Source organism: Moorella sp. E308F (assembly GCF_006538365.1).
Classification (GTDB): domain Bacteria; phylum Bacillota; class DSM-521; order Neomoorellales; family Neomoorellaceae; genus Neomoorella.
The window spans coordinates 287,683-344,742 of the sequence record NZ_BJKN01000001.1 but is presented as its reverse complement, the minus strand read 5'-3'; the positions used below and the strand labels follow the sequence as shown (position 1 = coordinate 344,742).

General features: G+C 57.2%; 56 protein-coding genes, 1 pseudogene and 2 riboswitches (2 of these 59 cut by a window edge). Of the genes and pseudogenes, 39 read left to right on the top strand and 18 right to left on the bottom strand.

Going from position 1 to position 57,060, the window contains the following annotated elements; genetic code table 11:
* From tsaB to E308F_RS01495, 25 genes are all read left to right on the top strand, one after another.
* Positions 1-483: the 3' portion of a tRNA (adenosine(37)-N6)-threonylcarbamoyltransferase complex dimerization subunit type 1 TsaB gene (gene tsaB, locus E308F_RS01615; RefSeq protein WP_141262938.1), read on the top strand. 225 nt of this gene lie to the left of the window's left edge; 483 of the gene's 708 nt are visible here — the last part of the coding sequence; its start codon lies beyond the left edge, outside the window; it ends in the stop codon at positions 481-483.
* Positions 465-959, top strand: a complete 495-nt coding sequence (rimI, locus tag E308F_RS01610; RefSeq protein ID WP_253256437.1) for a ribosomal protein S18-alanine N-acetyltransferase — start codon at positions 465-467, stop codon at positions 957-959. The genes tsaB and rimI overlap by 19 nt, the downstream gene beginning before the upstream one ends.
* Positions 916-1,932, top strand: coding sequence for a tRNA (adenosine(37)-N6)-threonylcarbamoyltransferase complex transferase subunit TsaD (tsaD, locus tag E308F_RS01605; protein WP_373995606.1), 1,017 nt, complete (start codon positions 916-918; stop codon positions 1,930-1,932). The genes rimI and tsaD overlap by 44 nt, the downstream gene beginning before the upstream one ends.
* A 342-nt stretch (positions 1,933-2,274) precedes the next feature.
* Positions 2,275-2,847: a 5-formyltetrahydrofolate cyclo-ligase gene (locus E308F_RS01600; RefSeq protein ID WP_373995943.1), complete on the top strand. Its 573-nt coding sequence runs from the start codon at positions 2,275-2,277 to the stop codon at positions 2,845-2,847.
* Positions 2,848-2,903: 56 nt separating this feature from the next.
* Entirely contained in the window at positions 2,904-4,457 is a 1,554-nt protein-coding gene (locus tag E308F_RS01595; RefSeq protein ID WP_141262936.1) for a glycoside hydrolase family 26 protein, read from the top strand.
* A 116-nt stretch (positions 4,458-4,573) separates the two neighbouring features.
* Positions 4,574-6,502, top strand: coding sequence for an FAD-dependent oxidoreductase (locus E308F_RS01590; RefSeq protein WP_141262935.1), 1,929 nt, complete (start codon positions 4,574-4,576; stop codon positions 6,500-6,502).
* A 50-nt stretch (positions 6,503-6,552) separates the two neighbouring features.
* Positions 6,553-6,695, top strand: a riboswitch (molybdenum cofactor riboswitch).
* A 103-nt stretch (positions 6,696-6,798) separates the two neighbouring features.
* Complete coding sequence (locus E308F_RS01585; RefSeq protein WP_141262934.1) at positions 6,799-6,984, top strand: hypothetical protein; 186 nt, start codon at positions 6,799-6,801, stop codon at positions 6,982-6,984.
* 13 nt (positions 6,985-6,997) lie between these two features.
* On the top strand, positions 6,998-8,224 hold the full coding sequence (locus tag E308F_RS01580) for a molybdopterin molybdotransferase MoeA (RefSeq protein WP_141262933.1): 1,227 nt from the start codon (positions 6,998-7,000) through the stop codon (positions 8,222-8,224).
* Between the two features lie 107 nt (positions 8,225-8,331).
* A complete protein-coding gene (locus tag E308F_RS01575; RefSeq protein WP_141262932.1) occupies positions 8,332-9,588 on the top strand; it encodes a molybdenum cofactor synthesis domain-containing protein in 1,257 nt (418 codons plus the stop codon).
* Between the two features lie 64 nt (positions 9,589-9,652).
* On the top strand, positions 9,653-10,624 hold the full coding sequence (gene moaA / locus E308F_RS01570) for a GTP 3',8-cyclase MoaA (protein ID WP_141262931.1): 972 nt from the start codon (positions 9,653-9,655) through the stop codon (positions 10,622-10,624).
* A gap of 160 nt (positions 10,625-10,784) precedes the next feature.
* Positions 10,785-11,288, top strand: a complete 504-nt coding sequence (gene moaC, locus E308F_RS01565; protein ID WP_141262930.1) for a cyclic pyranopterin monophosphate synthase MoaC — start codon at positions 10,785-10,787, stop codon at positions 11,286-11,288.
* Positions 11,273-11,710: an MOSC domain-containing protein gene (locus E308F_RS01560; RefSeq protein ID WP_141262929.1), complete on the top strand. Its 438-nt coding sequence runs from the start codon at positions 11,273-11,275 to the stop codon at positions 11,708-11,710. The genes moaC and E308F_RS01560 overlap by 16 nt, the downstream gene beginning before the upstream one ends.
* Complete coding sequence (locus E308F_RS01555; protein ID WP_141262928.1) at positions 11,707-12,195, top strand: MogA/MoaB family molybdenum cofactor biosynthesis protein; 489 nt, start codon at positions 11,707-11,709, stop codon at positions 12,193-12,195. Before E308F_RS01560 ends, E308F_RS01555 begins: the two co-directional genes overlap by 4 nt.
* Before the next feature lie 287 nt (positions 12,196-12,482).
* Complete coding sequence (locus tag E308F_RS01550; RefSeq protein WP_172613517.1) at positions 12,483-13,295, top strand: dihydroorotate dehydrogenase electron transfer subunit; 813 nt, start codon at positions 12,483-12,485, stop codon at positions 13,293-13,295.
* On the top strand, positions 13,280-14,215 hold the full coding sequence (locus E308F_RS01545) for a dihydroorotate dehydrogenase (RefSeq protein WP_172613518.1): 936 nt from the start codon (positions 13,280-13,282) through the stop codon (positions 14,213-14,215). The genes E308F_RS01550 and E308F_RS01545 overlap by 16 nt, the downstream gene beginning before the upstream one ends.
* Positions 14,216-14,365: 150 nt before the next feature.
* The gene (gene pyrE / locus E308F_RS01540; RefSeq protein WP_172613703.1) at positions 14,366-14,920 is read left to right on the top strand and encodes an orotate phosphoribosyltransferase; all 555 of its coding nucleotides are present in this window, start codon (positions 14,366-14,368) and stop codon (positions 14,918-14,920) included.
* A gap of 55 nt (positions 14,921-14,975) precedes the next feature.
* Positions 14,976-15,818: a fumarate hydratase gene (locus tag E308F_RS01535; protein WP_141262925.1), complete on the top strand. Its 843-nt coding sequence runs from the start codon at positions 14,976-14,978 to the stop codon at positions 15,816-15,818.
* Between the two features lie 11 nt (positions 15,819-15,829).
* The gene (locus E308F_RS01530; protein ID WP_141262924.1) at positions 15,830-16,390 is read left to right on the top strand and encodes a Fe-S-containing hydro-lyase; all 561 of its coding nucleotides are present in this window, start codon (positions 15,830-15,832) and stop codon (positions 16,388-16,390) included.
* Between the two features lie 168 nt (positions 16,391-16,558).
* Positions 16,559-17,188 carry a corrinoid protein gene (locus E308F_RS01525; RefSeq protein ID WP_141262923.1) on the top strand — a complete coding sequence of 210 codons (630 nt, stop codon included), beginning with the start codon at positions 16,559-16,561 and terminating at the stop codon, positions 17,186-17,188.
* 11 nt (positions 17,189-17,199) lie between these two features.
* Positions 17,200-17,997, top strand: a complete 798-nt coding sequence (locus E308F_RS01520; protein WP_141262922.1) for a methyltetrahydrofolate cobalamin methyltransferase — start codon at positions 17,200-17,202, stop codon at positions 17,995-17,997.
* Positions 17,998-18,065: 68 nt separating this feature from the next.
* Positions 18,066-19,883 (top strand): histidine kinase, encoded by a 1,818-nt coding sequence (locus E308F_RS01515; protein WP_141262921.1) that lies wholly within the window; start codon positions 18,066-18,068, stop codon positions 19,881-19,883.
* 24 nt (positions 19,884-19,907) lie between these two features.
* The gene (locus E308F_RS01510) at positions 19,908-21,560 is read left to right on the top strand and encodes a response regulator transcription factor (protein WP_172613519.1); all 1,653 of its coding nucleotides are present in this window, start codon (positions 19,908-19,910) and stop codon (positions 21,558-21,560) included.
* Complete coding sequence (locus E308F_RS01505) at positions 21,532-23,379, top strand: ASKHA domain-containing protein (RefSeq protein ID WP_373995942.1); 1,848 nt, start codon at positions 21,532-21,534, stop codon at positions 23,377-23,379. The genes E308F_RS01510 and E308F_RS01505 overlap by 29 nt, the downstream gene beginning before the upstream one ends.
* Positions 23,380-23,398: 19 nt before the next feature.
* On the top strand, positions 23,399-24,421 hold the full coding sequence (locus E308F_RS01500; RefSeq protein WP_141262918.1) for a uroporphyrinogen decarboxylase family protein: 1,023 nt from the start codon (positions 23,399-23,401) through the stop codon (positions 24,419-24,421).
* 115 nt (positions 24,422-24,536) lie between these two features.
* Positions 24,537-25,226, top strand: coding sequence for a hypothetical protein (locus E308F_RS01495; protein WP_141262917.1), 690 nt, complete (start codon positions 24,537-24,539; stop codon positions 25,224-25,226).
* 20 nt (positions 25,227-25,246) lie between these two features.
* On the opposite strand, the gene E308F_RS01490 is transcribed toward E308F_RS01495, so the two are convergent.
* From E308F_RS01490 to E308F_RS16755, 3 genes and pseudogenes are all read right to left on the bottom strand, one after another.
* On the bottom strand, positions 25,247-26,086 hold the full coding sequence (locus E308F_RS01490; RefSeq protein WP_141262916.1) for an aminotransferase class IV: 840 nt from the start codon (positions 26,084-26,086) through the stop codon (positions 25,247-25,249).
* A gap of 140 nt (positions 26,087-26,226) precedes the next feature.
* On the bottom strand, positions 26,227-27,636 hold the full coding sequence (pabB, locus tag E308F_RS01485) for an aminodeoxychorismate synthase component I (RefSeq protein WP_141262915.1): 1,410 nt from the start codon (positions 27,634-27,636) through the stop codon (positions 26,227-26,229).
* Between the two features lie 343 nt (positions 27,637-27,979).
* A pseudogene (locus E308F_RS16755) lies at positions 27,980-28,123 on the bottom strand (J domain-containing protein); the annotation flags it as partial.
* A 219-nt stretch (positions 28,124-28,342) separates the two neighbouring features.
* Here E308F_RS16755 and hpt point away from each other — a divergent pair.
* The 4 genes from hpt to E308F_RS16780 all read left to right on the top strand — a co-directional run bounded on the left by hpt (position 28,343) and on the right by E308F_RS16780 (position 31,035).
* A complete protein-coding gene (gene hpt, locus E308F_RS01475; protein WP_141262913.1) occupies positions 28,343-28,888 on the top strand; it encodes a hypoxanthine phosphoribosyltransferase in 546 nt (181 codons plus the stop codon).
* A gap of 116 nt (positions 28,889-29,004) precedes the next feature.
* A complete protein-coding gene (guaA, locus tag E308F_RS01470) occupies positions 29,005-30,555 on the top strand; it encodes a glutamine-hydrolyzing GMP synthase (RefSeq protein ID WP_141262912.1) in 1,551 nt (516 codons plus the stop codon).
* Positions 30,556-30,625: 70 nt separating this feature from the next.
* A complete protein-coding gene (locus E308F_RS01465) occupies positions 30,626-30,844 on the top strand; it encodes a type II toxin-antitoxin system HicB family antitoxin (RefSeq protein ID WP_141262911.1) in 219 nt (72 codons plus the stop codon).
* Positions 30,845-30,846: 2 nt separating this feature from the next.
* Positions 30,847-31,035 (top strand): type II toxin-antitoxin system HicA family toxin, encoded by a 189-nt coding sequence (locus E308F_RS16780; protein WP_141262910.1) that lies wholly within the window; start codon positions 30,847-30,849, stop codon positions 31,033-31,035.
* 41 nt (positions 31,036-31,076) lie between these two features.
* Here E308F_RS16780 and E308F_RS01455 read toward each other — a convergent pair whose 3' ends face one another.
* Positions 31,077-31,736, bottom strand: coding sequence for a C40 family peptidase (locus tag E308F_RS01455; RefSeq protein WP_141262909.1), 660 nt, complete (start codon positions 31,734-31,736; stop codon positions 31,077-31,079).
* Positions 31,737-31,746: 10 nt separating this feature from the next.
* A riboswitch (cyclic di-AMP (ydaO/yuaA leader) is annotated at positions 31,747-31,877 on the bottom strand.
* A 210-nt stretch (positions 31,878-32,087) separates the two neighbouring features.
* On the opposite strand from E308F_RS01455, the gene gmk reads away from it, so the two are divergent.
* Positions 32,088-32,723: a guanylate kinase gene (gene gmk, locus E308F_RS01450; RefSeq protein WP_141262908.1), complete on the top strand. Its 636-nt coding sequence runs from the start codon at positions 32,088-32,090 to the stop codon at positions 32,721-32,723.
* A 3-nt stretch (positions 32,724-32,726) separates the two neighbouring features.
* Here gmk and cydD read toward each other — a convergent pair whose 3' ends face one another.
* The 11 genes from cydD to E308F_RS01390 all read right to left on the bottom strand — a co-directional run bounded on the left by cydD (position 32,727) and on the right by E308F_RS01390 (position 44,150).
* Positions 32,727-36,521, bottom strand: a complete 3,795-nt coding sequence (cydD, locus tag E308F_RS16395) for a thiol reductant ABC exporter subunit CydD (protein WP_172613520.1) — start codon at positions 36,519-36,521, stop codon at positions 32,727-32,729.
* A gap of 151 nt (positions 36,522-36,672) precedes the next feature.
* The gene (gene cydB / locus E308F_RS01435; protein ID WP_141262907.1) at positions 36,673-37,677 is read right to left on the bottom strand and encodes a cytochrome d ubiquinol oxidase subunit II; all 1,005 of its coding nucleotides are present in this window, start codon (positions 37,675-37,677) and stop codon (positions 36,673-36,675) included.
* The gene (locus E308F_RS01430; RefSeq protein ID WP_141262906.1) at positions 37,668-39,053 is read right to left on the bottom strand and encodes a cytochrome ubiquinol oxidase subunit I; all 1,386 of its coding nucleotides are present in this window, start codon (positions 39,051-39,053) and stop codon (positions 37,668-37,670) included. Before E308F_RS01430 ends, cydB begins: the two co-directional genes overlap by 10 nt.
* Positions 39,054-39,139: 86 nt before the next feature.
* Positions 39,140-39,550 carry an RrF2 family transcriptional regulator gene (locus E308F_RS01425; RefSeq protein WP_141262905.1) on the bottom strand — a complete coding sequence of 137 codons (411 nt, stop codon included), beginning with the start codon at positions 39,548-39,550 and terminating at the stop codon, positions 39,140-39,142.
* A 99-nt stretch (positions 39,551-39,649) separates the two neighbouring features.
* On the bottom strand, positions 39,650-40,102 hold the full coding sequence (locus E308F_RS01420; protein WP_141262904.1) for a ferritin-like domain-containing protein: 453 nt from the start codon (positions 40,100-40,102) through the stop codon (positions 39,650-39,652).
* A gap of 93 nt (positions 40,103-40,195) precedes the next feature.
* On the bottom strand, positions 40,196-40,651 hold the full coding sequence (locus E308F_RS01415; RefSeq protein WP_141262903.1) for a hypothetical protein: 456 nt from the start codon (positions 40,649-40,651) through the stop codon (positions 40,196-40,198).
* The gene (locus tag E308F_RS01410) at positions 40,648-40,908 is read right to left on the bottom strand and encodes a type II toxin-antitoxin system Phd/YefM family antitoxin (protein ID WP_025773319.1); all 261 of its coding nucleotides are present in this window, start codon (positions 40,906-40,908) and stop codon (positions 40,648-40,650) included. Before E308F_RS01410 ends, E308F_RS01415 begins: the two co-directional genes overlap by 4 nt.
* Positions 40,909-41,092: 184 nt before the next feature.
* On the bottom strand, positions 41,093-41,848 hold the full coding sequence (locus E308F_RS01405; protein WP_141262902.1) for an energy-coupling factor transporter transmembrane component T family protein: 756 nt from the start codon (positions 41,846-41,848) through the stop codon (positions 41,093-41,095).
* Positions 41,823-42,668, bottom strand: coding sequence for an energy-coupling factor ABC transporter ATP-binding protein (locus tag E308F_RS01400; protein WP_141262901.1), 846 nt, complete (start codon positions 42,666-42,668; stop codon positions 41,823-41,825). The genes E308F_RS01405 and E308F_RS01400 overlap by 26 nt, the downstream gene beginning before the upstream one ends.
* 27 nt (positions 42,669-42,695) lie before the next feature.
* Positions 42,696-43,562, bottom strand: coding sequence for an energy-coupling factor ABC transporter ATP-binding protein (locus E308F_RS01395; RefSeq protein WP_141262900.1), 867 nt, complete (start codon positions 43,560-43,562; stop codon positions 42,696-42,698).
* Between the two features lie 33 nt (positions 43,563-43,595).
* A complete protein-coding gene (locus tag E308F_RS01390) occupies positions 43,596-44,150 on the bottom strand; it encodes a tryptophan transporter (protein ID WP_141262899.1) in 555 nt (184 codons plus the stop codon).
* Positions 44,151-44,524: 374 nt separating this feature from the next.
* On the opposite strand from E308F_RS01390, the gene E308F_RS01385 reads away from it, so the two are divergent.
* From E308F_RS01385 to E308F_RS01370, 4 genes are all read left to right on the top strand, one after another.
* Positions 44,525-45,769, top strand: coding sequence for an ISL3 family transposase (locus E308F_RS01385; RefSeq protein ID WP_141262898.1), 1,245 nt, complete (start codon positions 44,525-44,527; stop codon positions 45,767-45,769).
* Positions 45,770-45,901: 132 nt separating this feature from the next.
* Positions 45,902-47,299, top strand: a complete 1,398-nt coding sequence (locus E308F_RS01380; protein ID WP_141262897.1) for an S-layer homology domain-containing protein — start codon at positions 45,902-45,904, stop codon at positions 47,297-47,299.
* Between the two features lie 2 nt (positions 47,300-47,301).
* Entirely contained in the window at positions 47,302-48,033 is a 732-nt protein-coding gene (locus E308F_RS01375) for a carbon-nitrogen hydrolase family protein (RefSeq protein WP_141262896.1), read from the top strand.
* Positions 48,034-48,089: 56 nt separating this feature from the next.
* The gene (locus tag E308F_RS01370) at positions 48,090-48,629 is read left to right on the top strand and encodes a nitroreductase family protein (RefSeq protein ID WP_141262895.1); all 540 of its coding nucleotides are present in this window, start codon (positions 48,090-48,092) and stop codon (positions 48,627-48,629) included.
* 229 nt (positions 48,630-48,858) lie between these two features.
* Here E308F_RS01370 and E308F_RS01365 read toward each other — a convergent pair whose 3' ends face one another.
* The 3 genes from E308F_RS01365 to E308F_RS01355 all read right to left on the bottom strand — a co-directional run bounded on the left by E308F_RS01365 (position 48,859) and on the right by E308F_RS01355 (position 52,372).
* Positions 48,859-49,530: an SdpI family protein gene (locus E308F_RS01365; protein WP_141262894.1), complete on the bottom strand. Its 672-nt coding sequence runs from the start codon at positions 49,528-49,530 to the stop codon at positions 48,859-48,861.
* Positions 49,520-49,837 (bottom strand): autorepressor SdpR family transcription factor, encoded by a 318-nt coding sequence (locus E308F_RS01360; protein ID WP_141262893.1) that lies wholly within the window; start codon positions 49,835-49,837, stop codon positions 49,520-49,522. The genes E308F_RS01365 and E308F_RS01360 overlap by 11 nt, the downstream gene beginning before the upstream one ends.
* A 240-nt stretch (positions 49,838-50,077) precedes the next feature.
* Positions 50,078-52,372: a stalk domain-containing protein gene (locus tag E308F_RS01355; protein ID WP_141262892.1), complete on the bottom strand. Its 2,295-nt coding sequence runs from the start codon at positions 52,370-52,372 to the stop codon at positions 50,078-50,080.
* A 199-nt stretch (positions 52,373-52,571) separates the two neighbouring features.
* Here E308F_RS01355 and ligD (E308F_RS01350) point away from each other — a divergent pair, with 199 nt between their 5' ends.
* The 5 genes from ligD (E308F_RS01350) to ligD (E308F_RS01330) all read left to right on the top strand — a co-directional run.
* Positions 52,572-53,516, top strand: coding sequence for a non-homologous end-joining DNA ligase (gene ligD / locus E308F_RS01350; RefSeq protein WP_141264061.1), 945 nt, complete (start codon positions 52,572-52,574; stop codon positions 53,514-53,516).
* 90 nt (positions 53,517-53,606) lie between these two features.
* A complete protein-coding gene (locus E308F_RS01345) occupies positions 53,607-54,098 on the top strand; it encodes a cation:proton antiporter regulatory subunit (protein ID WP_141262891.1) in 492 nt (163 codons plus the stop codon).
* 2 nt (positions 54,099-54,100) lie between these two features.
* Positions 54,101-55,327, top strand: coding sequence for a cation:proton antiporter (locus tag E308F_RS01340; protein ID WP_141262890.1), 1,227 nt, complete (start codon positions 54,101-54,103; stop codon positions 55,325-55,327).
* 265 nt (positions 55,328-55,592) lie between these two features.
* Positions 55,593-56,426 (top strand): Ku protein, encoded by an 834-nt coding sequence (locus tag E308F_RS01335; RefSeq protein ID WP_141262889.1) that lies wholly within the window; start codon positions 55,593-55,595, stop codon positions 56,424-56,426.
* Positions 56,423-57,060: the 5' portion of a non-homologous end-joining DNA ligase gene (gene ligD, locus E308F_RS01330; RefSeq protein ID WP_216363865.1), read on the top strand. The gene runs 316 nt beyond the window's last position; the window shows 638 of its 954 coding nt (coding positions 1-638); its start codon is at positions 56,423-56,425; its stop codon lies beyond the right edge, outside the window. Before E308F_RS01335 ends, ligD (E308F_RS01330) begins: the two co-directional genes overlap by 4 nt.

Sequence of the window (57,060 nt, the reverse complement as noted above, 5' to 3'; positions counted from 1 at the left end):
CTGGCCACAGTCAAAGGCCTGGCCCACGCGGCGCGAAAGCCGGTGGCCGGTATTCCCACCCTGGATGGCCTGGCCTGGAACGCCTGGGAGGTACCGGGGCTGGTCTGCCCGGTACTCTATGCGCGCCGCCAGGAGGTATATACGGCCCTTTACCGCTGGCAGGAGGGAGAATTATGCCGTTTAACACCATATCAGGCCGTGGATCCTTGCTTGCTAGTCGAATCATTAAAATCGTACACTATGCCGGTCTATTTTTTAGGCGATGGAGTAGCACCATACCGGGAAGTATGGCAGCAGCTGGGACCCAGGGCCCGCTTTCTTCCCTCCACCAGCGCCCTGCCGCGGGCGGCGCAAATAGCCAGGTTGGGCCGGGAACGCCTCCTGGCCGGGCAGGCAGACAACCTTTTCCAGTTAAAGCCACTCTATCTCCGCCCCTCACCGGCGGAGAGGCAGGTCCGGTCGAAGTGCAAATCCTGCCCATGACCAGCGAATACCTGGATGGGGTGCTGGCCATTGAAAGGGTATCCTTTTCTACCCCCTGGACGCGCCATTCCTTCTTAAATGAAATATATAACAATAATTTTGCCTATTATTATGTAGCCCTGGCCGGACGGCAGGTTATTGGCTATGCTGGGATGTGGATTATCCTTGATGAAGCTCACATTACCAATGTGGCTGTCCACCCCCGGTACCGCGGCCGGCGCCTGGGGGAGCTGCTCCTCAAGGTCCTGATGCAGGAGGCCGTGCGCCTGGGCGCCGACAGGATGACTCTCGAGGTACGGGTTTCCAACCGGCCGGCCCAGCGCCTTTATGAACGTCTGGGCTTTGCCCGCGCCGGGATCCGTAAAGGTTATTATAACGACAACCGCGAAGACGCCATTATAATGTGGAAACATTTCTTTGAGGAGAATGGCAGTGGAACCAGCAACCACTATTCTGGCCATCGAAACTTCCTGTGACGAGACGGCAGCAGCTGTCGTTATCAATGGTACTGAGGTACGGGCCAACATCGTTGCTTCCCAGATCGCTACCCACCGCCGCTTTGGCGGGGTAGTGCCGGAGATAGCTTCCCGGCATCACGTGGAAAATATCGTCCCGGTGGTGGCCGAAGCCCTGGCTACTTCCGGCCTGTCCTTCACCGACCTGGATGCCGTGGCAGTTACGTACGGGCCCGGCCTGGTGGGGGCTTTGCTGGTAGGCCTGGCCTACGCCAAAAGCCTGGCCTATGCCCTTGATAAACCCCTCATCGGCGTCCACCACCTGCTGGGCCACATCTATGCCGGCTTTTTGCAGTATCCCCATTTGCCCCTGCCGGCCGCCTGCCTGGTAGTATCCGGCGGCCATACCAGCCTGGTGTACCTGGAAAGCCATACCTGCCGGCGCATCCTGGGGACTACCCGGGACGACGCCGCCGGGGAAGCCTTTGACAAAGTGGCCCGGGTACTGGGCCTGCCTTACCCGGGTGGTCCTGAGCTAGAAAAGCTGGCCCGGGAGGGCAATCCCCGGGCCATCAATTTCCCCCGGGCCTGGCTGGAAGAAGGCAGCCTGGACTTCAGCTTCAGCGGCCTGAAGTCAGCGGTAATCAATTACCTCCACCATGCCCGGCAGGTCGGGATGGAGGTTAAGCGCGCCGATGTAGCGGCCAGCTTCCAGGCGGCGGTGGTAGAAGTGCTGGTGGCCAAAACCGTCCAGGCAGCCAGGCGTTTTGCCGCCCGCTCCATCCTCCTGGCCGGGGGTGTGGCAGCCAACGGTTTCTTACGCCGGGAGCTGGCGGCAGCAGCCCGGGAAGCAGGTTTACCCGTTTTTTGCCCGTCGCCTGATTTGTGCACCGATAATGCCGCCATGATCGCCTGCGCCGCCTACTACCAGTACCTGCGGCGGGATTTTGCCCCCCTGGATTTAAACGCTATCCCCGATTTACCACTGTATTAACAGACTCCCGGACCGTGCCGGGACCATTTTGGGACCTGAACGGCTGTTTTTGTGGACGATTTGACCTGTGGATAATGTGTATAAACCTGTGATTAACCTGGAATTAAGGCTTCCTTTGCTGTGGATAAATTTAAAATCCTCCCCGTCGCAAGTTATTCACTAAATGTGGATAACTGGCTGGAAGGCTTGATTTTCAAGGGGTTAACATGTGGAAAGATTGTGGATACAGGCTGGGGCAATATTTTTATAAAGATGTCCTGGGACTGTTTTCTTAGAGACATGGAAGGAATCTGCCATCTTTATGTCTAATCATCTAAGCCGGAACGGCCGAGCCGGGGGGATGTGAACTTGAAAAAGCAGTTAAGGAAGCAAATTATAGCCAGGCGTAATGCCCTGGCAACAGCAGTCAGGGAAGCTAAAAGCGAGATTATCGTTAAAAAAATCTTGGAACTACCTGCCTGGCAGCAGGCCGGCATAATTATGAGTTATGTTTCCTTTGGCAGTGAAGTGGCTACCCCTGCCCTGATTAAAGCGGCCCTGGCCGGGGGAAAACGGGTGGCCGTTCCCCTATGCGTCCGGGATGGGCGGCGCCTTATTGCTTCGGAAGTCCTGGCTTTCCCGGACGATTTGCAGCCCGGTACCTGGGGTATCCTGGAACCCAGGCCGGAAAGCTTACGCCCCCTGGAACCTGAACTCATCGACCTGGTCATCGTACCCGGGGTGGCCTTCGACAGGGGCGGCAACCGTCTGGGCTACGGCGCCGGCTATTATGACCGTTTCCTGGCAACCTTAAGGCCCGGCGCCATGACTATCGCCCTGGCCTTTACCGAGCAAATTGTACCCGACGTGTATCCCGAGCCCCATGACCGGCCGGTGGATATGGTTATCACCGAGGCGGGAATTATTGAGCCCTGAGGATATGATGGGCTGGCGGCCGGTGCGGGTAACACTCCCCGAAAGGAAGAAAACCGGTGCGCAAGTGGACCTGGCTTGTTTTCCTGGTTCTTTTTCTCCTGGCCCTGGGTAGCGGGCGCCTGCAGCAACAGCCGCAGGTTGCCGGCAATTTCCCCGGTAACTTGAGCATGACCCCGGTAGATAATGATACTCAGGAATGGCAGGAACTAGTAAATACATATGATGGTTTCAGTTTAAACTATCCTGTCGACTGGCAGCAGGAGATTATCCCGGGGGTAGCAACCATCCTGACCAAACCCGGTTACGCCAAATTATCTATCTTCGCCCAGCCTTTAGGGAAAATCAGCGCCGAGGAATACGTCCTTTACAGCAACCGCAGCCTCCAGGAGGGATGGGGCAGCATTAAGCTCCAGGGCCAGCAGCAGTTAAATATCCGGGGCTACCATACCTGGCAGTTTGAATGGACGCGGCAGCAACTGGGCGCCGGCGATCTCAACTGCTACCGCGAGTATGACCTGGTCGCCGGCAAAACCGTCTATACCTTTATGCTCAAAAGCAACCAGGCCAATTTTACGGCCGCAGTGCGGGATTTAAACCGGATTATTCAGAGCTTTAACCCCCTGCCGCCGCAAGGTGTACCTGCCCTGCCGGCAGCCCCGCCGGTCCAGCGGGATATCGCAATCGAAGGCCGGCGTCACCGCCTGGTGATCCCGGCGGATAAAACCCTGTGGGGCATCCTTAACCCTCACAAGCCGGGGCGCCTGGAGTATTTTGAAAAGCTCCTGCCCCTGGAAAAAGAGCTGGACTTTAAATTTCAATTTCTCATTACTTATGCCGCCTTTGATACCCGCTTCAACTTTAAAGAATTACAGAAAATCTACGACGATAACCGTGTGATGATGGTTGCCCTGCAGCCCTGGTGGTACGGCAAAAAAAATGATACCTCCCTCATTGACCTCATTCAGGGCAGGTATGACCATATTTTACGGGAATGGGCGCGGCAGTTTAAAGCCCTGGAAGACCCCGTTTTCGTCCGTTTCGGCAACGAGATGAACGGCGACTGGTCCACCTGGTCGGCCTGGTACTACGGCAAGGATCCGGACATTTTTAAAATGGCCTGGAAGCATGTCTATCGCCTCTTCCAGGCGGAGGGGGCGAATAATGTCCTTTTTGTCTTTAACCCCCACGACCGCTCCTTTCCCAACTTTAAATGGAATAATTACCTGCTTTATTACCCGGGGGATCAAACCGTGGACTGGATCGGCCTGACGGGCTACAACAACGGCACCAGCCATGCCGCCGACACCTGGCGCGGGTTTAATGAAATCTATGCGCCCCTGTACCGCGAGTATATGTATTATTTCGGGAAGAAGCCCTTCATGATTACTGAGTTCTCCAGTAACGAAGTGGGCGGCGACAAGGCGGCCTGGATACGGGAATGTTTCCGGAGCCTGGCGCTATACTACCCCAATATTAAGATTGCCGTGTGGTTTAACCAGGTGGACGGCAAGTGGCTTTATAACCTGGATTCTTCCCCGGGGAGCAAGGCGGCCTTCAAGGAGGGCCTGCAGGATCCCCACTACCGGTTCCAGGCGGTGATCCCCGAGTAAGCTGGCCTGTTTTCCCTCGGACTAAAACCCATGCATAGGGCAGCGGCAGGCAAGTCCCTGGAGCAATGGAGGAGATTCTGCAAAGAACGTCAAGAATATGGTGAGGAAATGAGTAAATGTCGGGCAAAAAGAAACTGTATCTTTTTTTAAGCTTTATTATACTTTTAGCAACCCTGGCGGGGTGGCGCCTCTGGCCAGGTCGGGTAGCTGCTTTTGAGCGGGCCAGGTATTATTTAACCATATGGCGGGCCTGGGCCGGGCAGGTAGTTGCCCAACAGGCACCCGACCCGGCTGCTTTTCCGCCGGCGCCGCCGCCGGTTGCCGGGGCGAGTTACGACGTACTAGTGGTAGGTGGGCAACCGGAAGGTGTCGCTGCGGCTATCTCTGCCGCTCGCCAGGGGGCCAAGGTCCTGCTGATGGAAAGGCGCGACGGCCTGGGCGGCCTTTTTACCTATGGCTGGCTCAACTTTATTGACATGAATTACGGGCCGAAACACGAACTGCTGACCCGCGGTACTTTTCTTGATTTCTACCGCCAGGTAGGGGGCAGCGTTTTTGATGTCACCGTGGCCAAAAAGGTCTTCCTGGACATGGTGGAGCGTTACCCCAACCTGGCTTTAAGCCTGAATACTGCTTTTAAAGCGCCCATCCTGGAGGGCAATAAACTGATCGGCATCAGAGCCGTCAAGGACGGCCAGGAAATAACCTTCTACGCCGGCCGGATCATCGACGCTACCCAGGATGCCGATGTTGCCGCTGCGGCCGGCGTTCCTTATACGGTAGGCGCCGAGGATATGGGCGAGAAAGAGCGGCGCCAGGCAGTGACCCTCGTCTTTCACCTGGGGGGGATAGACTGGGCGGCCCTGGAGCAGGCCGTCAAGGGAGGCCGGATCAAAGACGCTAAGATTTCCGACCGGGCCGCCTGGGGCTTTGCCGACATTGGCGCTGCCTACCAGCCCTCCACCTCGCGCTTGCGGCTGCGGGGCTTAAATATCGGCCGCCAGAATGACGGCACCATCCTCATTAACGCCCTGCAGATCTTTGGTGTCGATGGACTGAGCGAGGCTGCCAAAACTGAAGCCATGGAACTGGCCCGGAAAGAACTGCCGGCTATTACTGACTTCTTGCGCTCCCGGCTGCCCGGTTTTGCCGGGGCCAGGCTCCTGGGGGCAGCGCCGGAACTCTACGTCCGGGAAACCCGCCACATCAAGGCCCTTTACCAGCTGGACCTGAATGACGTCCTCTTTAACCGCTATTTCCCCGACGCCATCGCCCTGGGGTCCTATCCGGTGGATGTCCAGGCGACTTCACCCCAGGATACGGGTTACGTCTACGGCCGGCCGGAAGTCTACAGCATACCCTTTCGCTCCCTGGTGCCCCAGGGGGTTGACAACCTCCTGGTGGTAGGGCGCTCGGCCGGCTATACTCACCTAGCTGCTGGTAGTGCCCGGGTAGTGCCCATAGGTATGGCTACCGGCGATGCTGCCGGGGTGGCGGCCGTTTATTCCCTGCAGGTTAATAAAAATTTCCGGGAACTGGCGGCCAGCCCCGGGGACATCAAGGCCATCCAGGATAAACTGGTGAAAATGGGGGCCTATCTCAAGGATTATCATATAAAGAACCCACTGGAAAATCACTGGGCCTTTGAAGGTTTAAAATTTGTTAACCGGTGGGGCCTTATTGTTGCTGGTTATAATAATGACTGGAAGCTGGATGACCCGGTGAACCAGGCAAGCTTTTACTATATGACGGCCAATGCCTTAAAAAGGGCAGCCGGCCGGGGCGATCTGGTTGCCGCTAAGTCTGCAGCCTTACAGCCCTATCTCGAGCGGAAACCTTTAACGCGGGGCAATGCCGCCCGTCTTCTTCTAACCTACCTGGGCGAGGATACGGCGGCTTTAGACCCGGCGGCAGCCGTGGCCCGGGCCGGGGGGAGGGGCCTCCTGCCCCTGAATAAGACGGGAGGCGATCCGCAGGAAATAGTAACCGGAGCGGAAGCTTACTACGCCACCGAGAGGCTTTGCGCCCTGGTGGGTAAAAGGTAAAGCCATAATTCCTACTTGCTTCCTGCTTCTGGTTATGCTACAATCAATATAACCGCATATATCTCCGAGCCAGTGGGCCTAAGGTTTTAAGGCTATGGCCGCTGGCCTCCTGCCTGCTTGCCAGGCAGCGACGGGGTAGGCGGGGAAACCTGCCTGCCTCCCGGAATGGGAAAGGAGTTTTCAGTAACTTCAGGCACCCTTCCGGGTGCCTGTAAATTTTTAGGGCTAAAAGGGAATAAAGGCCGGCCCCAGTAAGTCAATAAATATAAAGACGAACTTCCTAGGAGGGATATTTTATGGTTGACCGGGAAGCCGTCCGGGCAGCAGTAAAAGAAGCGGCTGCTGACCATGGTGGCAAGCTGCCCTGCGCGGTGGCCCAGGAAGTAGCTCGCCGCTTGCAGGTACCCATGCGTGAGGTGGGACAGGCTGCCGACGACTTAAAGATTAAGATTATCCAGTGCCAGCTGGGATGTTTTGAGTAGCAGGGGGATATGGATGGAACTCTTCCGGGTGGTAACTCTAGCAGAAGCGCGCCGGATGCTTTCCCGCTACTGGCCCCTGCCGGGACGGCAGGAAGTGATTTTACCCCTGCTTGCTGCCCTGGGGCGGGAACTGGCCCGGCCGGTGACGGCGAAGGACGACGTTCCCGGTTTTACCCGCGCCACCATGGACGGATATGCCGTCCGGGCAGTTGATACCTTCGGGGCCAGGGAAAGCGAACCGGTAATTTTACACCTGGTAGGAGAGGTAGCTATGGGGCAACCGGCGGCAGTCACTGTTGGCCCCGGCGAGGCGGTGGCCGTATCTACTGGCAGTATGATACCCCCAGGGGCTGATGCCGTGGTTATGGTGGAAAATACGGAAGTCCAGGAGGGGGACTGCGTCGCCGTTTTTAAACCCGTGGCCCCGGGGCAGGACCTGGTGCGCCAGGGTGCCGACGTGCGCGCCGGTACCACCGTCCTGCCTGCCGGCCATACTTTGCGGCCCCAGGACCTGGGAGTGCTGGCCAGTCTGGGGGTAACCCGGGTGACTGTATATGAACCCTGGCGGGTGGGCATCCTGGCTACCGGCAATGAAATCGTCCCTCCCGAGGCTGATCCCGGACCCGGCCAGGTAAGGGATATTAATTCCTACACCCTGGCCGGACTGGTCAGGAAGTGTGGCGCTGAGGCCGCCCTGTACGGTATTGCCCCCGATGATATGGAAGAGCTCACAACCGGGGTACGAAAGGCCATGACGGAAAACCACCTGGTGCTCCTTTCCGGCGGCAGCTCTGTCGGCACCCGCGATTTAACCGTCCAGGTCCTGGCTGGCCTGGGACAGCCGGGTATCCTCTTTCACGGTGTGGCCCTCCGCCCGGGTAAGCCCACCGTTGCGGCAGTGGCCGGCGATAAGATGATTTTGGGCCTGCCGGGCCATCCCGTTTCAGCCATGGTTGTTTTCAGGCTCTTAATCGAACCCCTGCTGCGCTACGGGAGCTACGATCATCTGGCCGGGAGGACGGTGGAGGCGATCTTAAGCCGGACAGTTACTTCTATTCCCGGCCGCGAGGATTATATCCGCGTCCGCCTGGAAGCAGGCCCGGATGGGTACCTGGCCGTACCGGTACCCGGGGGCTCGAGTATGATCTCATCCATGGTCCAGGCCGACGGCCTGGTAGCCATACCCATGGAGGAAGAGGGTCTGGAAGCCGGTACGAGGGTAGAGGTTAAATTATTTTAGGTGCCCCGGTATTTAGTAGCTTGTTTAATCCCGTCTTCTATAGTGCGTTAAGAGGAACCGGAGAGGGGAATTATGTTCTATTAAACCCGGGAAGGAAGGGTTGGTAATTGGCACGCAAGGTCTTTGTCACCAACAGGCCATGGCAGGAGGCCCTGGAGGAATTTCTAGGATCTTTAAGGTCCAATGGCTACCTGGCGGGGCTGCCGGCTGAAGAAGTAGACGTTACCCGGGCCCTGGGCCGGGTGACGGCAGCACCGGTCTATGCCGCCATCTCCTCACCCCACTACCCGGCGGCAGCCATGGACGGGATAGCGGTGCGGGCGGAAAAGACCTTTGGTGCCAGCGAGGGGGAACCTCTGGAGCTGGCCCCGGACCGCGAGGCAGTGCTTGTCGATACGGGCGATCCCTTACCGGAGGGCTTTGACGCCGTTATTATGATTGAAGAGGTGGTCTTTAAAGATAAGGCAACGGCTGTCATCAGGCGCCCGGCTGTACCAGGGCAGAACGTCCGGCCGGTGGGCGAGGACATCATGGCCGGCGAGCTGCTGGTGTCGGCCGGCCATGCCCTCACCCCCTATGACCTTGGAGGCCTCCTATCTGCCGGAGTAACGAGGGTGGCCGTCCGGCCGCGACCGCGGGTAGCCATCCTGCCCACGGGGACGGAGGTGGTGCCGCCAAACCCCAACCCGGCTCCCGGCCAGATTCTGGAGTCTAACGGTACCATGCTGGCTGGCCTGGTCGTACAGTGGGGGGGTGAGCCCCGGGTTTACCCCATTACCCCGGATGATTACCAGCTCTTAAAGGAACGCCTGGTGCAGGCCGTAGCGGAAAGCGACCTGGTCCTCATCAATGCCGGCTCATCGGCCGGGCGGGAGGACTATACCGCCCGCCTGGTGGCTGAGCTGGGGCAGGTGTTGACCCATGGGGTCGCCACCCGGCCCGGAAAGCCGGTAATCCTGGGTATAGTCGATGGAAAGCCGGTGATTGGCGTACCCGGCTACCCGGTATCCGCCGCCCTGTGCGCGGAACTCTTTGCCAGGCCCGTTATCTATTACCGCCAGGGCCTGGAACCGCCCCGGCGGGAGCGGGTGCAAGCCGTCCTGGCCCGTAAAATCTACTCCCCCCTGGGCCGGGAGGAGTTTGTCCGTGTCCGCCTGGAAAGAGAAGGGGGCAGGCTGGTGGCCATTCCGACCTCCCGCGGTGCCGGCACCATCATGGCCCTGGCCCGGGCCGACGGTATTGTGGTGGTACCCCGCCTGGCCGAGGGTTTTGCCGCCGGCCAGGAAGTGACGGTATATCTCCTGCGGCCGCGGGAAACCCTTCTGGAAGAAACTCCACACCGGAGCCAGGACCATCAAGGGTAGCTATAATTTAGAATAAAAAAGCGGCATAACGAAGAAGCCTTTGCCGGAGAAAAGAGGGAGACCGGTGGAAGATGCCTTTCGCCGTCAGATAAACTACCTGCGTATTGCCATAACCGACCGCTGCAACCTGCGCTGCCGCTACTGTATGCCGGCTACCGGGGTGCCCTTAAAGAGTCACCAGGATATCCTCCGCCTGGAGGAGATCGTCACCATTGCGCGGGTGGCCGGCAGCACCGGGATAAACCGCATCCGCCTCACCGGGGGCGAGCCCCTGGTGCGCAAAAACGTCGTGACCCTGGTGCGGGAGCTGGCTAAACTTCCGGCCATCAAAGAGGTTTCCCTGACCACCAATGGCATCTTCCTGAGCGGCCTGGCCAGGCCCCTCAAAGAAGCGGGCTTGAGCCGGGTGAATATCAGCCTGGACACATTAAAGAAAGAACGTTACCGTTATATCACCCGCCGCGGCAATATCAGCAGCGTCTGGCAGGGCATCCATGCCGCCCTGGCCGTGGGCCTGACACCGGTAAAACTCAATGTTGTCGTTACCCGCGGCTTTAATGACGACGAGATCCTGGATTTTGCCCGACTGGCTCAAGAAAAGCCTTTGCATATCCGCTTTATTGAACTGATGCCCATTGGCGCGGCTGCTGCTTCTGCTGGCGGTTATGTATCCATGGACGAGATTAAAAGCCGGATCAGCCGGGTCTATCTCCTGGAACCTTTAGCGGACCTGGTAACCAACGGGCCGGCAGTTAACTTTAAGGTGGCCGGCGGTAAAGGCAGTATCGGCTTTATCAGCGCCATGTCCAGTCACTTTTGTCATCGCTGCAACCGCCTGCGCCTGACGGCCGACGGGAAACTCAGGCCCTGCCTCTACTGGGACGGGGAAATAGACATCAAAGGGCCTTTACGCGCCGGGGCTTCGGAGGCGGAACTGGCGGCTATTTTTGCCCGGGCTGTGACCTTAAAGCCGGCCGAACACCATATGGAAACCGGCTGGCGCCAGCCGCGGGTCATGTCCCAGATCGGCGGCTGATGTTTAAGAAGTGAGAGGTGGGAAGTGGGAAGTAGGAGTTGGTTTAAGTTAAGCTCCGGTGAGGTTAATGTCCGTGGGGGGAAGCGGGTCGTTCCTTCACTAAAGGTTTGTATCTGTAAAGGCACAAAGTAAATAAGCAGTGTATTATGGAGGCATTGTTATGAGCAATCCCCTGACCCACCTTGATGCCAAAGGTGCTGCACGAATGGTAGATGTGGGCGCCAAGGCCGTTACCGAGCGGGTGGCCGTAGCCCGGGGACGGGTACTGATGAGCAAAAACACCCTTGATCTCATCCTGGAGGGGCAGGTGCCCAAGGGTGACGTCCTGGCCGTGGCCCGGGTGGCCGGCATTATGGCCGCCAAGCAAACGGGGTCGTTAATCCCCCTCTGCCACCCCTTGTCCATCAGCGCGGTGAGCGTCGACTTCCGCCCTGACCGGGACACGGGGACCCTGGAAATTGAAGCCCGGGTGAAGACCACCGGCCAGACCGGGGTGGAAATGGAAGCCCTGACGGCGGTCAGCGTGGCCGCCTTGACCATTTACGACATGTGCAAAGCCGTTGAGCGGGGCATGGTTATCGATAACATCAGGTTAATCGAAAAAACGGGTGGCCGCAGCGGCCACTTCCAGCGGGAAGGTGAGGAACCATGGGACGTATCGTAGCCGTCTGCACCTCGGCCAGTAAGGGTGAGCGTAAAAAGAATATTGGCCGGGGGATGCTCATTGCCAACCACGGCCTGGAGGGCGACGCCCATGCTGGCCCCTGGCACCGCCAGGTGAGCCTCCTGGCCATGGAAAGCATTACCAAAATGCAGGCTAAAGGCCTGCAAGTGGGCCCCGGCGACTTCGCCGAGAACCTGACGACGGAGGGTATTGATCTGGTATCCCTGCCGGTGGGTACGAAATTAAGAATCGGCGACCGGGTCCTGGCCGAGGTCACCCAGATCGGCAAGCAGTGCCACAGCCGCTGTGCCATTTACCAGCAGGCCGGCGACTGCGTCATGCCCCGCGAGGGCATCTTTGTGGCCATCCTGGAGAGCGGGCCGGTCCAGGTGGGTGATCCTATCGAGGTGGTGGCCTCGTGATCCGGGTAGCAATACTTACGGCCAGCGATAAGGGAGCCCGGGGCGAGCGGGAGGATAAGAGCGCGGCCGTCATCCGGGAAATGGTAGCGGATCTTGGCGAAGTGGTGGCCTATGAGGTTGTTCCTGATGAGCGCCGGCTCCTGGCCGCCAAACTGCAGGAGTTTTGCGATGTGGTGGGGGCCGATCTCGTTCTCACCACCGGGGGCACCGGCTTCAGCCCCCGGGATGTTACCCCCGAAGCCACCCGGGATGTGATCGAAAAGGAAGTACCGGGGCTGCCGGAGGCCATGCGGGCGGCAAGCCTGAAGTTAACCCCCCAGGCCATGCTCTCCCGGGCTGTAGCCGGCATCCGGGGGAAGACTCTCATCGTCAACCTGCCCGGCAGCCCCAAAGGGGTGCGGGAAAACCTGGCGGCCATATTGCCGGCCCTGCCCCATGGTCTGGCCATCTTAAAGGGCGAGGCCGGCGAGTGCGGCCGGGAGTAAAAGATATCCCCGGCTTTAGATTTTAAGCCTCGGCTAGTAGTGACGCCGGGGTTTTTTGTAGCAGTTACCATAATAATTTCAGAGGAAAAAACTAACTTAAGTATTGGGGCTTCAAGCAGGGTAGCGATTGGCCAATAATCCAATAATAACTTAAGGAAGAAAACCTATCTGAAACTTGGGTGGTAGTTAACGAAGTGTCTGCTATTTTTTTAACCGCCAGGCTTTTTCATGCAGGAAAAACGAAAACCATGACGAATATATTAGAGATTTTTGCGTAAAGGGTGACCATGTTGATTCAGAACCTGGAAGCGGAAATCCTGGCTTCGCACCAGATTGGGCGGGAGGTTTTTCTCTTAAAACTGCAGGCCCCGGCAATTGCTGCCGCAGCGCAACCGGGGCAATTTGTCCATATTCGCTGTTCAGAGACCCTGGACCCCCTGCTGAGGCGTCCGTTAAGCATCCACGACGTCGGCGCCGGGGGAGAATTATTCCTGTTGTACCAGGTAAAGGGCCGCGGGACGGCCTGGCTGGCCCGGCAGGGAGCAGGAAAAAAAATCAATATTTTGGGCCCTATCGGCCGCGGTTTTACTTTACCGGCCAATAAAAGGGTGGCTTTAGTAGCAGGGGGGCTGGGTATTGTTCCCTTGCTTTTTCTTGCCCGGCGGGCGCTGGAGGCGGGGAATGAAGTTGACTTTTTTTATGGCGCCCAGGACAGGGAACGATTATATCAATTAGAAACTTTAAAGGCTATGAAGATTAACCTGTTTGTGGCTACGGATGATGGCAGCGAAGGTTTTTATGGACCGGTGACCAAACTATGGGAGCATTATCTCGAGGAAAGGACTTATGACCGTTGTTATGCCTGTGGCCCAAGGGCCGGAATGGCGGAATTCGCCCGCCTGGCGAGTAAATTTTCTATTACGGCAGAGGTTTCTTTGGAAGAAAGAATGGCCTGCGGACTCGGGGCTTGTCGTGGTTGTGTGACAGCCCTTCTTGATGCCCAGGGTAAAATATACTATGAAAACGTATGCACGGGTGGACCTGTTTTCGATGCAGCTACCGTGTATTGGGGAGACCAGGTAAAATGGAACAAACTGTGAAGGCGCCTAAAGTCAACCTGGCAGTTCAACTGGCGGGTTTAACTTTACAGAATCCGATAATGCCGGCCTCCGGGACCTTTGGTTTTGGCGAGGAATATGCCCCTTTTATTGATCTCAACCGCCTGGGAGCCCTTGTGGTCAAGACCATTACCCTGCATCCTACCCCGGGCAACCCGCCGCCGCGCTTAATGGAAAGCTATTGCGGCCTGCTTAACTCCGTGGGCTTGCAAAACCCCGGCCTGGAGGTTTTCCTACGGGAGAAACTGCCCTATTTACGCCAGTATAGACCGCCCCTCATTGTCAGTATTGCCGGCAGGACCATGGAGGAGTACGCGGAGCTGGCCACGCGCTTGAGCGAGGCAAAAGGCATTGCCGCCCTTGAGGTCAATATCTCCTGCCCCAATGTCAAGGAGGGAGGGATTGTTTTTGGTACGGTGCCGGCCATGGCGGCCCGGGTGACGGCTATAGTCAAGGAACATACCCACCTGCCGGTGATAGTTAAATTAACCCCGAACGTCACTGACATTACTGCTATAGCTAGGGCGGTGGAAGATGCCGGCGCCGGTGCCATAGCCCTGATTAATACCCTCCAAGGCATGGCTATTGATATTGAAAAGCGCCGCCCGGCCCTGGCCAATATAGTGGGAGGCCTGAGCGGGCCGGCTATTAAACCAGTAGCCCTTTATGCTGTCTGGCGGGTAGCGCGGGCCGTAAAGGTGCCGGTAATCGGCATGGGCGGCATTATGACGGCTCGCGATGCCATTGAGTTTTTGCTGGCAGGGGCTAGTGCTGTGGCTGTGGGTACGGCTACCTTGGTTAACCCAGGAGCGATAATGGAGATAATCGCAGGATTAGAAAATTACCTGACAGAACAGGGCCTTGAAGACGTGCGGGAATTGATTGGTGCGCTGCAAACTTGATTAGCGGACCGACCTGGGAGTGTATATGTAGCTGCCCCGGGCAGCAGGCCCGTGCTTATGCAACTGCGATTACCGCTGCCTCTAGGGCAGAGATAGCAGACAAGTAAAATATCTAGAGGAGTGAAACAAGTGCTCGATCGGGAAGAAATCATGGCCATTTTTCGCCGTACAGGCGTATTATGGGAGGGACATTTTGTGTTAACCTCAGGCCTCCACAGCGGCCGTTACTTACAGTGTGCCCGGGTGCAGCAGTTCCCGGAGGAAAACGCCCTCCTCTGCCGGGACCTGGCGGCAAGATTTAAGGACCAGAGTATTACCGCCGTAGTGGGTCCTGCCATCGGTGCCATTATTATGTCTTATGAAATGGCCCGCAATCTCGGCGCCAGGGCCCTCTTTACCGAACGGGAAAATGGCGTCATGACCCTGCGCCGGAGTTTTACCCTGGAGCCGGGGGAACGGGTGCTGGTGGTGGAAGATGTCATCACCACCGGTGGTTCCGTGCGAGAGGTAATCAAGGTGGTAAAGGAGCACGGCGCGGTGCCGGTGGGGGTCGGCGTCCTGGTGGACCGCAGCGGCGGCAGGGCGGATATAGGTGTACCGGTACAATCATTGATCACCTTTGATATTGAGACGTATAAGCCGGCAGACTGCCCCTTATGCCGGCAGGGCTTACCGGTTGTCAAACCGGGCAGCAGGCAACAATAACGAAGCTTTTCGGTCCCATAAATATACCGGACTCATGCAAAGGGGCGGGAAGGTAATGCGTGAAATTAAAGCCCGGGAAATCACGGCGGCAGTGGCCAGGCTGTGCATCGAGGCCTGCTCGGTGCTGGGGCCGGACTGGTGGCAGGCCATGGCGGCAGCCCAGGCCAGGGAAGAAGCGCCTTTAGGGCGGGATATATTACAACAACTCCTGGAAAACGCCAGGCTGGCGGCCGGTACCGGGGAGCCCATTTGCCAGGATACCGGGGTGGCGGTAGTCTTTGTGGAAGTGGGACAGGAGGTACATATTACGGGCGGCAATCTTTATGAAGCCATCAACGCCGGCGTGAGGCAGGGCTATACGCAAGGCTACCTCCGCAAATCGGTAGTGGGCGATCCTTTACTGCGTAAAAATACCGGCGACAATACGCCGGCCATTATCCACACGGAGATAGTCGACGGGGATCGCTTGAAGATTACGGTGGCCCCCAAGGGCGCCGGCAGCGAGAATATGTCGGGGGTAAAGATGCTCAAACCGGCCGACGGTGTGGCGGGCATAAAGAAATATGTACTCCAAGTGGTGGAGGAGGCCGGCGGCAACCCGTGCCCGCCCATTGTCGCCGGCGTGGGCATAGGCGGCAACCTGGAAAAGGCCCCTTACCTGGCGAAAAAGGCTCTCCTGCGCCCCCTGGGGCAGCGCCATCCTTTAAGCCATGTTGCCGCACTGGAAGAAGAACTGCTGGCGGCTATCAACGCCACCGGCATCGGACCCCAGGGCCTGGGGGGAAGGGTAACGGCTTTGGATGTCCATATAGAAATTTACCCGACCCACATTGCTTCTTTACCGGTCGCCGTCAACCTGCAGTGCCATGCCGTCCGGCATGCCACCGCAATTCTGTAGGGGGTGGGCCTGTGCTTAGCATAACGACGCCTCTGGATGAGGCAACGGCCCGGAAGTTAAGGGCCGGGGATCAGGTTTTAATTAGCGGTACTATTTTAACCGGCCGGGATGCGGCCCACAAGCGGATGGTGGAAACCCTCCGGGCCGGCGGCGAGCTGCCCGTCGATCTCCGCGACCAGATTATCTATTACGTCGGCCCCTGCCCGGCCCGGCCCGGTAAAGTGATCGGCTCTGCCGGACCCACTACCAGCGGGCGGATGGATGCCTACGCGCCGTTGCTCATCAGGGAAAAGGGCTTGAGGGGGATGATCGGTAAAGGCGGCCGCAGCCCGGAAGTAATTCAGGCCATGCAGCAAGTCGGGGCCGTCTATTTCCTGGCCACCGGTGGTGCGGGTGCCCTCCTGGCCCGGCACATTAAAAAGGCCACCGTCATTGCCTACGAAGACCTGGGGCCGGAGGCCATCTACCGCCTGGAAGTAGAAGAATTTCCGGTGATTGTGGGTATTGACTCCGAGGGGAATGACTTATATACGATCGGCCGGGCGAAGTATCGCCGGGAGCTTTCGCCTTGAAGTCCGGGAAGGGGCCTGCCAGAATCCAACGGGGAAAAGATATCCAGATAATATCCTCCTAGGGCAAGAAAACAAACCTTTGGCAAGAATTTAGCCTTGCAGCGTAAGTAATCTTAAAATAAACTTAAAAATGAACCAACATGAATATTCTCAAGGAGGCAAGGCAAAGTGGCAGTCCTGGAGGAAATTAAAGAAGCCTTGATGGCCGGCAACGCCAACAAGGTCAAGGAGCTGACCCAGAAGGCCCTGGATGAGGGCATTGCTCCCACCACCATTATTAACGACGGCCTGATTGCAGCCATGAATATCATTGGCGTCAAGTTTAAGAACAATGAAGTTTACGTGCCTGAGGTCTTGGTGGCGGCCCGGGCCATGCATGCCGGTATGGATGTGGTCAAACCCCTGCTTGCAGGTGACGCCCTGGAGGATAAAGGAACCTTCGTCATCGGTACGGTTAAGGGCGACCTCCACGATATCGGCAAGAACCTGGTCATCATGATGATGGAAGGTGCCGGCTTCAAGGTAGTTGACCTGGGTATCGACGTGCCGGTAGAGAAATTTGTCCAGGCGGTAGAAGAGCACAAACCGCAGCTGGTCGGCATTTCGGCCCTGCTGACATCCACCATGATGCAGATGAAGAAAACTGTCGAGGGCCTGGCGGCTTACCGCGATAAAATCAAGATTATGGTCGGCGGCGCTCCAGTAACCCAAAAATTTGCCGATGAAATCGGAGCCGACGGCTATGCTCCCGATGCTGCCTCGGCTGTAGATCTTGCCCGCCAGCTGCTGGCGTCATAGGAGGCCAGGAGATGCTGGTTGTCGGTGAGCTAATAAATTCCAGTCGTAAAGCTGTAGCCCAGGCCATTGCCAACCGTGATAAGGAATACATCCAGGACCTGGCCAGGAAGCAGGTTGAGGCCGGAGCCCACATTGTTGACGTCAACTGTGGGACAAGCATCGGTGAAGAAGACAAAGTGATGACCTGGCTGGTCAATATAGTCCAGGAAGTCGTCGACGTACCCTTATGTATCGACAGTCCCAGCGCCGAAGCTCTGGCCGCTGGCCTGGCGGCCCATAAAGGCCGGGCCATGATCAATTCCATCACTGCAGAGAAGCAGCGCTGGGAGGAAGTTTTGCCCCTGGTGCAGAAATATAAAGCCAGGGTCATTGCCCTCTGCATGGACGACGGCGGCATGCCGGAATCAGTGGCCGACCGCTTGCGGGTAGCCGGCAAGCTGGTACCAGGGCTTTTAGAGGCCGGGATACCGGAAGACGATATATACCTGGATCCCCTGATCAAACCCCTGGGGGTTAACAGTCAGTACGGCGTTGAAGCTCTTGACGCGGTGGCGGCATTAAAGGAAAAGTATCCCAAAGTTCATATCATCTGCGGCCTTTCCAATGTTTCTTTTGGTTTACCGGAGCGCCGGCTTTTAAACCGGGCTTTTATGGTTATGTGCTTAACTAGGGGGATGGATGCCTTTATTCTTGATCCCCTGGATACGCCCCTGATGGGTCTTTTGAAAGCGGCTACAGCCCTGGCCGGCCAGGATGAATACTGCCTGGAATATATTGCCGCCGCTCGCGCGGGGAAAATTAAAGCTTAAGCTGCGAGTAAATCCGACCGCAGGCAGGGAGGCTCCCTGCTGCGGTCGTTTTTATTAGGAGGAAAAATATGTCTTTTTCCCTGGAAAATTTGATCCAGGCTGTAATCGACGGCAACGCCGTCCAGGCACGGGAAGAAGTTAAAAAGGCCCTGACCGCCGGGGTAGAACCGGCCCAGATTATTTCCGACGGCTTTGTGGCCGCCATGGATGTGGTGGGAGAAAGGTTTGAACGCAATGAGATTTACGTCACCGACCTGATTATTACCGCCCGGGCCATTCACGCCGGTTTAAAGGAACTCAAGCCTTTTATGCTGGCCGGCCAGGTGCAGCCGGTGGGGCGGGCCATTATCGGTACCGTTCAGGGAGACATCCATGATATCGGCAAAAATTTATTGGGGATAATGCTCGAAGCCTCGGGTTTTGAAGTAATTGACCTGGGCGTCAATGTCGCCCCCAGTACCTTTGTCGAAGCGGTAATTAAATACCGTCCTGACGTCCTGTGCCTGTCAGCCCTCCTTTCTTCTACCCGTAAAGCCATGGGTGAAACCATTGAAGCCCTGCAAGAGGCCGGCTGGCGGGGTAAGGTTAAAGTGGTGGTGGGCGGTACGCCCCTCAATGAGACTATTGCTGCCAAAATGGGGGCCGATGGCTACGCGCCCGATGCTGCCACCGCCGTCCAGCTGATCAAGGACCTGATCGACGCCGGCCAGAAACGCCAGGCGGTCCTGGCGCCGGCTACCCTGGATTTATTCTTTGGGGAAGGTTCCCTGGAAGACCTGCAGCGCGCCTTTACCCGTATGACCGGGCTGCACCTGGTCATGGTGGATGCCGCCGGCAATCCTTTGACCCCCCTGGGAGGCTTCCTGGAATGCTCCCGCCATTGCCATTTACTTCAGGGCAGCCCGGCCAAAGACGTGGATGTTACCACCCTGGCGGGTAATTTTAAAGAAGCTTTTATTTACCGCTGTCATGCCGGCCTGGTGGAAATATCTTATCCCCTGGCCAATGAAGACGGGACTGTGGGAGCCGTCCTCTGCGGCCACTGCCTTTTAGAGGGCGATCCCGCCCCGGCTCAATTGCAGACGGCCGTACCGGTGCTGTCCATAAAGGATCTAGAAGCCGTCTGCGGCCTCCTCTCCTTTGTCTCCGGGCAGATCATGCAGCTCAACGCCGTTTTACTGGTCAATAAAGAACTGGAGGAGCAGCGCGCGAGCTTTATCCACTTCCTGAAAAGGCAGCACCAGCTGGAGCAGGCCCTGAAGGATGCCGAACTCAAAGTCCTCCAGTCCCAGGTCAGTCCCCATTTCTTGTTTAATTCTTTAAATACCATCGCCCGCCTGGCCCTCTTTGAGGGGGCGGCAACTACGGAAAAAATGGTGCGCGCTCTGGCCCGCCTCATGCGCTACAGCCTCTACCAGGTCAAAGAAACGGTGACTCTGGCCGAGGAGGTAGCTGCCGTGCGCGACTACCTCTTTATCCAGGAGACGCGTTTTCCGGACCGGGTCCGGAGTCAGGTACTGATAGAGGAGGCTGTCCTGGATGCTCGGGTGCCCTGCATGGTCCTGCAGCCCCTGGTGGAAAACGCTGTCATCCACGGCCTGGAGCCCAAGGAGGAGGGCGGGAAAATTACCGTTTCCGGCCGCCGGGTGGGGGACCAGGTGCATATAGAAATAAAGGATGACGGCATTGGCATTCTTCCTGACGTCCAGAAGGCCATTTTTGACCTCCAGGTACGGGGCAGCGGCAAGGGCCAGGTCAGCGGGCTGGGGATTGTCAATGTCTACCGGCGCCTGCAGCATCAATTCGGCAGCAACTGCGCCCTGGATGTTACCAGCACGCCGGGAAAAGGGACTTGCATTCAGCTTACTTTTCCATATACAATTTGAGAAATGGGAAGTGAGAAGTGAGAGGTGAGTTTGTCCACGGAAATCAAGATCCTGCTTGTTGATGACGAACCCCTGGAACGGCAGGCCATGCGTTTTTTACTGGCCAGGGAACGGCCCCATTACCAGGTGGCCGCGGAAGCAGGTAATGGTATGGAGGCCGTAAACCTGGCAGCAGTTTTAAGGCCGGATATTGTCTTCCTGGACATTAAGATGCCCGTCATGGACGGCCTTACTGCCGGGCGGGAGATACGGTCACTTCTTCCCGAAACCAGGCTTATCTTTGTCTCCGCCTATGGCGAATTTGATTACGCCCGCGAAGCTGTTTCCCTGGGTGCCTCAAAATATCTATTAAAGCCGGTAGACGGGGAAGAAATGATCAAGCTCCTGGATGAACTGGTTGCCGATATTTCTGCAAGCCGCCGGCGCCAGCAGGAAACGGCCCGCCTCAAAGAGGCCCTGGAAAAAATGAAACCCCTGATCCGCCTGGGTTTTATTATGGATCTGATTAATGGGAATATAACGGCAGCCGAGGCCGAAAGCCGCGCCCTTTTCCTGGGGATTACCTCCCTCCCGCGGCTGGCCCTGCTGGTGGATATTGATAATTTTGCCAGCCTGGCCCGGGAAGGCTCGGAAATCGAACGGCAGCTTTTAAAGCAACGGGTAAGGGAAAGTATTGAAAAGGCAACGGCCGCTTGGCCGGGGGCCCTGGTAGCTCCCGCCACCAGGGACGAATTTGCCGTTCTCCTGCCCCTCGATCACCTGGAAAAGGAACGTGACGTCCGTCAGGCCGCTATCCACCTGGGCGAGGCTATCTGCCGCCAGGTGCGCCGGGATACGCAAGTGACCGTCACCGTAGGCATCGGCCGCCCGGCTGAAAAGGTCACCGGCCTGGCCCGCTCCTATGCCGAGGCGACGGTGGCAGCTGAATTCCGCCTGCTTTATGGCGGCGACCAGGTTATTCACGCTGACGACGTTACCACCAGGTCAATGACCACCCATTCCCTGCCGGCTTCAGAGGGACAAGAGCTGAGCCAGGCCATCCGCATGGGTGATCGCGAGCTGGCTTACCGCCAGGCCAGCAATATTTTAATGAAACTGGCCCTGGAACAGGAAAGGCGCCCCGCCCTGCTGAAAATGAAACTCCTGGAGCTGGTGGCCCTGGCAGCCAATGCCGCCCTGGAGGGCGGGGCCGATCCGGAGGCCGTTTCTAATCTCACCCTGGCCGCCAGCAGCGAATTTTTAAACCTTGATAACCTGGCGGATATGCGGCAGCTCATCCTGGAGCGCCTGATGGTCCTGGTAGATCAGGTAGCAGCCAGCCGGGAACAACGTAATTCTTCCCTTATTGACCGGGCCAGCAAGTTTATTGAAGCCAACTTCAGCAAGGATCTCACCCTGGAAGAAGTCGCCCAGCAGGTGTATTTAAGTCCTTGCTATTTCAGCCGCCTCTTCAAACAGGTTAAGGGCCAGAACTTTATTGACTACCTGACCAGAGTACGCCTTAGAGTAGCCAAAGAATTGTTGTTAAATACCGATTTGCCAGTGGCGGCAATAGCAGAACGGGTAGGTTATCATGACGCCCGTTATTTCGGACAGGTATTTAAAAAGCAAGAAGGGTACACGCCCAGCGTGTTCCGCAAAATAGGGGGTGCTAAGTTTGAAGGAAGTGTTGGTTGATTTCCAGCCGGTGGGCCGACGGGTGCAGGTAGCAGCCGGCCAGACTATTTTAGCCGCAGCCCAGCAGCTGGGGCTGGCCCTGGGAGCGGGGGGCCTGACGGCACCCTGCGGCGGCAGGGGGTTGTGCGGCCGCTGCCGGGTGCGGGTAGCCGCTGGCGACGCCGGGGAGCCGGCCGCGGCGGAAAAACGCTTCTTGAAGCCGGAGCAGCTGGAACAGGGTTATCGCCTGGCCTGCCAGGCAGTCATCCAGGGACCGCTGAAAGTGGAAATCCCGCCGGAATCCATGCTCGGAATTCAGAAACTTCAGGTGGAAGGGCTGGACGTTGCAGTAGTCCCGGAAGCGCCAGTTAAAAGGTATAACCTCTCTTTAACCAGGACGACCATTGAGAACCCCCGGCCCCTCTGGCAGCAGGTGGCCGGCGAACTGGAGGCCACTTATGGCCTGGACCGCCCGGAAATAGATTTTAACCTGGCTTTGGTAACAGAACCCATGGCGGCCGGCGGCACCAGCGTGGTTACGGTACGCGGTAAAGAAGTGATCAACATTTATGCCGGCCGGCCGGCGCCGCCGCCCTTAGGCCTGGCTGTCGACCTGGGGACCACAAAGGTGGCCGGTTTTCTTATCAATCTGGAAACAGGGGCTACCCTGGCTGCCGACGGGATCATGAACCCCCAGATCGCCTACGGTGAAGATGTCATGGCCCGCCTGGGCTACGCCCTGGAGGGAGAACAGGGATACCGGCGCATTCAAGAAGTAGCCATCGAGGGGCTGAACCGGCTGGCAGCCACCCTGGCCGGGAAGGCCGGCGTAACAACGACCGACATTGAGGAAGCCGTCATCGTGGGCAATACGGCCATGCACCACCTGCTGTTGCACCTGCCCGTAGAACAGCTCGCCCGGGCCCCCTACGTCCCGGCCCTGACCACACCGGTAGAGGTAAAGGCCCGGAGCCTGGGTTTAAACTTCAGCCCGGGTGCCTATGTTTATTTCCAGCCCGTAATTGCCGGCTTTGTCGGCGGCGACCATGTGGCCATGATCCTGGGTAGCCGTATTGACGTAGCCCGCAAGGTAACCCTGGGCCTGGACATCGGTACCAATACGGAGATTGTTTTAAGTTACGGTGGCAAAATGCTTTCCTGTTCCTGTGCCTCGGGGCCGGCCTTTGAAGGCGCCCACATCGCCCAGGGAATGCGCGCCATTACCGGGGCCATTGCTGCCGTCCGGTTAAGTGACGACGGCCGGGAGGTCTACTGGGAAAGCATCGGCGGAGTACCACCCCTGGGCATCTGCGGCTCCGGTATTCTCGATGCCGTGGCCGAGCTTTACCGCACCGGCGTCATTAATGCCAACGGCCGGTTGGATTTAAATCATCCCCGAGTCAGGCGACCTGCCGGGGGCGGCCCGCTGGAATTCCTCCTGGTACCGGCGGAGGAAACCGGCATTGACAGCGACCTGGTGGTAACCCAGAAGGACATCGGCGAGATCCAGCTGGCCAAGGCGGCCATCGCCAGCGGCACCCTGCTCCTCCTGGAGGCAGCGGGCCTCACGGTGGACGACCTGGAAGAAGTCGTGGTCGCCGGGGCCTTTGGCACCCACCTGAAGCTGGAGAGCGCCATTGCCATCGGCATGTTCCCCAAACTTCCTTTGAACGCCTTCCGCCAGGTGGGCAATGCCGCCGGCACCGGGGCGCGGCTGGCCCTCCTTTCCATGGACGAAAGGCGGCGGGGAGAAACAATAGCCCGCCAGGTGGGCTATATCGAACTCATGACCCGGCCGTCCTTCCGGGATGTGTTTATGAAGTCGCTTTTATTACCATAACTTCTGGAGGTGAAGGCCCGTGAACCATGTTGAGCGGGTGCAGGTGGCTCTATCCCGAGGACGACCCGACCGGGTGCCGGCAGGAGAATTTGAGCTTGAACCCGGGCTGGTGACAGTACTTTTGGGCCGGGAAGGACCGGCAGGTTTTGCCGCGGAGGTGGCTGCCCGGGAGTTTCTGGGGATGGACCTCCTGGCCGTTACCCCCCGGGCGCCGTTAAAGGAAGAGGGGAATGACTGCTTTCGGGATGTCTGGGGTCGGCGGCTGCGGCGGCAGGGGGGCTTCACTACCGTCCAGGCCCCAGCTATCCCCGCCATCAAGGAAGCAGCCAGTTACCGCCTGCCGGACGCGAACGCTTTTGACCTGCTTCTTTTAAGGCGCTGGCGGGAGGAGACGGATTTCTTCGTTTTTGCCTTTGTAGACGGCCCTTTCCAGGGAACCGGTAAGCTTTTTGATTTTACGGATTTTCTCCTGGCGGTGGCTGGACGGGAGGGAGCCATCGGCGACCTGGCCGCGGCTGTTGTCGACTTTAACGTGGAGCTGGCCCGCCTTTGTGTCCAGGCCGGGGCTCACGCCTTGATTATCGGTGACGACATCGCCTATGAACGGGGGACATATATCCGGCCGGCCCTGTGGCGGGAAATCTTTTTGCCCTTCCTGCGCCGCCAGGTGGAAGCTATTAAGGCTATGGGTGTACCGGTCCTTTACCACTCCGACGGTAACCTACAGGCCATTTTACCCGACCTGGCAGCTTTACCCCTGGACGGCATCCAGTGCCTGGAACCGGCCGCCGGCATGGATATTGGCACCATTAAAAAGGAATACGGCGGGCGCCTGTGCTTGATGGGCAACTTCGACTTGAATCTCCTGGCTTCAGGTACGCCGGAAACCATTACGGCGGCAGTGGAGCAGCTCCTGCTGGCGGCGGCTCCCGGCGGCGGGTATATCTTTTCTACCTCCAGCGGTATTTTGAGTGCCGACCTGCCGCCCCAGAACGTCCTGGCCCTTTACCGGGCGGTAGCTGAATATGGTGTTTATATGTAACCTGTTTTAGAAGGTGCTGGCTCCTGGACGTATTTTACTCCCAGCAATATCCAGGTATAACCCTTTCCGCCTGCCATATCAATTAAATAGGGATTCTGGCGGGAAGGTGGTTTTGTTGGCTGGTAAATTTTTACGCTGGCAGGTTATTTTACCCGTGGTGCTCGTCCTGACCCTGGCCGGTGGTTGGTCTTATGTCTATTACCTGCGGGAAATAAAGGTGGAACCCCAGGAACTTATCGTCCAGGCCCTGGATATTACCAACCAGGCAACCAGCTACCGTTTCCACGTCGAGGCAAGCCTGATTACCGGGGGAAATAAAATAGGCTTAAGCAGCCTGGACGGGGAGCGGGCCGGTGACGGCAGCCTGTATTTAAAGGGCCAGATGACCGGCCAGCCGGTGGAGATTTACCAGGTCAAAGATACCACTTATTTTCGCGACCCGACCTCCAAACGCTGGATGGTCACCCCTGGCAACAACCCCCTGGAGCAAGAAAAGTATATGGCTGAAATCAATCCCCTATCCATTTTAAAAATTACCCGGGTGGATGATTTGCAGTTTTTGGGCCGCCAGAAAAAGGTGCCGGGGAGGCCCTACCTCCTCACCTGCCGGCCGCAGGTCAACAACCAGTTCCTCAACAGCTACTGGCAGGATCTTTACTACCAGTTCTGGGTGGAACGGGGAAGCAACTACATCCGCAAAGTTTCCCTGGAAGCCGCCCACCGCCAGCGCCCCCAGGACAAACTGATCATGACCGTCGACTTCTACGATTTTAACAAGCGCATCAACATTAAACCGCCCCAGTAGGGGCGGTTTTACTTTTAGCATTAATTCAAGGTCCTGTCTATAAATTTTTCTTCCCTGTACCTGGCTTGGAGCAATGCTGTCACCGGGCCGGGCCGGCCGTTGCCGACGGGCCGGCCGTCCACCCATGTCAGGGGAAGGATCTCCATCAAGCTGTTGGTGAGAAAGGCCTCCCCGGCAGCCAGGAGAGCCTCGGGCTTTAAGGGTTCTTCCTTCACCGCCAGGCCCAGGCCGGCGGCGAGTTTTAGCACCCGGGCCCGGGCCAGGCCGGGCAGGGGGCCGCTGGCCAGGTCGGGAGTATAAAGGGTATCTTGCTGGATAAGAAAGAGGTTGCTGCGGCTGCCTTCGGCCAGATTACCGTCAAGGTTCAAAAGCAGGGCCTCCCGGGCACCCTTCTTCCGGGCTTCGGCCAGGGCCAGGAGGTTTTCCAGGTAGTTCATGGTCTTGAGGCCGGCCAGGGGAGAGTGCTGGTTGCGGCGAATGGTGACTATGGCAGCCCGGCAGCCTTTGCGGTAATCTTCCGGTGTATAGGGCAGGCCGTTTTCGGCCGTAAACATCAGGTTGTAGCCCTGGCCGCCCTGGAAAAAGTTCAGGCGGCCGCGGCCGGTGGTCACCTGGTTGGCGGCGATGGTAGCCTGGATAGCTGCTGGGAGGCCGGAGGTTTCGGGTACAGGCCAGCCCAGGCGCCGGGCACTGCTGGTAAGACGTTGAAGGTGTTCGGCGAGAAAAAGGGCCCTGCCCTTTTCGATGCGGATTGTTTCAAATAACCCCGCCCCGTACAGAAAACCAGGATCGGCGGGGCTGATTGCCGTTTCTGCCAGGGGCTGGAGAGAGCCGTTAAGGTAGACGATTGCTGCAGGCATAGGTGTTTTCCTCCGAAAATAGCTCACCTGCCGGTGAGCTTTTTTCTACTTTCCATGGTCCTTGCCGGAGCGGCTAAATGCTCGGGCCGTAGGACGGAAAGAACGGGGGCAGTTTCCTTCCGGGCGCCGTTTCCCCTCTTTCATAATCCCAGGGCCAGGATCAGTCCCCGGGCTTTGTCCAGGGTTTCCTGGTACTCCCTCTCTGGCTCTGAGTCGGCCGTGACGGCGCCGCCGACCTGGAAATAGGCCCGGCCGCCGGCCAGGAGAAAGGTGCGGATGACGATATTCCAGTCGGCTTCGCCGTCAAAACCCAGGTAGCCGATGGCGCCGGTATAGACGCTGCGCCTTACCGGCTCCAGTTCTTCGATGATTTCCATGGAACGTACTTTTGGTGCCCCGGTAATGGAACCTCCGGGAAAGGTGGCCCGCCACAAGTCCACCATATCCCTGCCGGGCTGCAGGGTGCCGGTGATGGTGCTTACCAGGTGGAAAACGGTGGCGTATTCTTCCAGGACAAAAAGCTCCGGCACCCGCACCGACCCTACCTGGCAGACCCGGCCCAGGTCGTTCCTTTCCAGGTCGATGATCATCACCAGTTCGGCCCGGTCCTTGGCACTGTTCCATAACTCCTGGCGTAAGGCAGCATCTTCGGCCGGGGTCCGGCCCCGGGGCCGGGTGCCTTTAATGGGCCGCGTTTCTACCTGGCCTTGACTGACCCGCAAAAACCTTTCCGGCGAGGCGCTGGCGATGGTGCCTTCTTTTAAGGACAGGTAGGCGGCAAAGGGAGCCGGGTTAACCCGCCGCAGGCACCGGTAAAGCTCCCAGGGTTCTACAGCAAGCTCTGTCTGCAGGCGCTGGGATAAGTTTACTTCAAAAATATCTCCGGCGGCAATATATTCCTTTGCCCTGGTGACGGCCCGGCAATAAGATTCGGGAGTAAAAAGGGAGTTAACGGGTGTTCTGATGCCGTCTGCTCCTGCCGGGGGCGGCAGGGGTCTTACCTTTTGCAGGCGCGCAGTTATTTCCTTTATCCGGGCCAGGGCTTCTTTTACGGCAGCGGGACCGGTAGCCGGAAAACCGCTGGCAGCCACGTAGACCCTTTCCTCGTGATGATCGATGGCTACGATGGTACTATAGAAAGCCAGGTAACTTTCCGGGAAGGGCAGGTCGTCGGCAGCCTGTGAGGGCAGCTTCTCGATGTAACGGCCCAGGTCATAGGCCAGGTAGCCGACAATGCCACCGGTGAAAGGAATGGGTTGTTCTCGCCGGGGGAGGATGTAGGGGGCTATAAGGGAGCGGATGATTTCCCAGGGATTGCCGGTAAGGGTTTGCACCGGTTGACCGGGAGAGGAGAGCCGGGCCTGGTAGCCCTTGGTTTTGACTACCAGGAAGGGGTCGCTGCCTAAAAAGGAATAGCGGCCCCAGCGGGGGTGAAAAAGGGCGCTTTCCAGCAGAAAGCTGTTTTCCCGGCCGCCGGCGAGGGCGGCATAAAGGGCCTCCGGGTCGGCGGGCGCCTTAACTTCGGTTACAATGGGTAATGCGGTAGTCATATCTATCCAGGCCTCCTCTATAAATAAAAAAACCAGCTCTAACCAAGCTGGTCCTCACCCCAAAAGCTCCGAGTCGTCTCATCTGAACTCTAACTCAGCGTTTCTCAACTATGCTCAACATATTTTAAGTTTTCCTCTAGACATATTAATAGCATATACAAGGTTCCTGGACAAGTACCTGTGCTACAAAAGACTTACCTTTCTTTTGTTGGTACTTTAAGTTTTAGAAAAACTCCCCGAAATGCTCCATCCACCAGCGGGCGTACCGTTTGTCCGCATCCTCATTTTCCAGGGTAACGCCGGCTGCCAAGAGAGAGTGGTGGCCGGGGAGTTTATGGTGTAAAAGGTACTGATAAGCTTCTGTTATCAGGAGGAATTTTTCTATGGCAGCCTTATCACCTGGATTACTATCGGGGTGGTACTGCCGGGCCAGACGGCGGTACGCCTTTTTTATTGCTTGGGCGCCGGCCTCGGGACTGACTCCCAGGACCTGGCGCGCCCTTTTTTCTAATGTACTGGTGCCAGGAGACACCGGTAGCTCACTCCTTTGGCGCCAAATTCGGACGGCCAGAAGGATTTTGCCGTTATACAGCGAAGATAACAAGGTTATGGTAAACTGTCAAGAGGTATATTAATAGAGGCCGGTGGAGGAAGTTTGCCGGGGTGAAGGTAACATCGTACTTTTATTTCGGGGGAGGAATTATTTTTGCAGGATGACATTGCTAAAGTCTTGGTTAGCGCCGCTGAGATAAAAAAACGGGTTAAAGAAATGGGCGCGGCCATTAGCCGCGATTATGCCGGCAAGGACCTGCTGGTGGTGGGTATCCTCAAAGGGGCGATTATTTTCCTCGCCGACCTGGTGCGGGAGATTACCATTCCCCTCCAGCTCGATTTTATGGCTGTTTCCAGTTACGGCGCCGGGACCACTACGTCGGGAGCAGTGCGCATCTTGAAGGATCTGGAAGTGCCGGTGGAAGATAAGCACCTCCTGATTGTGGAGGATATTGTTGATACCGGTCTGACTTTAAAATACCTGCTGGAAAATTTAAAGGCCCGCAAACCTTTAAGTGTGCGCTCCTGCACCATTCTGGACAAGCCCGAGCGGCGGCTGGTGGATGTCCATGTCGATTACAGCGGTTTTTCCATCCCGGATTATTTTGTTGTTGGTTACGGCCTTGATTATGCCCAGAAATACCGCCATTTGCCGGACATCTGCATTTTAAAACCGGAGGTTTACAACGGGCAGAGATGAAAAGAGGGTCGCCAGGCCTGCTCCTTGCACGGCAAGAGCTCTATAGTTGGGCGATCTGCGTCAAAAGGAGCTTCACCGTAAAATAAAATAAAGGTTAATTCAGTGAGGTTGGGTAGATGATGCGAGAAAACAAGCAACCTGCGGAAATAGTCCTGGTCCTGGACTTCGGCGGCCAGTACAACCAGTTGATTGCCCGGCGCATCCGCGAAGCCGGGGTTTACTCGGAAATGATCCCCTTTAATACGCCCCTGGAGGAGATCCTGGCCCGGCGGCCCAAAGGTATTGTCTTTTCCGGCGGGCCGGCCAGCGTTTACAGCCCGGGGGCGCCCCGCATTGACCGGGCTCTATATGAGAGCGGCATCCCCATTTTAGGCATATGCTATGGCATGCAGCTCATGGCCCACGACCTGGGGGGCCGGGTGGAGGCAGCCGCAGGGCGGGAATACGGTAAGACCGAGCTTGAAGTAACGACTGACGACATCCTCTTTGCCGGGTTACCCCGGACCATGCAGTGCTGGATGAGCCACGGCGACTATATCAGTGCCCCGCCGCCGGGCTTTAGGGTAACGGCCCGCTCGGCCTACACGCCGGTGGCGGCCATGAGCGACCCGGGGCGCCGGCTTTACGGCGTCCAGTTTCACCCGGAGGTCAAGCACACGCCCCTGGGCCAGGAAATGCTCCGCCGCTTCCTCTTCCAGGTGTGCGGCTGCCGCGGTGACTGGTCGGTCAGCTCCTTTATCGAAGAGCAGGTAGCGGCTATCCGGGAGCGGGTGGGTGACGGCCGGGTGCTGTGCGCCCTGAGCGGCGGCGTTGATTCTTCCGTGGCCGCGGCCCTGGTGCACCGGGCCGTGGGCGACCGTTTAACCTGCGTCTTTGTCAATCATGGCCTCCTGCGCCAGGGCGAGGCGGAACAGGTGCAAAAGACCTTCGGCCAGGCCCTGAAGGTGAACCTGATCTATGTCGACGCCGGTGAGCGTTTCCTGGCCAAACTGGCAGGAGTAACCGACCCGGAAGAGAAGCGCAAGATTATCGGCCACGAGTTTATCCGCGTCTTTGAAGAGGAGGCCAGGAAACTGGGGAAAGTGGATTTCCTGGTCCAGGGAACCTTATATCCTGACGTCATCGAAAGCGGCACCGAAACGGCGGCCGTTATCAAAAGCCACCATAACGTCGGCGGCCTGCCGGAAGACATGGAGCTGGAGCTAATCGAGCCGCTGCGGCTTTTGTTCAAAGACGAGGTGCGCCGGGTGGGGGAGGAACTGGGCCTGCCCGAGGAAATAGTCTGGCGCCAGCCCTTCCCCGGGCCGGGACTGGCCATCCGCATCCTGGGGGAGGTTACACCGGAAAAGCTGGCGATTTTACGCCAGGCGGATGCCATTGTAACCGAAGAGATCCGGCGGGCCGGGCTCTACCGGGAAATCTGGCAGTCATTTGCTGTTTTGCCCTCCATGAAAAGCGTGGGTGTTATGGGCGACGAGCGTACCTATGCCTACCCCATCGTCGTCCGGGCCGTGACCAGCGACGATGCCATGACAGCCGACTGGGCGCGGCTTCCTTATGAATTGCTAGAGCGCATCTCGTCCCGCATCGTCAACGAGGTGCGCCATGTCAACCGGGTGGTTTACGACATCACCTCCAAGCCGCCGGCAACCATAGAGTGGGAGTAGGTAAAAAATTGCTAAGGCCAGGAGCGGTGAGTTATACTTTATAATGAGGGTTTGGTAAGGGGGGTTATTTATGCTCAGCAACTATACGGCACGTTATACAAAGATCAGTTCAGGTTACCTGGGGCAACTGGTCGAGTGGCCTGAGGTAATAACTGAAGGGAAAACCCTGGAAGAATGTAGAGAAATGCTTAAGGATGCCCTTCGGGAGATGATTCTGGCCTATCGCCAGCAAAAGAAAGAAATTCCCCTTGGAGGCGCTTTATTAGAACAGGTGCCGGTGGAGTTTTAGCAGTGTCTATAAAACGTCGGGACTTGATTCGTTACTTTGAGGTAAATGGTTTTTATTTACTACGGGAAGGTGCTAACCATTCAATCTATACCAATGGTATAAAAACGGTACCTGTTAAAAGGCACCGCACGCTGGACCGGATTACAGCCAATGAACTTTGCAAGCAGGCAGGTTTAAAGCCAATATTTTAAAGCACGCCCCGTTCAAAGGTGGCGTGCTTTTATATTGCTTCTTATATCACCCGCCGGGCGCCGCGGTAGCGCCGTCCCCAGTAGTAGGGGTCATCAATGTTATCAATAGCTACCCCCCGGGAACTGGAGGCGCTGATGAACTTGCCATCACCCAGGTAAATGCCAACGTGGCTAATACCCTTACCATTGGTATCGAAAAATACCAGGTCGCCCACCTGGAGACTATCCTTATCGACCTGTCTGCCACTGGTGGCCTGGTCGGAAGCGGTACGGGGCAAATCAATACCCACCTGCCGGAAAACATACCAGGTAAAACCCGAACAGTCAAACCCGCTGGGGCTTGTCCCCGCCCAGCGGTAGGGGACACCAATATATTTACGGGCGATGGTGGCCACTCGTTTGCCGGTGGTGGCAGGGCTGGTTTCTTGCCCGCGGGAGGCAGAGGAGGTATCCCGGCGTTCTGCCGCGGGGGAAGGATGGGCCGCGGGAATTTCCAGGACCTGTCCAACTAAAATTAACGAAGAATGAAGGTTGTTGGCCGCCTGGATCTGTTCTACGGTAACACCGTAACGGCGGGCCAGGGCCCACAAGGTATCGCCCCTTTTTACTTCATAGGGCTGGGCCAGGGCCACCCCGGCGGCTGCAAAAATAAAAGAACCGGTCAGGGCGGTGGTCAGGCAGTATTTACCCCACTTCTTCAATTTTCTTGGACCTCACTCTCTCCACACCTACGAGGTTAGTTGCCGGGTTCGGACCGAGAGTTAGCCCGGAGCCAGGAGGCTCTTCACCCCAAAAATTATCCCCCGTTTCCCGTTATTGCGGGAATTCGGTGCTGAAATATGCCACTATTATTCTATCGTCGAAACAAGGAATAGTAAAAGGCTCCGCAGGTGGCTATAGGGTCATGAACTGCCAGGATGGACAATATTTTGCTCGATTTTATCTTTTTCTTAAAATCCATGGTTATAAGAGATTCTCCGGAGCAAAGCTGACATTGCTTCCTCCGGGGCAGTATGTTAAAATGTAGCCAAATATCTTTAACTGGTGACATTATGGTACAAGAACTTATTAAAGACCTGGTAGTCAATTTCCAGATTAAAGATAAGAGAAACAGGAATGGTTACTTTTTCGTCGTTTCCGGGCCTTCCGGGGTGGGAAAAAATACCCTGTTGAACTATGCCCTGGAGCGGGTCCGGGGTATATACTACCTGCCCTCAATAACCACCCGCCCCATGCGACCGGGGGAAGCCCAGGGCTTCCCGTATTTTTTTGTCAGTAAAGCTGATTTTGAAGCAATGATCGCTCAGGGAGCCTTCCTGGAATGGAAGCAGATTCATTCCGGGGACTACTACGGTACCCATTTACCGACAATTGTTTATGCCCTGGAGAACGGCTATGACATTATTACCGACATGGATGTCCTGGGATGCGTTGAGGTCATGGAGCGCTTCCCTGAAAATGTCGTCCCGATTTTTATTGCCCCGCCAAATATGGAAGAATTGCGCCAGCGGCTGGCCGGGAGGGAAAAGGACGCCGGGGTGATAGCCAGAAGGCTGGAACGGGTGGATATGGAAATGGGCTATGTCGATAGGTACCGGCACGTGATTATTAATGATGACCTGGAGCGGGCCGGGAAAGAGCTGGTCCGGATTTTAGAGCAATATTCCCAAAGTGGTACTAAAAAGTAAGGGCTAACTGTCCAGCTCCAATACTTCGTGCTGCAGCTCCCACATCCGGCGGTAAAGCCCCTCTTGCCGGAGAAGTTCCTCATGCCGTCCCCGCTGGACGACCCGCCCTTTATCCAGGACCAGGATCTCATCCATGGCCTCCAGGCCCGCCAGGCGGTGGGTTATGACCAGGGTGGTCCGGCCGGCCATTAAACGGTAGATAGCCTGCATTACTTCCTCCTCAGTCACCGGGTCCAGGCCCGATGTGGCCTCATCCAGCACCAGGATGGGGGCGTTTTTCAAAAGGGCGCGGGCGATGGCCAGACGCTGGCGCTGGCCCCCGGAGAGTTTCAATCCCTCTTCACCGATACAGGTTTCATATCCCCCGGGCAGGCTCTGGATAAATTCGTCCAGTCTGGCCTCCCGTGCGGCCTGCCGGATCTCCTCCCGGCTGGCACCAGGCCTGGCCAGTAGGAGGTTTTCGGCAATGGTGGCATGGAAGAGATGGGTTTGCTGGGAAACTACAGCTATCAAGCGGCGCAACTCTTCCGGGGGATAGACCTTGAGTTCATACCCACCCAGGCGGATAGATCCTTCCTCGTAATCCCAGAAGCGCAGGAGCAGGTTTACTAATGTGCTTTTCCCGGCCCCGCTGGGACCGACGATAGCCACCCGGCCCCCTTCGGGCACGGTAAAGTCGAGGCCGTCCAGGACCCAGGGTTCTCCCGGGGCGTAGCGAAAGCGCAGTCCTTTTACCTCCAGGTGGTAGTTTGCCGCCTGCGGCGGCGGGCCGGGCGGGTCCTGGACGGCAGGCCGGGTATCGGTAAGGGCAAAGAGCCGCCGGGCTGCAGCCAGGCTTGCTTCCAGGCGCTGGGGTATCATGGCCAGGGGCAGGACGGCCTCAAAGCTGCCAGCCGCTCCAAGGGCCAGCATGGCCAGGTAAACGCCGTCCAGTTGTCCGCTGGCCACCAGGGGGATGGCCAGCACCAGGACGAACCACAGGGCCAGGTTCATGGCCAGGCCTGACACGGCGGCCGCCAGGCCGGCCACCCCCGCCTCGCGGCCCTGGAGAACCAGCAGTTCCCGGCTCAAGGCGGCGATGCGTTCCTGCTGCTGCCTGGCGTATCCGCAGGCCAGGATTTCAGGCATGCCTTGAACGGTATCCACCAGGGCGGCGTTAAGGGCCGCCCGTACTTCTCCCTGCTGCCGGGTCGCCAGCCGGCCGGCAGCCTTGAGGCCCAGGGGCGCGATGATGCCGGCCCCGAGAAAAAATAACAGCCAGGCCAGGGCCGGTTTGATGGCAAAATGGGCCAGGAAAACGAAAACGGCCACCATGACCAGCAGGGCTACCAGGGGCGGGGCCAGGACGCGGAGATAAAAGTTTTCCAGGGTCGCCACATCGGCCACGACCCGGCTCAACAGGTCGCCACTGTGGTGGTCCGGCAGCCGGGCCGGGACCAGGGGCTCAAGGGCCCGGTAAAAGGAAACCTGCAGTTGGCTAAGGATGTGCAGGGTGACGCTATGGTTTACATAACGTTCCAGGTAACGGCTGGCGGCCCGGGAGATACCAAAAAAGCGCACCCCGACGATGGGGAGCATGAGGTCTGAAACCGGCGGGTGGAGGGCGGCGCTGGCAATGAGAAAGGCCGCGGTGGCCATGAGGCCGACGTTGCTGGCTATGGTAAAAAATTCAAGCAGGGTGGCTCCCAGTATAGCGGCCCAAAAGGGAGCAAGCAAACCCAGGAGACGGATGCAAGTGCTGGTGGTAGTTCTCCGCTTAAAATAGGCAGGGGGTAACTGTCGGTACAGGGCGGTGCAGTTCTGGAGGCCAGGGGCAGGCGTGCCTTCAGGCTGGTGATGTTTTTGGCGGCATGAAAAGTACGGCATATCGAGAGAGCGTGCGGAGCGGGCGGCCATGCTAACGGATTCACGCCGGTCATGCCTGAAGGTATAGTCCACCGCTCCGGTGAGGCTTCCGGAATGGAGCGAGTTAGCGGGCGCTGAGCTAACCTTCACCCTTCCGGCTGCGCAATGAAAGGCTGTGACCAGGCGGTAATAGGCACCCTGCCGCGCCATTAATGCCTCGTGCCGTCCTGCCTCCACCACCCGGCCGGAGGCCAGGACCACGATGCGGTCCGCCCGGTAGACGGTGCTGAGGCGGTGGGCGATAATCAGCACCGTGCGGTTTTCCATCAGGCGATCCAGGGCCGCCTGGATTAGCTGGTCAGTGGCTGGATCCAGGTTGGCCGTAGCTTCGTCCAGGATCAGTAAGGGGGCGTCCTTCAAAATGGCCCGAGCAATGGCCAGGCGCCGCGCCTGGCCGCCGCTCAAGCGCAGCCCCCGCTCACCGATGGGCGTATCATAACCCCGGGGCAGGGCGGCAATGAACTCATGGGCCCCGGCGAGGCGGGCCGCGGCCACCACTTCCTCCCGCGAGGCTTCCGGACGTCCCAGGAGGATATTGTCGGCTATAGTACCGCTGAAAAGGTAGGGATGCTGGGGAACCAGAGCCACTTGCCGGCGCCATTCCACCAGGGGGATCTGGTTTAAAGGAAAGCCGTTGACGGTAATCAGCCCGCGGTCGGGCTCCAGGAAACGCAGGAGCAGGTGGGCGATGGTGCTTTTCCCCCCGCCGCTGGGACCAACCAGGGCCACCTTTTCCCCCGGCCGGAGTTCCAGGGAGACCTCTTCCAGGGCCGGCCGCTCCCTATCCGGGTAAGTATAATGAACCCCTGCCAGGACAATATGCAGCCCCGGCTGCCGTACGCGGCTTTCCCTGCCCGGCGGGAGATTTCCTGTTTCCGCGCCTCGAGGCAGGGATTTGACCCTCACGTCCGCTACTGCCGGGGCCGGGGTAGTGCAAGGGCCTGCCATATCCAGAACGGCGAAGATCCGTCGGGCGGCGCTGACGCCGGCCAGGCCGGCATGAAACTGGCTGCCCAGGAGGCGCAGGGGCAGGTAGAATTCCGGGGCCAGCAGCAAGAGGAAAAGGGCCTCTTTAAAGGGTATTTGGGCATAAACCAGGCGCAGTCCCACGGTGACAGCCACCAGGGCGGTGCTGATGGTAGCTACGAGTTCCAGCACCAGGGCCGATAGAAAGGCCACTCGCAGCACTCCCAGGGTGGTGGACCGGAAACGGTCACTGAGGCGGGCCAGGACTTCAGCTTGCTCCTTGCTGCGGCCGAAGATTTTCAGGGTGGTAAGGCCCTGCAGCACATCCAGGAAATGGCCGCTCAGGCTGCTCAGAGTTTGCCACTGCTGTTGAGTGAGGGCTTCTGCCCGGTTGCCGATAAGGAACATGAACAGGGGAAGCAGGGGGGCGGTAAAAAGGAGGAGCAGGCCGGAAAACAGGTCCAGGGGGAAGACGAAACCAAGGACCATCAGGGGCACCAGGGCCGCCAGGGCCAGTTGGGGCAAATAGCGGGCAAAATAAGCCTCCAGGTCCTCAATTCCTTCAACCAGGACATTGACCAGCTCCCCGGTATGCTCATCCTTCAAAGGTAACGGACCTACGGCCAGGATGTGGCCCACCAGGCGCCGGCGCAGGTCATATTTGATCCGGGCCGCGGCCCGGTGGGCCGCCACTTCTACACCCCAGGCCAGGCCCGCCCGGAGGAAAATGATGCCCAGGAGGGCCATGAGCCAGTGCCAGACACCCCGCAGATCCTGCCCTTCCAGGAAGACCCCGTTCACCACCCGGGCCAGGTAACCGGCCTGCAGGATGGCCAGCAAGCCGGCCGCCAGGCCCAGGCCGATGGTCACGGCCAGGTGCCAGCGCACCCGGCGTGCTTCGCCCAGGAGGTTCCTTTCCAGCAGCAAATTACCTTCCCCTCTCTCCGCAGGACCTTCCTTGCTCTAACCCTTTCTGGTGCGTATTCGAAAACTCTTGGCTAGCCCCGTTCACCTTTTGCCGTACTTTCGAAACAAGAAGGGAAGTAGCCAGTTCCGGCAAGCCACCGGCCTCTAACTCCTAATATTCCATGTCCCTGGCCTTAACCCGCTGGCGGAATACCCAGTAGGTCCAGCACTGGTAAAGGAGGACCACCGGTACCAGGGTGAGGGCGACGATGGTCATAACTTTAAGGGTATAGGGGCTGGAGGAGGCCTGGTAAATGGTCAGGCTCCATCGGGGATTCAGGCTGGAAACCATTACCCGAGGAAAGAGGCCGCCAAAGAGAGCCGCAGTGCCCAGGAGGATGGCCAGACCGTTCAAGATAAAAGCCCCGCCGTAGCTCCGGGAGCTGAGCGACCACCAGGCCAGGAGAAGGGCCACCAGGGCGCCCCAGGCGGCGATTCCGGGTACCATCCGGGTAAAGATGTCGGTTTCCCGGTAACTCATAATTAGCAGCAGGAGGAGGGCCGCCACAGCGCCGGTACCTATCTTTAGCCCCGCCTGCCGGGCGCGCTGCGGCAGTTCATCCCCGGTTTTGAGGGCCAGGAAAAGTGCCCCCTGCAGGGTGAAAAGGAGAAGAGAGGTCAAGCCCCCCAGCAGGGTGTAGGGAGAAAGGAGATCGAAAAAGGTACCGGCATACTGCATGCGGGCGTCAATGGGTACGCCCCGGATCAGGTTGGCCATGGCCACGCCCCAGAGGAGGGCCGGCAAGAGGCTCCCCAGGAAAAGCATCCAGTCCCAGAAGTTACGCCAGGCCGGGCGGTCATCCTTGCTGCGGAATTCAAAGGCTACCCCGCGCACGATCAGGGCGACGAGGATAAGGAATAACGCCAGGTAAAAGCCGCTGAAAAGGGTGGCGTACCAGTGGGGGAAGGCGGCAAACATGGCCCCGCCGGCGGTGAGCATCCACACCTCGTTGCCGTCCCAGAAGGGGCCGATGCTGTTGATGATGGCGCGGCGTTCCCCATCGCTTTTCCCCAGGAAGGGCAGCAGGATACCGACGCCGTAGTCAAAGCCCTCCAGGAAAAAGAAGCCGGCAAAAAGGACGGCTACCAGGATAAACCAGAGGACAGTTAGATCCATAAGGATACCTCCCCGGAATTATCTAACATCCTGGTGGCAGGAGTTGTCTCAACACCCTGCCGGGCGTATTTAGCCAGGAGGTAGACGTCGGCTACCGCCAGGACCCCGTACAGCAGGGTAAAAGCCACCAGGGTCGTCAAAATAGCGGCGGCGGATACCCCGGGCGAGACGGCCGCCTCGACCCGCTGCAGCCCGTAGACAATCCAGGGATAGCGACCGATCTCGGCCATCAACCAGCCGGCGGTGTTGGCGAGATAGGGCACAGGAATGCTCCAGAGGAGGGCTTTAAGGACCAGGGGTTTTTCTTCCAGGCGTCTCCGCCGCCACAGGTACAGGCTGTAAAGGGACAGTAAAATTAACCACAGCCCGGCGACGACCATCAGGCGGAAGCTCCAGAAGACCGGGGCGACCGGCGGGATATAATTGCCGGGGCCGTAGCTGGCCTCTGCCGCGGCCTGAAGATCCTTCAGGCCTTTAACCTCGCCCTGGAAGCTGTTATAGGCAAGAAAACTGGCCAGGGCGGGAATCTTAATCTCGAAGGTATTGGTCTGGTCTTTTGTATCAACCAGGGCCACCAGGGCCAGGGGGGCCGGATCGGCACTCTCCCACAAGGCTTCGGCGGCTGCCATCTTCATGGGCTGGGCATTGACCAGGTACTGGCCCTGGAAGTGGCCGACGGCCGCCACCAGCAGGCTGCTGATGACGCCCGTTATCAAAGCCAGCCGGAAGGAACGGCGGAAGGGATCTAATTGGCTTTGCCGCAGGAGGTGGTAGGCACTGATCCCCATGACGAAAAAGGAGGCTGTCACAAAGCCGGCCAGGACGGTGTGGGGGAATTGATAGAGCACATGGGTGTTGGTCAGCAGGGCGAAGAAATCCGTCATCTCGGCCCGGCCGTTACGCAAGACATAGCCCACCGGCTCCTGCATAAAGGAGTTGGCCACCAGGATCCAGAAGGCGGAAAGATTGGTTCCGAAGGCCACCAGCCAGATGCAGGCGGCGTGGAGGGCTTTAGGCAGCTTATCCCAGCCAAAGAGCCACAGGCCCAGAAAGGTGGATTCCAGGAAAAAAGCGGCCAGGGCTTCTACGGCCAGGGGGGCGCCGAAGATATCCCCGACGAAACGGGAGTACTCGGACCAGTTCATGCCGAAGTGAAACTCCTGGACGATACCGGTCACCACGCCCATGGCAAAGTTGATGAGGAAGAGCCTGCCCCAGAAGCGGGCCATGTTCTTGTAAGTTTCATCACCAGTGCGGACGTAGATGGTTTCCATGATGGCCACCAGGACTGATAGTCCCAGGGTCAGGGGGACGAAGAGGAAGTGATAAACTGAGGTAATCCCGAACTGCCACCTGGCCAGCAAGAGTGCATCCATAACTTTTCTCCTCCCCTCAAAATACATCAAAGTGTACCCAAATAGTATAGTTTATTTGAAAATAATCCCTCCTTTCAAGTCTTTACTCAATTTTTCCCGGCCAGCTCGGCGAAGTTGTAACGCTCCAACTCCCGGCGCAGGGCGTCCTGGACTGCGCCCAGGGCCCGGTGTACCGGGCAACAAGGAGCGCCGTGTTTATTACAGTACTCCGGGTCCAGAAGGCAGCGGTTAATGCTAACCGGTCCCTCTACAGCTTCGACGACATCCAGCAGGGTAATTTCCCGCGCCGGCCGGGCCAGGGCAAAACCGCCGCTGACACCGCGGTAGGATTGCACTATTCCGGCCTGGACCAGGGAACGCATGATTTTAAGCAAGAAGCGCATGGGGATATCTTCGCGGGAAGCAATCGTCTGGGCTTCGGCGATGGTGCCCGGTTCCAGTTTCGCCAGGTACAGGACGGCGCGGAAGGCATAATCGGTGGCCTGGTTTAAGCGCATGTAAAACTACTTCCAGTCTAAAGTATATTCATTTGGTATATTTTATAGTAATAATAACTCATCCTATTTTTCCTGTCAAGTTTTTCTATTACCATCCTGTTAATACCGGGCCAGGCGGTCCAGCTCTTTCAGCTTATTGCTGAACCAGGCGGCATGCAGGTCTTCATCAATGAGGTGGCTCCAGAGGAGGTTAAAAAGGGGTTTTTCGGCAACTTTAAGAATCAGCCGTTTGTAGTCAGCCATGGCCTTTTCTTCTAAAGTAATGTTGGCCCAGAGGAGGGTGCGGGTATTGGTCCAGTTGAAGATGGTCCCGGTTGCCACCCCCAGGAGGGGAGCAATAATGGCTCCGGCACGGGTCGGGATGGCGCCGCGGCGCCTGATTTCCGCTTCCAGGTTGATGACGTGTTCCTGTTCCATAGCCGCTACCCGGGTCAGCACCTGCCGCAGGTAAATGTCCGTTGCTGCCCGGGCCTGGCTCTTATAGAGGTCTACCTGCTCGATTTCCAGGGTATAGAACCAGTTGAGGCTCCGTATGAGCTCTTTTTCTTCCAAGCAAGGGCACCCCTTAATTAACCTTTACCGCAAAGGGTATAGTTATACGGCCGGGGCAACCTTTTTTCAGGGCAGGCTTTTTCTCGATGTGCATTATCCCGCTAAAATTCCAGCTTCCAGGGCCTCTGCTGGCGTCAAAGCTGGTATGGACAACTGCTGGAGGAAATGCCTGGCGTTCCAGCTAACATAGTGCGATACCAGTGGACCCATGTTTCGTACCGTATAGATAATCAGTGCATCACCAAAGCTGGCCTTTTTGCTTATGATGGCCAGGATACTTTTTACTGTTAGGCGCGGCAGGTACTCCTTTGAGGGCGGGTAAATTTGCAGGTTGTAATGGGTCGGCAAATGACAATAAAGGTTTAATAGCTGCTGCTCGTTTAAGTTATAGGAAAGGATACCACATACCTCTAAAACATTGAAGATCGATGTAATACCCTGTTGCTTGCCATGCTTGAGCCCGGCTAAAAAAGCAGCGTTTTCTTTATACTTAGGGTCACGGCGATAGCGCAGGTCGATTAGTAATACATCAGAATCTACGAATATCACTTTTGCCTCCTGCTTTCCTTGAGAGCTTCGTGCCAGTCAGGGTAATATGGCTCGCTGGCTTCCAGGGCCCGTTCAATATCTGCCCACGCCTCATGATAGGGGAGAGGGGAAAATTCTTCGGGAGTGTCATTTTCAAAGGGTATTAGCCATGCCACAGGCTTACCCCGATGGGTAATGGCAAAACGTTCCCCAGCCCTAACCTTCTCTAATATCTTTCCGGTATAAATACGTAGCTCCTTGCTAGTGGCAAATTCCAATGCGTTTCCCCCCAAGAAGGTATTAGTTAGAACTTAAGTTTACCTTAAGTATATACTTAAAAATAACTCCAGTCAAGGAATCCCCGAAATCCTTTTACATTAAAACTCGCCCGATACCTGATGCCAAAAAACGCATTAGCCCCGGTTACAATACCGGGGCTAATGCATTACCGGGTGGATAATCTTAACGCAGCGATACAACCGCGAGAATAACTGTCAGGAGCAGGCACGAAGAGATTACCCCTATGTCCAGTAACTGGAAGGTCGAGGTGTGCAGGCTGGTACGGGGGCCGGCGCCAAAAGCGCGGGTTTCCATGGAGATGGCCATGGTCCGGGCCCGCTGGACGGACATGAGGAGGAGAGGGATGGCCAGGGGGATGAGGGCCAGAAAGCGCTTGATAATATTACGGCCTTCCAGGTCGTAGGCCCGGGCCCGCTGGGCCTGGATGACCAGGCTCAATTCTTCCTGCAGGGTAGGGATAAACCTTAAAGAGGTTACCAGCATCAGGGCGTAAGTATAGGGCACCTTGAGTTTTTCCACAAAGGCGACAATCATATCCTTGGGCGGGGTGGTGGCCAGGAGAACGGGAATGGTGGAAGTCATGGCCAGCATCCTTAAAGCGAGCATGGTGCAGGCCTTGAGCCCTACGTCGGTGATGCGGCCGATGCCGGTGCCGGGTACCAGGGTAAAAACAACCTGGCCCTCGTCGATTAAAAAGACCTGAAAGAGGAAAAAGATGGCGGCAAAGATGATCAGCCCCCGGATGGCGGGCAAGATTTCCCGCAACACTTTACCAATCAGGGCGACGGCCAGGACCGAGGCCCAGAGGCCAAGGAGCGGCAGGGGGTTCTGGTAGACAAAGGCCAGGGTAATAACGGCCAGGGACCAGACGACTTTGGTAAGGGGGTTGAGTTTATGCAGGAAGGACTTGCCGGTCATCTACCTCACCCCTTAAAGCGGCGATAATTTCGGCATACAATTCTTCTACCGTCAGGACGGGGCGCAGGAGTCCCTGTTCCTGGTAAGGCCGGGCGAGCTGGATGACCTGGGGAGGTACGAGGCCGGCGGCGTTCAGGATATCTTCCCGGGCAAAAACTGTCGCCACGGGCCCATCCAGGAGCAGCCGCCCTTCCCCCAGGACCAGGGCCCGGCTGGCGAAGCGGGCCACCATTTCCATATCGTGGCTGACGAGGAGTACAGTGTGGCCCTGCTGGTGCAGCTTTTTGACAAGCCTCATTATTTCCAGGGCTTCGCGGTAATCCTGGCCGGTGGTGGGTTCGTCCAGGACCAGGACTTCCGGCTGCATGGCTAGGACGGAGGCCAGGGCCACCCGCTGGCGCTGGCCTTTGCTGAGCTGCCGGGGGTTAACGTCAAGGTAAGGAGTGAGGCCTACGGCGGCAGCCGCATCCTTCACCCTATCTGCCAGGGCCGCCCCTTTGAGACCTAAATTCTTAGGGCCGAAGGCCAGTTCTTCCCTGACGGTGGGCAGGAAGATCTGGTGATCCGGGTTTTGAAAAAGGAAACCTACCTTGCGCGCCAGTTCAGCCACCCGCGCTCGGGACGTATCCAGGCCGCCGATGAGGATCCTGCCTGCTGTGGGTTTAAGAAGCCCGTTCAGGAGCTTGAGGAGGGTGGTTTTCCCGGCGCCGTTCTGGCCGATGACGGCCACGAATTCCCCGGACCGGATATGAAAAGACAGGTCCCTGAGGGCTTGGAAACCGTTGGGGTAAGTAAACTCTACATTTTCAGCCCGGATCATTTTTTTTGCGCCTCCAGATATAGGTTGCTATGTCCTGGACGCCTGGTGCCCCAGCAGGCGCTCCAGTTCCCGCCGGCCTTCGTCTACCTCCAGGGGCAGGTCGCCGTGATAGACGCCGGCCCGGCGTAGCATTCGGAACAGGGCTGTCACCGGGGGTACCTCCAGGCCCAGTTCGGTCGTCAATTTCTCCTGGGCCAGGATCTGACGCGGGCTGGCATCGGCCACGATGCGGCCCTTGTTAAGACAGACCAGCCGGGGGACCCGGGGGGCGAGGACACTAATTTTTTGTTCAATCAACAGGATGGTTATACCATAGTCCCGGTTGAGCCGCTGCAGGAGGGCCAATATTTCCAAGGTCCCCCGGGGGTCGAGTTCGGAAGTAGGTTCATCCAGCACCAGCACCCGGGGCCTTAAAGCCACGGCAGCGGCAATGGCCACCTTTTGCTTCTGGCCGCCGGATAATTCCCGTAAACTACGGTGGCGCAGGCTGGCGATGCCCACCATTTCCAGGGCGGCGCCAATGCGCTGCCGCATTTCTTCCCGGGGGACGGCCAGGTTTTCCAGGCCGAAGGCCAGCTCATCCTCGACTACTTCCGCCACCAGCTGGGCTTCCGGGTCCTGGAAGACGCTGCCGATAACCCCGGCCAGCCGGGCGCAGGGGGTTTTTGCCGTGTCTAAACCGGCAACCATTACCCTGCCGCCCATACGGCCTCCCTGAAAATTGGGGATGATGCCGTTCAGGGCCAGGGCCAGGGTGGTTTTGCCGGCACCGGTAGGGCCGGTCAGGCCTAAAAATTCTCCCTCTTGGACGGTTAAGTTTATTCCGGCCAGGGCTGGCACCTGGCTGTCGGGATAGTAAAAAGTAAAATTCTCTACCTTAATAATAGGTTCCATGAACCGGCCTCCGCGCTGTTACGCTCTGTCAGGTTAAACATTTTTCAGCAGTTGTTTTAAGGGGAAATAAAGTACCTGGGCCAGGATGGCGTTAAAGATGCCGGTAACAATAACTACCATGAGAAGATAAGTGTAAGCTGGATTTTTGGGTAAAGTAGCAAAGAGAGTTATGGCTTTAAAGATAGTAATGTACGTAAAACCGCTGGCAAAGGTACCCAGGAAGGTAACTACCAGGGGTTTTACTACCCTGAAGAAGCTGTTTTTGTCAAAGGGCAGGTAGAGTAAAAGGGCGGTAACAATAGCTCCTACCGGTTCGCTGGCAAAATTCAAGTAGGGCAGCAAGGATTTGGTGGTCAGCTGGCAAACGGCGGCTGCCACCAGGCCGATCCCCAGCACCTGCGGCAGGCGGGGCCTGAGGAGCATGATGGCCAGGACATACATACCGATGACTACGTTGGGGGTAATGCCAAAGAAGGGCGGGGTGATCATCCTGAGTACTGCGCCTGCTGCCAGCAGGACGGCCACCACGACCACGTCCATGGCCTGCAGCCCCTGCTTTTCTACCCGCGTTACTTTCACCTCTTCCATTAATACGACCTCCCTGATAATGAATTATTACTGCCGGCGGGGCTGCAGCCCCGGAACGGCTGGATAAATAAAAAACAGCCTGACGAAAACCGCCAGGCTGTGATTGCCTAAAACTCCGGCCAGTCTCGTCTCTCCTCAAACTATACTCAATACTCAGCTCAACTCATGTGTTAAGTTTAGTTGTTTATAGCATAACAGGGAGTGCCGGTCCCTGTCAAGGAAAAATGGCTCTATAATAAAAAGTGTGGGAGGGGATAGGAAGAGATAGAAGGACAGAGGAGAAGAGATTTTAGAAGTTAAAGGAGGAAAAAGAGGGGGGCACATCCAAATCAAATGTTAGCAAACAAAAACCCCATTAGGAAAGGAGTGCCCCCATGAATAAGAATAGCACGATCACCCTCAAGGGACAAGAGAATTTTGATAAAATACTCCAGTCCATTTTAGGAGAACGGCAGGAACGTAAAGATATTGTGTTAAGGGTGACGCTAGAGCCGCCAGCATTATGCCCTGCATGTAACAAAGGCAAATTACATAAGCACGGCATTTTAAAGAAGAACCGGAAGCCCCAAGAAAGGAAAATTCGTCACGCTTTTTTATACGGGAGATGGATTTTTTTATCCTGGGTTCCTGTACGGTATAAGTGTTACCATTGTCATAAGACTTTTACCCTTCGTCCTCCGAATACCATCCCCTGGGCCAGATTTACAAAACTAGGAGTGCAGACAGTAGTGTATTATGCCCAGAGGATGAGCTTTACCTATGCAGCCCGAATATTACACCTTACTCCTAATAGGGTTATAAGATTACTAGACAAGTATATCCAGTCCGGTCTTCCAGCAGATGATACTCAAGAGCCCATAGTCTTAACCTTAGATGAACTGTCCTTTAGCGGGAATGATTATGTATGCGTAGTAGGGCGCCTGGAACCGGATAAGAGGCCTTTGACGATTTTGGGTGATGACAGGAAAGCAACTATAAAGGCTTACCTGGAGGGGCTCAAAAAAGCCGGGGTTAAAGTAGAAGCAGTAGTAATTGACATGAAAGACTCCTGGCGCAAGTTAATAAAAGCAATCTTTCCTTCAGCCAGGATAATAGTAGACCCTTTCCATGTAATTCAGGATGCCAACCGTCGCTTAAATGAAGCACGCAAGATAGAGCAAGAAGCAGGCAAGGAGAATATACCTCGCCTACCCTTGCTCAAGGCTAAAGAAAAACTTACTTCCAGACAACAACAGCAGCTAGAAGAAATTAAGAATAAATACCCGTCCCTCTATGAACTATACCAGCTAAAAGAAGATTTAAGACAAATCATAAAGATGGACCGGGTTGAAGAGGCAGAAATTGCCTTAAGCCGTTGGCTTATAAATGCAGAATGCGCTGAAAATGTAGAGGGACGGGTATGGGCTCGTACTATTAAGTTCTGGAGGTCAGAAATATTAAACCTGGTTAGATACACCCAGCAAGGCCGCCGGTACACCAATGGTTATATAGAAGGCAAGAATACTTTAAGCAAAATGCTGAAACGATTAAGTTTTGGTTTTAGGAATCGTAATCATTTCATCAAGAAAATTTTCCTGGGATGTTGCCCTCAAAATTTAATCCCACAACTATTGACATAGAGCCGGAAAAATTGGTTTCCGCAATCGCAATAAAATTTTCCGTCAGGCAGGAGAAATCTGGCAGGGTAGAGAATTACTAAACAATAACAGAGGTACAGGGGGAAGAACAGCGAAAGGGGAGAAGGGAAAAGTATGAAAAAGTGGTTTCAGGCATTGCTACTGGCCGTGGGCCTGATCCTGGCCTTTGTGCCGGCGGCCCTGGCCGGGACGGTCACCGGCGACCAGCTCCGCCAGGTATTTCCTCAGGCTCCGGCGCCGGGGAAAACCCTGACCCGGGGTGAGTTTGCCGCCCTCCTGGCCCGGGCGGCGGGGATGCAGGTGACGGCCGACACTGCTGGCACTCGGGGGGATGCCTGGTACAGCCCGGCAGTAATGGCTTTGAAAGAAAAGGGCGTCATCAGGGGCTACCCCGACGGCGGCCTGCACACCGACCGGCCGGTCACCCTGCTGGAAGCGGCGGTGATGGCATCCCGGGTCCTGGGGCTGCCGGACGGTGTCGCCGCGCCGGATGTAAATGGGTCCCTGGGACGGGAGAGCTGGGGTTACACCCCCTATGCCTGGCTGGTACGGGCCGGCCTGCTGCAGCCCGGCCAGGACGCGGCCGCGATCCTGACCGTGGATGAAGGCGTTGCTTTCCTGGCCAGGGTTTTTGGCAGCGACCCGGAGGCGGAAAAGATTGTCCAGGCCCCCCAGCAGGCCCAGGCTAAGGTCAAAGACGTGAAATTCGCCGGCAGCATGGCTATAAGCGCGCGTTTGCGGCCTGAGGCGGTCGGGAAAGTATCTGGGGTTTCCGGGGTTTCCATGCAGGGCAATATCGAGAGCGAGTTCAGCTATCCCTTGAACCTGCACCAGAAGGTGGAAATGACCCTTCGCTTGCCGGTAGAGAAACTGCCCGGTAAAGACCTGTTAGCGGGCGGTAAGATGCAGATGACCATGGAACAGTACCTGGTGGACGGCACTATGTACCAGAAGATAGAGGTTCCCGGTATGGAAAAACCCCAGTGGATGAAGCTACCCCAAGAAGCTCTACCGGATCTGCAAACCCTGGTAGAACAGAGCAGGAATGCCGCGGGGTTACCGCCGGGGCTAAAGGACAGTTTCCACTTCCGGTACCTGGGCAAAGGTATAGAGAACGGGCATAAGGTTCACCGTATCGCCTACTACGGCCGGATTGACGACTGGCAGGCCTTGATGCAGGCCCTGCCCGGTGGGTTGACCCCGGAGATGGAGCAGGCCCTGAACCAGGCCGGCGGCGTCTTGAAGTCCATTTCCTTCTGGGGTGTGGAAGCCATCGGCGTGGAAGACAACCTTACTTATGCCTCGGAAATGAACGGCCTGGTCGCTTTTGCGGATAAATACCAGGGAGAAACCGTGCCCCTGGAAACCATGACCATCAACATGAAGGTTACGGATTACCGGTATAACAGCGGCGTAAAGATCCAGGTGCCTGCCGAGGCCCTGGCGGCACCGGAAGTACCGCTGACTCCAAGCGCACCAGGCACAGCACAGCCTTTACCACGGGGGCGATGACTTTGCGACTAGGTGCTGCCCAGATGTTTATCGCCGACAGCCTGGCGGTCAATGAGGCGACAATCTTACGCCTGGCCGGGGAAGCAGCCGGGCGGGGCGTTGAGCTCCTGGCTTTTCCGGAAATGGGCCTGACGGGATATAACCCGGCCGTCCTGGGTCGGCCCGGTTTTAAAGAGGAACTGAAGGGTAGCCTGGACAGGATTGCACGGGCAGCAGCCGACCTGGGTGTGGGCTTGATTGTCGGCCGGGCCGAGTTTGCCGGCGAACGATTGTTCAATACCGCTTCGGTGTTCCTGCCCGACGGCAGCGTCCATAACTACCGCAAGATCCACCTGACGGACGCCGAGGCCCGCTATTTTACCCCGGGCGCCGGGCACCTGGTCTTTAACTATAATGGGGAAAAATTCGGGGTCATCATCTGCCGCGACCAGAATTATCCCGAACTGGCCCGACAGATTGCGGGGGAAGGGACCCGAGCTCTGTTCATCCTTGCCGCCCACTACTACCAACCAGGCGAGGCCCGCTGGAAGCTGCCCAAAAACCGCGCCCTGCCCATCGCCAGGGCGGTGGAGAACCACTGCTACGTCATCCTGGCCAACGCCGTGGGCAGCCACATTGGCATGGTGAGCCTGGGAAACAGCCTGATCGCCGACCCGGATGGCGGCCTGGTAGTTATGGCTGATGAAGCCTCGGAAACCTTGCTGACCTGCGATCTGCCGGAGGGGACAACGTAAATCAGGCCAGATGAAGGCGGGATAATCGCCTATAAAACGAATAAAGGAGTGTTACTATGGACGCCCTGGAAGCCATTGCAAAAAGAAAGAGTGTACGGGACTACAAAAATGACCAGATTCCTGATACAGCTGTAGCGGCCATCGTAGCTGCCGGTCAAAATGCTCCCAGCGCCGGTCCCTATCATATTACGGTGGTGCAAAACAAAGAACTGCTGCAGCACATTTCAAATCTCGCTCTGGAAGCCATGAAGAACTCGGGCAATGAGTTTTTAATGAGTCGTGCCGCGCTACCGGGCTATGAACCTCTCTATGGCGCCCCTACCCTGTTCCTTCTTTCTGCACCGGAAGGGCCATATAGCCTGGCCACCACATCCTGCGCTGCTACCAGCATGACTATTGCCGCAACAGCTCTGGGGCTGGGTTCCTGCTATCTGATTACCCCTAAGCTCGCCTTTGCAGCCGATAAGGGACTGGCTGCCAGGGTGGGTATCCCTGAAGGTTACGAAGTTATGTGCGCCGTAGCCGTAGGCTATAAAGCAGGTGATAAATTTGCTGTAGATAGGATTAAAGAAGATAATGTAAACTATGTAAAATAATAGAAATACAGGGCCGCAAGAAGCCCCTCGAGCGTCGCTAAAGCCCAACCTCCTCACAATATACCCATGAACCTGGGGATGAAATTTACTGGTAACAAGGTTCCCGGACTTGATTTTAAATTGGCCCGGCAATAATGCCGGGCCGTTTGCTGTCTGCTGCCGCTGGTTTATACCCCGCCTTCACCATTTATTAAGCGGTACAGGAAACCATACCTTTCCGCCGAGTGTTTTAGGCCGACACCCGACGGAAGACCAGATAAGAATAGACTATGGTACCAATGACAGCTGTGGCCGGGCCGGCCATGCCAAGGATGAAGTTGGCCGGCGGCGGCAGGAAGGCTGCGACGATGAACATGAACCCGGCCACGATAAAGGCATAACCGGAAAAGCGGTGGGTACGCCGCCAGACTTCCTCACTGGCCAGGGTCCAGGGTGTACGGACGCCGAAGAAGTAATTGTGACGCGCCTGGGGCAGATAGTTGCCGATCAGGATAAAGAGCAACCCAACCGCCAGGGGTACAACCCGGCCGACCAGGTTGGCCGGGCCGCCCAAAGCCACGACCAAGATGGTGGTATAAATTACCCCCATAAAGAAGACCAGTCCCAGGCGTACCATCTGGTAGGCCCGGTCGAAGCGGGGATAGTTTTCCCGCTTGGGATCCAGGTAAGGGACGAAAAGCAGGAGCAGGTAGATACCTCCGGTCATCAGGGGCAGGGCGAAGGCGCCCCAGAAACGGTTGAAGTAATTGTCAACCTCGCCTCGGAAGTTCCAGTGGGCCGGGACCAGGTCCGGCAGGCGGGGGTAAAGCAGGATGCCGGCGACGAACATGGCCATCAGGACCACCAGGGCGGGCCAGTCGCGGGCCAGCGTTCCCCCGGTAACCCGATACTTATTTTTCATTCTCTTTATGCGCCTCCCCTTTTTTAGCTGGCTGCCTTTCTGTTATTGTCCCCAGCAGGTCGAACAGCCATCCCGCAATATCCTGAAAAACAGTGGTGTTCAGGGAATAGATGACGTACTGGCCCCTTTTTTCATCCTGCACCAGGCCTGCCTCCTTAAGGACACTTAGGTGGTGGGAGATGGTCGGCCAGGAGAGGTCGAAGGCTGCGGCAATCTCCCCGGCGGCCATATCACCCTTGGCCAGCCGGCGCAGGATTTCCCGGCGGGTGTCATCGCCCAGGGCCTTGAAAAGGGTGTTTAACCCCATGGCCTTTCATCCTTCCCTTCCGGGATATTTAGAAACAAATCTAATTAACCACAATATAACTTTCGTCAGCTTGTTTGTCAAGGGAAATTGGTGTTATTGTACTATACCGTCGCAGCGGTTAAAAGGGGTAAAAGGCTCAAGTATTATCAGCGAACCTGTCTGGCGAGGCCGCCGCCAGACATGTTAACTAAAAAGCTTTAGCTCCGGTTGACCGGAGCTAAAGCTTTAGCAGTCAGATGGTTAATTGCTCACAGTTCCCAGGGCTTTATTCAATGCCGTGACGCCTTCGACAGGCAGGGCGACCCTGCCGACATCGCGACCCTGTTCATCATAGCCCCGGGCAAAGAGCGCGGTAGCCAGGATGGTTTCTTTAGGGATGGGGAAGATCCAGACCTGTTCACCGCCGGTTTCAACTTTCTTGACGGTCGGGCCCAGGAGGGTGTAATCCTTCTCCGTTATACCCGTTCCCGCCGGTATGGCCCAGATCTCCACCCGGGCCAGATACCGGCCCTTAACCACCAGGTTGGGCCGGTCAATGGCAAAGCTGGTTAGCCGGGCAGCAGGGGCCGGTATGCCACCGGCCGGGATGACGGACCGAACCCGCAGTAAGGGACCGCGCATGTACAGGCTGGCTTCCCGGGTAATAACGCCGGTTATCATCACCTCCTGGCCGGCGTATTTTTCCAGGTCTCGGGCGGCGGCAGGATAATCTTTGTCCGGCACCAGGACCAGGCGCCCCTGAGCTGTTTCCAGCTCATAGTGGCGGCCTTCCACGTCGCTGACCACCAGTTTCCCGCTTACCCGGGCGGTTTGGTTCAGGTAGTAGATGCTCACCCATGCAGGTTGGTAGTTGCCGTAGTAACCGGATGAGCCGGTTACGTTCCGCACCAGTTCTACCGCCGGGCCGCCGGCCAGGGGCTGCTGGTAGAGGGAACCGCTGTCGCGGCGGTCCAGGCGCAAGTAGGTAAGATTCTGGCCGTCCGGGGAGACTGAGGGGTAGTAGTCGGCGGAGCCCGCCGGGCCGGAGGTTACGGGCACGGCTTTACCATCAAGCTTCTGCCACCAAATGCGCTGGCCGGGCACCAGGACCCGGGCGTCGTTTTCCTGGTTGCCCTTCCAGTACTTATTCTCCGGGCCGCGGCAGAAGAGGACGCCGCCATCTGCGGCGGGCAGCCACACCGGCATAGTGTCTACCTGGCCGGCCTGGCCGTAATCGATGATCTTACCCCCGGCCTCCAGGTCTACGATGGTAAGTCGCTTGTCAATAGTGGTATCCCGGCCGCCGCCCCGGATATAGGCTAACCGGCTGCCGTCCGGGGACCAGGCCAGCCACCCGGAGTAATTAAGTGTTACCCCCAGGTCCAGGGGCTTGCCGGGCTGCTCCAGGTCCAGGACCTGAAGGTCAACGCCGTCGGCGGCCAGGGACGCCGAGTTGGGGTGCAGGTGATAGGCCAGGTAGCGGCCGCCGGGCGACCAGCTAAAACCATAAGCAAAGGAGGGGTAGACCTCACCTATGGGGGTGCCGGCCTCGCCCAGGGTTAGAAGGTTGCTGCGTTCGCCCTTCAAGGTCAGGCGGTCGATACGCAGAGGCTGATCTTCAGTGCGCGGCAGGGAGACGGCCAGGCTCTGGCCGTCCGGAGCCCAGGCGAAGTCCTGTACCAGCTCGCTTCTGTCCGGCAGCAAGGCCATTACCTGTACCCGGCCGTCTTTGATGGTGGCTAGCTTCAAGTTCATGTCCGGGGCGTAGCCGCCGCCGGGACCGCCAGTGCTGTAGGCCAGGGTATTTTCACAAGGCGACCATGCCGGTTGCCCAAGTACCGGCCGCGGGTCTACCTGGAAGGCGCCACTCCCGTCGGCCTTAACCACCCAGAGGTAAGGCTTGGCGGCCCACTCTTCCTGCTTTTCCCGTTGCAGGTAGGCCAGCCACTGGCCGTCGGGGGACCAGCCCAGGATTTGCACGGCACCGTCCTTCGTCACCTGGACCGGCCCGGCCCCGGCCTGGCTGCCGTCCAGGAGCCAGAGGTCGTTGTTGGCGGTGAAGGCCACCCTGGCCGGGAAGGGCGCCGCGTATACCCGTTCCGGTACCGCAGGCAGCGGGGTGGTGATGGCTACCGTCAGGGTCAGGCTGTTCCAAGAGACCCCGGCGCCCAGGGATTCCGCCAGGAAGCGCACCGGCGCCAGTACGCGGCCGTTGCGTATCTGCACGGGTACGGCCAGGGTGTACTTTATATCGTTTTTAAATACCTCTTTGCTGCCGGCGACCATCCTGATGGTTGTCTGCGGCCCGGTTATTATTACTTCTCTGTTCGCCTCCTTCCAGGCTACCTGCGCCCGGAGGGCCTGTGCCAGGGCCCGTACGGGCGCCAGGACGTAGCCGTCCTGGATAACAGCCGGTTCCTCCAGGTTTAGCTCCCGGCCGTCGACAAAAATAGTTACATCAGCCGCCCCGGCCGGGGCGGCGGGGAAGAACCCCGCCAGCAGGAAGAAAAGGGCCAGCAGGGCCAGGGACTTAAGGGGTTTTTGAGCGTGATGCATGGATTATGCCTCCTTTCGTTTTTTCCTAATTTTACAGACGCCGGAAGGGAGGCAATGGTTCCCGTCATTATGGCAAATTTTTACCCGGGCTCTAGCATAACCCATGATATTAATGGGCCCCTGATGCGCCCGAATGAACTTTAACCGAGGTAGGGAATACTACCGGCAGCCCGGGAGTAAAGGGGGTGGCGGCAGGGATATGGACCGGGAAACGACAACAGGACCGCGGGTTAACATTGAGCCCTATATACGGCCCCGCTTGCCGGGACAGCAGCTCCTGCTGACCAACCCGGACAAGATCTTTTGGCCGGAGGGGCTGACCAAGCTTGATCTCATCGAATATTATGTCGACATGGCCCCTGTCATCCTGCCTTACCTGCGGGACCGCCCTCTGGTCCTGAAGCGCTACCCGGACGGCATTACAGGGGAGGCTTTTTACCAGAAAGAGTGCCCTGCCTATGCCCCGGAGTGGGTGGCGACCCTGCCCGTCTACCACGCCGATAGCGATAAAACCATCAATTACGTTCTCTGCAATAACAAAGCAACCCTGGCCTGGCTGGCCAACCAGGGGTGCATCGAGGTCCATGCCTGGCTCTCCCGCGCCAGCCACCTGGAATACCCGGATATCGCTGTCATGGATCTCGATCCTGCGGCAGGGGCAACCTTTGCTGATGTGCTGGAAATCGCCCTCCTGGTCAACCAGGCTTTAAAGGAATTCCACCTCACTGGCTACCCCAAAACTTCAGGCGCCAGCGGCCTGCATATTTTCATTCCCCTTTATCCCCGCTGGACCTTCCGGGAAATCACGGCCGCCATGGGGTACCTGGCGCAACTGATTGTTGAAGTTTACCCGCAAAAGGCTACCACCGAACACCTTATCCAGAAGCGTGAGGGTAGAGTCTACCTGGATTACCTGCAAAATGTACGGGGGCGGTCCATGGCCTTTCCCTACAGCCTGCGGCCTTTACCCGGGGCCCCGGTTTCCACCCCGCTGACCTGGGAAGAAGTGGCGGAGAAGAAGATTGCCCCCGGAGATTTCAATATCCATACCATCAGGCGCCGCCTGGAAGAATGGGGCGACTTGTACCGGGGCCTCCTGGAGCACCCCAATGATTTAACACCCCTGTTAGAACTGGCCATATAAAGCAGCAGGGTATGCTTAGCTTTGGCAACCGGAAGGTTTATGTTAAAATGAAATAAAGCCGCGGTGAATTATAAGCAAGGGGGAAGTTACATGTCGATAAAGGAAACCGAGCTCCCCGGTATCGGCAAAAAATTCCAAATAGAGACTCGCAGCGGGGATAAGATAGTTATTGTCGTACATGATGATGGCCGGCGGGAGATTTATCATTTTGATAATAATGACCCGGAGGAAAGCATCTCCATGGTCACTCTAGATGACGCGGAAGCGCGCCGTGTGGCAGGTATTCTCGGCGGTATGGCCTACATGCCAAAAGCACTGGAAACGGTTGAAATGGCCCTGGATGACATGGTTTTTGAATGGTATAAAGTGGAGAAGGATGCCCGATCAATAGGGAAAACTATCGGAGATTTAGAAATCCGCAAGAAAACTGGCGCTGCTATTATAGCTATAATTAAAAAAGACGAAAAAGTCCTTAACCCGGGACCGGAAGAAATCATCACCCCGGGAGCAACCATTGTAGTTTTAGGGGACAGGAAGCAGGTAAAGGCGTGTAAAGAGCTGATTTTGCACGGGGGCATATAGTTATGCCCGAACAGGTGCTCCTTGAAATCGGGCTGGCATTAGCTATCGCAGCTTTTGCCGGAATCCTTGCCGCCAGGTTCCGCGTTTCTATTGTACCGCTCTTGATCCTTGCCGGTATGGTGGTAGGCCCCCATGCGCCGGTAATCGGCATCCTGGATTTTCGCTTTATTAAAAGCGCGCCTTTAATAGATTTTATGGGACGGGTAGGGATACTCTTTCTCCTTTTCAGCCTCGGTCTAGAGTTTTCCGTCGGGAGATTATTAAAGGCAGGCCGTTCTATACTGGTGGGCGGGTCCATCTATATTGCCATAAATTTTACCCTGGGCATGGTTCTACCTATAATTTGGGGTTGGCCGTTGCGGGAAACCCTGGTGGTAGCCGGGCTTATTTCTATTTCCTCAAGCGCCATCGTTGCCAAGGTTCTGGTTGACCTAAAACGAACGGCACGGCCGGAAACCGAGATGATCCTGGGGCTTATGTTATTCCAGGACGTATTCGTAGCAGTGTATCTATCCATCATTTCCGGTCTGGTCCTTACAGGTTCGGCCTCACCGGCGAGCGTGTTGAAATCTACCTCCCTTGCCCTGGGATTTATGCTGGGCTTAATCCTCGCCGGCCGCAAACTGGCACCGTTAATTAACAGGCTGTTTAACGTTCCTTCCGATGAAGTTTTTATGCTCATGGTCTTCGCTTTCCTCACCCTGGTAGCCGGTTTTTCCGAGACTATCCATGTGGCGGAAGCTATTGGCGCCCTGCTGGTGGGTTTAATTTTGGCCGAGACAGACCATCTCGACCGCATCGAGCATATTGTCGTGCCGTTCCGTGATTTTTTCGGGGCCCTGTTTTTTTTCAGCTTCGGTTTGAGCATCGACCCTTTAACCCTGGGAGGCGCCGTCGGGCCGGTCCTGGCTGCCGTCGCGGCAACATTAACAGGTAATTTTCTTGCCGGTATTCTTGCCGGGCGGATGGCCGGTTATTCGTACCGGGGGTGTACCAATATCGGGCTTACCATTACCCCCCGCGGGGAATTCTCCATCATTCTCGCCAATCTGGCAAAGACCGGCGGGTTACTGCCGGTGCTACAACCCTTCGCAGCCTTATATGTGTTGTTTCTGGCCATTCTAGGGCCCTTGCTGACAAAGGAATCCAAGTGGATATACAGCCAGCTGGCGCGCATTTTTGGCTGGCCTGCCTTGAAAGAAACAAATAAACCCCGCAGGCCGGTATAGTTAAAGGGAGCCTTGGCCATAGGCTCCTTATTAAGTAAGTGATTTCTACTTAACTACCTGATAGCCTGCCTTCAGCCAACTGTTGTTCATGCCGCCGTTAGGGGAAGGGGCTTTGAAGCCAGCATCAACGAGCTTCTTGGAACTGGCCCACACCGGCGTATTGCCTGCCTGCCGGGCGGAGATACTACAGGCAAAGCCCGGGGCGCAAAGGTAGCTGGTGCCGGGAGCGGCCCGGGTTACCGCTGGAAACCTTGAGGTGAGAGCCGTGCGCCCCCTCTGGAAAGGCGCGATAAGCTTTGGCCTGGTCAATGTGCCGGTAAAACTCTATAAAGCTACCGAAAGCAGCGATCTCAAGTTCAACTACCTGCACGCCAGGTGCAGGACGCCCATCCAGTACCGCAAATACTGCCCCTACTGCCAGGTAGAGGTTCCCCCGGAGGAGATCGTCCGGGGCTACGAATACGAAAAGGGCAAGTATGTAATTTTGCAGGAGGAAGACCTGGAAGGAATTCCCCAGGATACAACCCGGAGCATTAACATCCTCGACTTTGTCGACTTGGAGGAGATTGACCCCATTTATTTTGACAGGGCTTATTACCTGGTACCAGGCGAGATGGGGCAGAAAGCCTATGCCCTGCTGCGGCAGGCCATGGAGGCTACAGGAAAAATCGCCATAGCCAGGGTAAGTTTAAGGACCAGGGAATCCCTGGCGGCGGTAAGGGTTTCCGGCAGGACCCTGGTAATGCACACCATGTTTTACCCCCGGGAGGTCAGGGCGGCAGAGCAGCTGCCGGAATTAAACTTTGAGGTCAAGCTCCATGAAAATGAGGTCAAAATGGCCGTCACCCTGATTAACAACCTGGCGGCCCGGTTTGAGCCGGAGAAATATACCGACGCGTACCGGCAGGCCCTCCTGGAGATTATCGAAGCTAAAGTCGCCGGTAAAGAGGTGGCGGTACCGGCGCGGCCCGCAACAGGGAAAGTGGTCGATCTGATGGAAGCCCTGAAGGCCAGCATTGAACTGGCCAAACAGGAAAAGGCCGCCGGTGCCGGGGATGAAGAAGCAAAGAAACTCCGCCGGCGGCGCAAGACCTCATGACGGGGGAGAATGGCGGCCGGCTTCCGGTATTTCAAATCAAGCCCATGCTGGCCGTGGCCGGCCGTCCCTTTGATTCCCCCGACTTTATTTATGAGGTGAAATGGGACGGTTACCGCTGCCTGGCTTACCTGGACCGGAAAACTATCCTCCAGTCCCGCAACCTCCTGGACATCACCCCGGCTTTTCCCGAGCTGGCCGGCCTGCACCGGTGGGTCAGGATGCAGCCGGCGGTCCTGGACGGGGAGATAATTATCCCGGGAGAGAAAGGCCGACCCTCCTTCAGCCGCCTCCAGGCCAGGGGGAGACTGGCCGACCCCCTGAAAATCCGGCAGGCCACTCGGCAAAACCCGGCCGTTTTTGTCGCCTTCGATCTCCTTTACTGCTGGGGCGAAAACATCATGCCCCGGCCCCTGTATTGGCGTAAAGGTTTGCTCCAGGAAGCCGTGCGGCCGGGGGACAACCTGGTTATCTCCAGCTTTATTGAGACCCACGGCACCACCTTCTTTGCGGCCTGCGTCAGGCAGGGCCTGGAGGGAGTCATGGCCAAGGCCAAAGACAGCCCCTACCTTCCCGGCCGGCGTTCCTCCCACTGGCGCAAAATCCGGCATACCCGCCAGGAGGAATTTATCATTGT

What these genes read in the sequence shown, in the direction of transcription:
- E308F_RS01430 (WP_141262906.1), bottom strand. Translation starts at nt 39,053, where the DNA reads ATGGATGCACTCTTGCTGGCCAGGTGGCAGTTCGGGATTACCTCAGTT.
- E308F_RS01580 (WP_141262933.1), top strand. Translation starts at nt 6,998, where the DNA reads ATGGAACTCTTCCGGGTGGTAACTCTAGCAGAAGCGCGCCGGATGCTT.
- E308F_RS01380 (WP_141262897.1), top strand. Translation starts at nt 45,902, where the DNA reads ATGAAAAAGTGGTTTCAGGCATTGCTACTGGCCGTGGGCCTGATCCTG.
- E308F_RS01340 (WP_141262890.1), top strand. Translation starts at nt 54,101, where the DNA reads ATGCCCGAACAGGTGCTCCTTGAAATCGGGCTGGCATTAGCTATCGCA.
- gmk (WP_141262908.1), top strand. Translation starts at nt 32,088, where the DNA reads ATGGTACAAGAACTTATTAAAGACCTGGTAGTCAATTTCCAGATTAAA.
- E308F_RS01515 (WP_141262921.1), top strand. Translation starts at nt 18,066, where the DNA reads ATGTCTTTTTCCCTGGAAAATTTGATCCAGGCTGTAATCGACGGCAAC.
- cydB (WP_141262907.1), bottom strand. Translation starts at nt 37,677, where the DNA reads ATGGATCTAACTGTCCTCTGGTTTATCCTGGTAGCCGTCCTTTTTGCC.
- E308F_RS01390 (WP_141262899.1), bottom strand. Translation starts at nt 44,150, where the DNA reads ATGGAAGAGGTGAAAGTAACGCGGGTAGAAAAGCAGGGGCTGCAGGCC.
- E308F_RS01365 (WP_141262894.1), bottom strand. Translation starts at nt 49,530, where the DNA reads ATGAAAAATAAGTATCGGGTTACCGGGGGAACGCTGGCCCGCGACTGG.
- E308F_RS01345 (WP_141262891.1), top strand. Translation starts at nt 53,607, where the DNA reads ATGTCGATAAAGGAAACCGAGCTCCCCGGTATCGGCAAAAAATTCCAA.
- E308F_RS01545 (WP_172613518.1), top strand. Translation starts at nt 13,280, where the DNA reads ATGGAACAAACTGTGAAGGCGCCTAAAGTCAACCTGGCAGTTCAACTG.
- pyrE (WP_172613703.1), top strand. Translation starts at nt 14,366, where the DNA reads ATGGCCATTTTTCGCCGTACAGGCGTATTATGGGAGGGACATTTTGTG.
- moaC (WP_141262930.1), top strand. Translation starts at nt 10,785, where the DNA reads ATGAGCAATCCCCTGACCCACCTTGATGCCAAAGGTGCTGCACGAATG.
- E308F_RS01585 (WP_141262934.1), top strand. Translation starts at nt 6,799, where the DNA reads ATGGTTGACCGGGAAGCCGTCCGGGCAGCAGTAAAAGAAGCGGCTGCT.
- E308F_RS01400 (WP_141262901.1), bottom strand. Translation starts at nt 42,668, where the DNA reads ATGATCCGGGCTGAAAATGTAGAGTTTACTTACCCCAACGGTTTCCAA.
- E308F_RS01370 (WP_141262895.1), top strand. Translation starts at nt 48,090, where the DNA reads ATGGACGCCCTGGAAGCCATTGCAAAAAGAAAGAGTGTACGGGACTAC.
- E308F_RS01355 (WP_141262892.1), bottom strand. Translation starts at nt 52,372, where the DNA reads ATGCATCACGCTCAAAAACCCCTTAAGTCCCTGGCCCTGCTGGCCCTT.
- E308F_RS01425 (WP_141262905.1), bottom strand. Translation starts at nt 39,550, where the DNA reads ATGCGCTTAAACCAGGCCACCGATTATGCCTTCCGCGCCGTCCTGTAC.
- guaA (WP_141262912.1), top strand. Translation starts at nt 29,005, where the DNA reads ATGATGCGAGAAAACAAGCAACCTGCGGAAATAGTCCTGGTCCTGGAC.
- E308F_RS01560 (WP_141262929.1), top strand. Translation starts at nt 11,273, where the DNA reads ATGGGACGTATCGTAGCCGTCTGCACCTCGGCCAGTAAGGGTGAGCGT.
- E308F_RS01490 (WP_141262916.1), bottom strand. Translation starts at nt 26,086, where the DNA reads ATGCCTGCAGCAATCGTCTACCTTAACGGCTCTCTCCAGCCCCTGGCA.
- E308F_RS01360 (WP_141262893.1), bottom strand. Translation starts at nt 49,837, where the DNA reads ATGGGGTTAAACACCCTTTTCAAGGCCCTGGGCGATGACACCCGCCGG.
- E308F_RS01535 (WP_141262925.1), top strand. Translation starts at nt 14,976, where the DNA reads ATGCGTGAAATTAAAGCCCGGGAAATCACGGCGGCAGTGGCCAGGCTG.
- E308F_RS01520 (WP_141262922.1), top strand. Translation starts at nt 17,200, where the DNA reads ATGCTGGTTGTCGGTGAGCTAATAAATTCCAGTCGTAAAGCTGTAGCC.
- ligD (WP_141264061.1), top strand. Translation starts at nt 52,572, where the DNA reads ATGGACCGGGAAACGACAACAGGACCGCGGGTTAACATTGAGCCCTAT.
- pabB (WP_141262915.1), bottom strand. Translation starts at nt 27,636, where the DNA reads ATGACTACCGCATTACCCATTGTAACCGAAGTTAAGGCGCCCGCCGAC.
- E308F_RS01550 (WP_172613517.1), top strand. Translation starts at nt 12,483, where the DNA reads ATGTTGATTCAGAACCTGGAAGCGGAAATCCTGGCTTCGCACCAGATT.
- E308F_RS01590 (WP_141262935.1), top strand. Translation starts at nt 4,574, where the DNA reads ATGTCGGGCAAAAAGAAACTGTATCTTTTTTTAAGCTTTATTATACTT.
- E308F_RS01465 (WP_141262911.1), top strand. Translation starts at nt 30,626, where the DNA reads ATGCTCAGCAACTATACGGCACGTTATACAAAGATCAGTTCAGGTTAC.
- E308F_RS01395 (WP_141262900.1), bottom strand. Translation starts at nt 43,562, where the DNA reads ATGGAACCTATTATTAAGGTAGAGAATTTTACTTTTTACTATCCCGAC.
- E308F_RS01385 (WP_141262898.1), top strand. Translation starts at nt 44,525, where the DNA reads ATGAATAAGAATAGCACGATCACCCTCAAGGGACAAGAGAATTTTGAT.
- E308F_RS01405 (WP_141262902.1), bottom strand. Translation starts at nt 41,848, where the DNA reads ATGACCGGCAAGTCCTTCCTGCATAAACTCAACCCCCTTACCAAAGTC.